Annotated in this window: 46 protein-coding genes and 3 pseudogenes (2 of these 49 running past the window's edge); 30 read left to right on the top strand and 19 right to left on the bottom strand. The window is 42.2% G+C overall.

From position 1 onward, the window contains the following. Positions 1-931, bottom strand: partial view of a putative histamine N-monooxygenase gene (basC, locus tag JO943_RS13840; protein WP_202741105.1) — the 5' portion only. It extends 380 nt beyond the left edge of the window; 931 of the gene's 1,311 nt are visible here — the first part of the coding sequence; its start codon is at positions 929-931; its stop codon lies off the left edge, out of view. 46 nt (positions 932-977) lie between these two features. Continuing rightward, on the bottom strand, positions 978-3,920 hold the full coding sequence (locus JO943_RS13835; RefSeq protein ID WP_202741104.1) for a condensation domain-containing protein: 2,943 nt from the start codon (positions 3,918-3,920) through the stop codon (positions 978-980). Between the two features lie 161 nt (positions 3,921-4,081). Between JO943_RS13835 and basE the strand changes: the two genes are divergently transcribed. From basE to dhbA, 9 genes are all read left to right on the top strand, one after another. After that, entirely contained in the window at positions 4,082-5,710 is a 1,629-nt protein-coding gene (gene basE / locus JO943_RS13830; RefSeq protein ID WP_202741103.1) for a (2,3-dihydroxybenzoyl)adenylate synthase BasE, read from the top strand. An 18-nt stretch (positions 5,711-5,728) separates the two neighbouring features. Beyond that, positions 5,729-6,598: an isochorismatase family protein gene (locus JO943_RS13825; RefSeq protein WP_202741102.1), complete on the top strand. Its 870-nt coding sequence runs from the start codon at positions 5,729-5,731 to the stop codon at positions 6,596-6,598. 115 nt (positions 6,599-6,713) lie between these two features. Beyond that, positions 6,714-7,865, top strand: a complete 1,152-nt coding sequence (locus JO943_RS13820) for a histidine decarboxylase (RefSeq protein WP_202741101.1) — start codon at positions 6,714-6,716, stop codon at positions 7,863-7,865. A gap of 243 nt (positions 7,866-8,108) precedes the next feature. Next, complete coding sequence (locus JO943_RS13815) at positions 8,109-9,719, top strand: ATP-binding cassette domain-containing protein (protein ID WP_202741100.1); 1,611 nt, start codon at positions 8,109-8,111, stop codon at positions 9,717-9,719. Further along, on the top strand, positions 9,716-11,299 hold the full coding sequence (locus tag JO943_RS13810) for an ABC transporter ATP-binding protein (protein WP_202741099.1): 1,584 nt from the start codon (positions 9,716-9,718) through the stop codon (positions 11,297-11,299). The genes JO943_RS13815 and JO943_RS13810 overlap by 4 nt, the downstream gene beginning before the upstream one ends. A gap of 65 nt (positions 11,300-11,364) precedes the next feature. Continuing rightward, the gene (locus JO943_RS13805) at positions 11,365-12,099 is read left to right on the top strand and encodes a thioesterase II family protein (RefSeq protein ID WP_032874065.1); all 735 of its coding nucleotides are present in this window, start codon (positions 11,365-11,367) and stop codon (positions 12,097-12,099) included. A 10-nt stretch (positions 12,100-12,109) separates the two neighbouring features. Next, positions 12,110-12,865: a 4'-phosphopantetheinyl transferase family protein gene (locus tag JO943_RS13800; protein ID WP_202741122.1), complete on the top strand. Its 756-nt coding sequence runs from the start codon at positions 12,110-12,112 to the stop codon at positions 12,863-12,865. 124 nt (positions 12,866-12,989) lie between these two features. Next, entirely contained in the window at positions 12,990-14,159 is a 1,170-nt protein-coding gene (locus JO943_RS13795; RefSeq protein WP_202741098.1) for an isochorismate synthase MenF, read from the top strand. Positions 14,160-14,250: 91 nt separating this feature from the next. Continuing rightward, positions 14,251-15,003 (top strand): 2,3-dihydro-2,3-dihydroxybenzoate dehydrogenase, encoded by a 753-nt coding sequence (dhbA, locus tag JO943_RS13790; protein WP_202741097.1) that lies wholly within the window; start codon positions 14,251-14,253, stop codon positions 15,001-15,003. A gap of 159 nt (positions 15,004-15,162) precedes the next feature. On the opposite strand, the gene JO943_RS13785 is transcribed toward dhbA, so the two are convergent. Then, positions 15,163-16,329 (bottom strand): hypothetical protein, encoded by a 1,167-nt coding sequence (locus JO943_RS13785; RefSeq protein WP_202741096.1) that lies wholly within the window; start codon positions 16,327-16,329, stop codon positions 15,163-15,165. A gap of 584 nt (positions 16,330-16,913) precedes the next feature. Between JO943_RS13785 and ptsP the strand changes: the two genes are divergently transcribed. The 4 genes from ptsP to JO943_RS13765 all read left to right on the top strand — a co-directional run bounded on the left by ptsP (position 16,914) and on the right by JO943_RS13765 (position 23,790). Then, positions 16,914-19,775 (top strand): phosphoenolpyruvate--protein phosphotransferase, encoded by a 2,862-nt coding sequence (gene ptsP, locus JO943_RS13780; RefSeq protein WP_202741095.1) that lies wholly within the window; start codon positions 16,914-16,916, stop codon positions 19,773-19,775. Continuing rightward, positions 19,768-20,718 carry a 1-phosphofructokinase gene (gene pfkB, locus JO943_RS13775; RefSeq protein WP_202741094.1) on the top strand — a complete coding sequence of 317 codons (951 nt, stop codon included), beginning with the start codon at positions 19,768-19,770 and terminating at the stop codon, positions 20,716-20,718. Before ptsP ends, pfkB begins: the two co-directional genes overlap by 8 nt. Next, entirely contained in the window at positions 20,705-22,417 is a 1,713-nt protein-coding gene (locus JO943_RS13770; protein ID WP_202741093.1) for a fructose-specific PTS transporter subunit EIIC, read from the top strand. Before pfkB ends, JO943_RS13770 begins: the two co-directional genes overlap by 14 nt. Before the next feature lie 224 nt (positions 22,418-22,641). After that, positions 22,642-23,790: a DUF1624 domain-containing protein gene (locus tag JO943_RS13765; protein ID WP_202741092.1), complete on the top strand. Its 1,149-nt coding sequence runs from the start codon at positions 22,642-22,644 to the stop codon at positions 23,788-23,790. Positions 23,791-23,891: 101 nt separating this feature from the next. Here JO943_RS13765 and yghU read toward each other — a convergent pair whose 3' ends face one another. Both yghU and JO943_RS13755 read right to left on the bottom strand, forming a co-directional pair. Then, positions 23,892-24,743 (bottom strand): glutathione-dependent disulfide-bond oxidoreductase, encoded by an 852-nt coding sequence (yghU, locus tag JO943_RS13760; protein ID WP_202741091.1) that lies wholly within the window; start codon positions 24,741-24,743, stop codon positions 23,892-23,894. A 116-nt stretch (positions 24,744-24,859) separates the two neighbouring features. Then, positions 24,860-25,774, bottom strand: a complete 915-nt coding sequence (locus tag JO943_RS13755; protein ID WP_202741121.1) for a LysR family transcriptional regulator — start codon at positions 25,772-25,774, stop codon at positions 24,860-24,862. 111 nt (positions 25,775-25,885) lie between these two features. Between JO943_RS13755 and JO943_RS13750 the strand changes: the two genes are divergently transcribed. Both JO943_RS13750 and JO943_RS13745 read left to right on the top strand, forming a co-directional pair. Further along, entirely contained in the window at positions 25,886-26,317 is a 432-nt protein-coding gene (locus JO943_RS13750) for a CidA/LrgA family protein (protein WP_202741090.1), read from the top strand. 11 nt (positions 26,318-26,328) lie between these two features. After that, complete coding sequence (locus JO943_RS13745) at positions 26,329-27,018, top strand: LrgB family protein (protein ID WP_005231259.1); 690 nt, start codon at positions 26,329-26,331, stop codon at positions 27,016-27,018. A gap of 81 nt (positions 27,019-27,099) precedes the next feature. Here JO943_RS13745 and xseB read toward each other — a convergent pair whose 3' ends face one another. The 3 genes from xseB to JO943_RS13730 form a co-directional block, all read right to left on the bottom strand. Then, positions 27,100-27,303 carry an exodeoxyribonuclease VII small subunit gene (xseB, locus tag JO943_RS13740; RefSeq protein WP_202741089.1) on the bottom strand — a complete coding sequence of 68 codons (204 nt, stop codon included), beginning with the start codon at positions 27,301-27,303 and terminating at the stop codon, positions 27,100-27,102. Then, positions 27,278-28,555, bottom strand: coding sequence for an exodeoxyribonuclease VII large subunit (xseA, locus tag JO943_RS13735; protein WP_202741088.1), 1,278 nt, complete (start codon positions 28,553-28,555; stop codon positions 27,278-27,280). Before xseA ends, xseB begins: the two co-directional genes overlap by 26 nt. A 153-nt stretch (positions 28,556-28,708) precedes the next feature. Beyond that, positions 28,709-30,067 carry an amino acid permease gene (locus JO943_RS13730; protein ID WP_202741087.1) on the bottom strand — a complete coding sequence of 453 codons (1,359 nt, stop codon included), beginning with the start codon at positions 30,065-30,067 and terminating at the stop codon, positions 28,709-28,711. Positions 30,068-30,474: 407 nt separating this feature from the next. Here JO943_RS13730 and JO943_RS13725 point away from each other — a divergent pair, with 407 nt between their 5' ends. Beyond that, positions 30,475-30,624: a hypothetical protein gene (locus JO943_RS13725; protein ID WP_202741086.1), complete on the top strand. Its 150-nt coding sequence runs from the start codon at positions 30,475-30,477 to the stop codon at positions 30,622-30,624. Positions 30,625-30,638: 14 nt separating this feature from the next. After that, positions 30,639-30,956 (top strand): hypothetical protein, encoded by a 318-nt coding sequence (locus JO943_RS13720; RefSeq protein ID WP_202741085.1) that lies wholly within the window; start codon positions 30,639-30,641, stop codon positions 30,954-30,956. Between the two features lie 356 nt (positions 30,957-31,312). On the opposite strand, the pseudogene JO943_RS18550 reads toward JO943_RS13720, so the two are convergent. After that, positions 31,313-31,526: pseudogene (locus JO943_RS18550) on the bottom strand (integrase); the annotation flags it as partial. Between the two features lie 417 nt (positions 31,527-31,943). Here JO943_RS18550 and JO943_RS13715 point away from each other — a divergent pair. From JO943_RS13715 to JO943_RS13690, 6 genes are all read left to right on the top strand, one after another. After that, positions 31,944-32,603, top strand: a complete 660-nt coding sequence (locus JO943_RS13715) for an amino acid ABC transporter permease (protein WP_202741084.1) — start codon at positions 31,944-31,946, stop codon at positions 32,601-32,603. Next, complete coding sequence (locus JO943_RS13710; protein ID WP_032866812.1) at positions 32,593-33,264, top strand: amino acid ABC transporter permease; 672 nt, start codon at positions 32,593-32,595, stop codon at positions 33,262-33,264. Before JO943_RS13715 ends, JO943_RS13710 begins: the two co-directional genes overlap by 11 nt. Next, positions 33,261-33,992 carry an amino acid ABC transporter ATP-binding protein gene (locus JO943_RS13705; RefSeq protein WP_202741083.1) on the top strand — a complete coding sequence of 244 codons (732 nt, stop codon included), beginning with the start codon at positions 33,261-33,263 and terminating at the stop codon, positions 33,990-33,992. Before JO943_RS13710 ends, JO943_RS13705 begins: the two co-directional genes overlap by 4 nt. An 18-nt stretch (positions 33,993-34,010) precedes the next feature. Continuing rightward, entirely contained in the window at positions 34,011-34,913 is a 903-nt protein-coding gene (locus tag JO943_RS13700; protein WP_202741082.1) for a transporter substrate-binding domain-containing protein, read from the top strand. A 34-nt stretch (positions 34,914-34,947) separates the two neighbouring features. Beyond that, entirely contained in the window at positions 34,948-35,814 is an 867-nt protein-coding gene (locus JO943_RS13695; protein WP_202741081.1) for a cysteine ABC transporter substrate-binding protein, read from the top strand. 230 nt (positions 35,815-36,044) lie between these two features. Continuing rightward, positions 36,045-37,448 (top strand): molybdenum cofactor biosysnthesis protein MoeA, encoded by a 1,404-nt coding sequence (locus JO943_RS13690; protein WP_202741080.1) that lies wholly within the window; start codon positions 36,045-36,047, stop codon positions 37,446-37,448. A 74-nt stretch (positions 37,449-37,522) separates the two neighbouring features. Here JO943_RS13690 and JO943_RS13685 read toward each other — a convergent pair. Continuing rightward, a pseudogene (locus JO943_RS13685) lies at positions 37,523-38,295 on the bottom strand (MFS transporter); the annotation flags it as partial. Positions 38,296-38,425: 130 nt separating this feature from the next. On the opposite strand from JO943_RS13685, the gene blaOXA reads away from it, so the two are divergent. Next, complete coding sequence (gene blaOXA / locus JO943_RS13680; protein WP_202741079.1) at positions 38,426-39,256, top strand: OXA-679 family carbapenem-hydrolyzing class D beta-lactamase; 831 nt, start codon at positions 38,426-38,428, stop codon at positions 39,254-39,256. A 199-nt stretch (positions 39,257-39,455) separates the two neighbouring features. Further along, complete coding sequence (locus tag JO943_RS13675; protein WP_202741120.1) at positions 39,456-40,421, top strand: threo-3-hydroxy-L-aspartate ammonia-lyase; 966 nt, start codon at positions 39,456-39,458, stop codon at positions 40,419-40,421. Between the two features lie 299 nt (positions 40,422-40,720). On the opposite strand, the gene JO943_RS13670 is transcribed toward JO943_RS13675, so the two are convergent. The 3 genes from JO943_RS13670 to JO943_RS13660 are packed head-to-tail and all read right to left on the bottom strand — an operon-like array spanning position 40,721 to position 42,441. Continuing rightward, positions 40,721-41,563 carry an MBL fold metallo-hydrolase gene (locus tag JO943_RS13670; protein WP_202741078.1) on the bottom strand — a complete coding sequence of 281 codons (843 nt, stop codon included), beginning with the start codon at positions 41,561-41,563 and terminating at the stop codon, positions 40,721-40,723. 17 nt (positions 41,564-41,580) lie between these two features. Then, on the bottom strand, positions 41,581-41,907 hold the full coding sequence (locus JO943_RS13665) for a hypothetical protein (protein ID WP_202741077.1): 327 nt from the start codon (positions 41,905-41,907) through the stop codon (positions 41,581-41,583). 18 nt (positions 41,908-41,925) lie between these two features. Then, positions 41,926-42,441 (bottom strand): sugar ABC transporter, encoded by a 516-nt coding sequence (locus JO943_RS13660; RefSeq protein WP_202741076.1) that lies wholly within the window; start codon positions 42,439-42,441, stop codon positions 41,926-41,928. Between the two features lie 149 nt (positions 42,442-42,590). Between JO943_RS13660 and JO943_RS13655 the strand changes: the two genes are divergently transcribed. Both JO943_RS13655 and JO943_RS13650 read left to right on the top strand, forming a co-directional pair. Continuing rightward, positions 42,591-43,481, top strand: a complete 891-nt coding sequence (locus tag JO943_RS13655) for a LysR substrate-binding domain-containing protein (RefSeq protein ID WP_202741075.1) — start codon at positions 42,591-42,593, stop codon at positions 43,479-43,481. A 36-nt stretch (positions 43,482-43,517) separates the two neighbouring features. Beyond that, positions 43,518-44,255, top strand: a pseudogene (locus JO943_RS13650) (2-hydroxyacid dehydrogenase); the annotation flags it as partial. Positions 44,256-44,364: 109 nt separating this feature from the next. Here the strand turns inward: JO943_RS13650 and JO943_RS13645 are convergent. Continuing rightward, the gene (locus JO943_RS13645; RefSeq protein WP_202741074.1) at positions 44,365-47,835 is read right to left on the bottom strand and encodes an indolepyruvate ferredoxin oxidoreductase family protein; all 3,471 of its coding nucleotides are present in this window, start codon (positions 47,833-47,835) and stop codon (positions 44,365-44,367) included. Between the two features lie 201 nt (positions 47,836-48,036). Here JO943_RS13645 and JO943_RS13640 point away from each other — a divergent pair, with 201 nt between their 5' ends. Then, a complete protein-coding gene (locus tag JO943_RS13640; RefSeq protein ID WP_032880486.1) occupies positions 48,037-48,975 on the top strand; it encodes a LysR family transcriptional regulator in 939 nt (312 codons plus the stop codon). A gap of 236 nt (positions 48,976-49,211) precedes the next feature. Here JO943_RS13640 and JO943_RS13635 read toward each other — a convergent pair whose 3' ends face one another. Genes JO943_RS13635 through JO943_RS13615 form a run of 5 tightly spaced genes read right to left on the bottom strand, consistent with a single transcriptional unit; the run spans position 49,212 to position 55,725 of the window. Further along, positions 49,212-50,114, bottom strand: a complete 903-nt coding sequence (locus JO943_RS13635) for a hydroxymethylglutaryl-CoA lyase (RefSeq protein WP_202741073.1) — start codon at positions 50,112-50,114, stop codon at positions 49,212-49,214. Further along, positions 50,111-52,102, bottom strand: a complete 1,992-nt coding sequence (locus JO943_RS13630) for an acetyl/propionyl/methylcrotonyl-CoA carboxylase subunit alpha (protein WP_202741072.1) — start codon at positions 52,100-52,102, stop codon at positions 50,111-50,113. Before JO943_RS13630 ends, JO943_RS13635 begins: the two co-directional genes overlap by 4 nt. 11 nt (positions 52,103-52,113) lie before the next feature. Continuing rightward, entirely contained in the window at positions 52,114-52,917 is an 804-nt protein-coding gene (locus tag JO943_RS13625; protein ID WP_005231204.1) for an enoyl-CoA hydratase/isomerase family protein, read from the bottom strand. A 9-nt stretch (positions 52,918-52,926) separates the two neighbouring features. Continuing rightward, entirely contained in the window at positions 52,927-54,528 is a 1,602-nt protein-coding gene (locus JO943_RS13620; protein ID WP_032873982.1) for a carboxyl transferase domain-containing protein, read from the bottom strand. A 24-nt stretch (positions 54,529-54,552) separates the two neighbouring features. After that, entirely contained in the window at positions 54,553-55,725 is a 1,173-nt protein-coding gene (locus tag JO943_RS13615) for an isovaleryl-CoA dehydrogenase (protein ID WP_032873980.1), read from the bottom strand. Positions 55,726-55,873: 148 nt separating this feature from the next. Between JO943_RS13615 and JO943_RS13610 the strand changes: the two genes are divergently transcribed. Both JO943_RS13610 and JO943_RS13605 read left to right on the top strand, forming a co-directional pair. Then, positions 55,874-56,491 (top strand): TetR/AcrR family transcriptional regulator, encoded by a 618-nt coding sequence (locus JO943_RS13610; protein ID WP_005231201.1) that lies wholly within the window; start codon positions 55,874-55,876, stop codon positions 56,489-56,491. 109 nt (positions 56,492-56,600) lie between these two features. Beyond that, positions 56,601-57,671: the 5' portion of an AMP-binding protein gene (locus tag JO943_RS13605; RefSeq protein WP_202741071.1), read on the top strand. Its footprint extends 624 nt past the window's final position; only the first 1,071 of its 1,695 coding nucleotides appear in the window; the start codon lies at positions 56,601-56,603; its stop codon lies beyond the right edge, outside the window.

Below are 57,671 nucleotides of genomic sequence, written 5' to 3'. Positions count from 1 at the left end.
GCTCTTCAACCGATTCAACTTCACAGCTGGTATATAGGCTTAAACCGCACGGCTCACCGCCCACTGAACGTTCATAAAGTACGTCATAGATATCACCAATGGTTGAGAAGCTAATGCCTTTATAGATCAGGCCCTGACTGGCCGCAATATCGCGACGTTTATCTCTGGGCAGGCTTTGGAAATATTGCATATAAGCCGGCGTAAAGCACTCTTGGCCAAGTTTAGAATATTCCATCGGGTGAAAGCCGGCTGAACGTGTGATCCAGCGAATAGATGCACCTGCTTTTACTTGTTCTGGTGTCAGGGAATTAAATAAAGCAAGCACGCATTCTGCTGCGCTTTGCCCTGAACCAATCACCGTGACTTGTTTACATTGTTGCAGTTGTGCCTGGATTTTTGCGAACTCCGCAGAATGCTTGACCAAAGGATGTTTGCATGTTTCTAGCCATTTAGGAATTCGCGGTTTAGTCCCAATACCAATCGCCAGATTTTGGCTGATATATTTTTGTTTTTCGCCTGAGGCTGATTCACTTTCTATCATAAATTTATCCAGCTTGGCGTCATATTCCACATGATTGACGTTTTCTCCAAATCGACAATCCGGTAATTGTTTTGAAGCCCAACGGCAATAATGGTCATATTCACGGCGTGGGATTAAAAAACTGTCGTAATAATAAAACTGATGTAAGCGATCATGTTGATGTAAATAATTAATATAGCCTAAAGGATGGCAGGGATTGGCCATGGTGACTAAATCGGCAAAGAAAGGAACTTGTAATGTCGTGCCTTGCAATAGCAGTCCCTCATGCCATCGAAATTCTGGTTTGCGTTCTAAAAATACGCTTTTGATTTCAGGATGATGAGACAAAAGCGCAGCTAAACCTAAGTTGAATGGCCCAATACCAATTCCGGTAATATCTATTTTTTTCATGTTTATACTTTATCTGATTCCAAAATGATGACGTTTAAAATACGAATTAATGGGGTGTAAGGAGTTTCTCTACATCCGCAATATTGCGACATTGGATAAGTTGAAGAGGTGAAAGTTGAATCGCGTATGTTTCGTGAATACGTTTTGAAACGACCTTTAAATGGTGTGGACGTAGCCCGAGATGCGTAAAATGCGTTAATTTGTCCACTTGCTGATTGGGCGCGTGACCAATCACGTTTAAATAAATGTCGAGTAGCTGATTATGCGGTTTAGTATTATTTTCAAAGGGTGCAGCTCTATCAACGGACTCATTATGATTGAAATAGGACCTGTTATTTTGAAGCTCACTGAAGAAATTGCTGAGATCAAAACCGAATATTTCTGAACCAATAATTTGCTTGATTGCTAATTGTAGTGCCTCCAGGAAATCGTCAATCATGTGGGATGGAAATGCTTCTTGGGCATAATCAATATCGAAAATCAAAGCGCCGTCATTGCTGGTGCTAAAGCGAATATCAATGGCAACTTGAGGGGTTTGGGTCAGTCCATCGTGTTGCTGAACAGGATGAGATTCAGGTAATACAGGCCAGGACAAGCCATTTGTAATGACAATAGGCAAGACCGGAGCAGTGCCAACTTTTTCAAATAATAGCCGGGCCAGATCAACACCTGAAAATGAAAGATGCTGTAAACCCTCTAAAACGTCTGTTTGCAAACGTTTGGCTTGTTCAGAAAATTGATCTGCAGTTTGCCACTCAACCGCAATAAATGTAGAGCTATTGGAATATGGTCCGGCATAGAGGGGCAATGTTGGAACGGCCACACATAAAGATTTTTCAGTGCTCCAGTGAGACAGCACCTCCAGAATAATCGCCATGATGATTGAGTTTTTAAACAGTGAATGTTTTGCGCCAATTTTAGACAACTGTTTAAACTGATCTTTTTCTATAATTAGAGTGTTACGTTGGTAACGTGAAGTCGCTAAATGCTGTAAAGGCATTTTCCATGGAAGGGCGAGGATAGCGGATAATGTAGAAAATTTTCTTTCCCAGTAAGCCCGATCTGACTGATGAACAGACAAGCTATTTTCAGCTTCCTTACCTTCTATTTGGGTCTGGATATTATGTTGTTGTCCATCAAATAGCTCTAACATCAGTGCAGCGATAGATCGGCCATCTAAAATTAATGCATCAAAGCGCACAAAAATCGTTAATAGATTATTTTTTAATAAAAATACGGTGATATTCCAAGGCGACAGATTTAAATCAAATAGCTCATGGGTATAACTATTTTTATAGGACTGGATGTGGTGATAAGCAGGTTCAGCTTCCCATGTGCTTAGGTCTATTTCTTTTAAATTGACACGTACTTGATCGCTTACATATTGTATTAAGCTATTTTTATCAATATAGCTTCGTAAGCTGTCATGCCGCCGTACCATTTCTGTCAATCGTTGTCTTAATAAACCCATATCCATTTGACCGTGATACTGCCTAAACTCCTGCATGGCAACACCCCCTAAGGGAAGGGCTTGAGTTCGGCCTAATAGGTAGGCTTGCTGTAACGCATTTAATGGTTTTTGCGACGTAACATCTGATGGAGTATTTTGTGCCGGGCTTATGATTTGTATATTCAGTTGCTCAGGATGTGCGGCAAGGTTTTTAAGTAAATCAATGAAAGAATCAAATAAATTCGTGATCCATTCTTTGGGAAGCGCGTCTAAACGGATGTCCCAATTCACTAAAATACCGTCATCTACATGAGCAACTTGCGCATCAAGTGCAACTTGTGGCCCTTGTGAAATCACCCAATTCATGGCGCCAAAAACGCGACGGACACGATCAGAAAGCAAATTATCATTTTCTAAATCGAGTGCTGCGGTAAATACTACGGGAGCAATCTGGGCACTACCCTGATAACGCGACAGGTCACGTAGAACATTCACACCCGGATAATGTGAATGCTCTAACAACTCCAGCATTTGATTTGCTATTTGTTTGCAGAATGCGGCTAAGGTTGTTGTTTGTTTCAGATCGACATTGAGGATGACTAAATTAGCAAAATCGCCAATAGTGCCTTTGATATTTTTTAAAACCGGTTCACGCCAAAAAGTAGGAATATTTAAGCGGAAGCTGTGATCTTGGGTTGCATGACCAAGCGTATAGGCAAATAAACCTAATATCAGGTTAGTCACAGTCAGATGTTGTTTTCTGGCAAGTTGCTGTAATGCTGTTCGTTGTTGTGGCGATAACCAAGTACTTAAACGAACACTTTTTGCTGTTTTAAATTCTTGATCAATGAAAGGGAGTGACGGTGCAGGGGGAATATGGGGTAAACGTTGCTTCCACCATAAACGGTCTCGTTGCTTTAATTTTTTGAGTTCAGGGTCAGTCCGTATTTTTTGATACCAGTCAAAAAAGTGAGGCGGACGGGAAAATGATATTTCCGCGTCTTCATAAAACAAAGAAAGATCTTCCATTAAATTCAGGAAGCTGGACGGATCAATCGCAATCATGTCCGTATCGATATGAAAACGGAAAGCATTTTGTTTAAGAACACTGACAGAAAATCTTGCAGTTTGCCCCTGACTTAAATCAAGTTTTTGATGGGTCCATTGCTCACGTTTTTGCACGAGCATGTGTTCAATTTGATGATCACTAAGCTTTGAAAAATCATCGACTTCCAATATCTGTTGCGGTATCTCAGGCATGATGTTCGGGATGCCGTCGGCATTCAAACTTAATCTCAAGATAGCGTGTTCTCGATAAAGTCGTTGAAGTGCTGAATGTAATTTTTGTAAATCAATAAACTGACCGTCAAATTCTGCATAGAGGTGAGCAGCGACCCCACCTAAGGTTGCGTTGCCAGAGCGACCAAACCAGCAAGCCGCCTGCATCGAAGTTAATTCACACATTGAACGATAACTCGGTTGACAAATTAATCTTGTTTCAGCATCATACAAACAAATGAAAATGATTACCAGTTGCATTTGTTAATCATTTTCAACTTTGCTGTGAATAGATAGCTTGTCCGTCTTAAGAAATTTCTTTGGTCGGTATTTAAATTAAATATTTATACCGATATTTAAGAAAACTTACGAATAATCAATAGCTTGATAACCATTAAATTAAATCGAATATTTAGAATGCCATGAAAAATCAGTTGATTGAGTTTGTTCGCTGGCCCAAAGAGCGTGCGCAACATTATCGAAATAAAAGGTATTGGATTGACCAGCCTTTGACGCGTATTTTAACGGCAGGGGTTCAATCGCATCCGCATTCGCCAGCTATTATTTGTGGCGAGCGACAGTTGAGTTATATCGAGCTGGATCGTTTATCAACAAATTTAGCGTCCCGACTCGCTGAAAAAGGCTTGGGCAAGGGGGATACTGCTTTAGTACAACTTCCCAATATTGCAGAGTTTTATATTGTATTTTTTGCCTTGCTTAAGGCGGGTATGGTTGCGCTCAATGCGCTATATAGCCATCGTCAATATGAACTCAATGCCTTTATTCAACAGATTCAACCTAAGCTTTTAATTGCTTCGCGTCAGCATGAAGTATTTAGCAATAATCAATTCATTGATTCACTTGATGAAGTAAATTTAAGCCCTGACATTATTTTGATGCTCAATCATCAAGTAGCTGATTGCGGACTATTAGACTGGATTGAAATACCCGCAGAAACCTGTATCGATTTTTCATCTACACCTGCCGATGAAGTTGCTTTCTTTCAGTTGTCAGGGGGAAGTACGGGAACACCAAAACTTATTCCACGCACCCATAATGACTATGACTATAGTGTGCGGGCCAGTGCCGAGATTTGCGGTTTAAGCCCGAATACCCGCTTATTGTGTGCGCTGCCAGCTCCGCATAACTTTATGTTGAGTTCACCGGGTGCATTAGGTGTTTTACATGCTGGTGGATGTGTTGTGATGGCCCCCAATCCTGAACCGCTCAATTGCTTTTCTCTTATTCAGAGACATCAAGTCAATATGGCCTCTTTAGTGCCAAGTGCCGTCATTATGTGGCTGGAAAAAGCCGCACACTATCAAGATCAAATTCAGTCTTTAAGGTTGCTTCAGGTAGGAGGAGCCAGCTTCCCTGAATCTTTAGCCCGTCAAGTGCCTGAAGTCCTCAAGTGTAAATTACAACAAGTCTTTGGAATGGCCGAAGGCTTGGTCAATTACACCAGACTCGATGACGCCGATGAGCAAATCTTTAGCACACAAGGGCGTCCTATCAGTCCGGATGATGAAATCAAAATTGTAGATGAGCAGTATAGGGAAGTTCCGGAAGGTGAAATCGGGATGCTTGCGACTCGGGGTCCTTATACTTTTTGTGGTTATTACCGCAGCCCTGAACATAATTCACAGGTCTTTGATCAGGACAACTATTACTATTCGGGCGATCTGGTGCAGCGTACTGCGGATGGCAATTTACGGGTCGTCGGCAGAATTAAAGACCAAATTAACCGTGGTGGTGAAAAGATTGCTTCGGAAGAAATAGAAAAACTTATTCTTTTACATCCGGACGTTATTCACGTTGCTCTGGTTGCAATTGTGGACGAGAAATTCGGTGAAAAGAGTTGTGCCTTTATTGTTGCCCGTCATCCTGAACTTAAAGCTGTGGCGCTGAGACGCCATCTCATGGAGTTGGGGATTGCACAATATAAGCTGCCAGACCAGATCAAATTAATTGCAAGCTTGCCCCTGACCGCTGTCGGTAAGGTGGATAAAAAACAGCTTCGCAGCCTATTAAATACCGCTATAACATCTTGAATAAATATTGAGCAAAATATGGCTATTGCAAAAATTTCTACTTACCTGATGCCCGAACCACAAAATTATCCAGCTAACAAAACAGACTGGCAGTTAGATCCTAAGCGGGCAGTATTGTTAATTCATGATATGCAACGTTACTTTTTAAATTTTTACGATGCTGAAAGTGAATTAATTAAAACGGTTGTTAATCATTTGGTTCGACTCAGAAGTTGGGCACATCAGAATAATGTTCCTGTGGTCTATACGGCACAGCCTTATGAACAGCCCGCATCAGATCGTGCATTACTGAATGCGATGTGGGGACCGGGTTTACCCGCTTCAACCATCGATCAGCAAAGCATTATTGATCAACTTTCTCCTGCTGAACATGACATTGTCCTCACGAAATGGCGTTATAGCGCATTTAAACGTTCGGACTTGCTTGAAAGAATGCAAAACTGGAATCGTGACCAGCTCATTATTGGCGGTGTCTATGCCCATATCGGTTGTATGGTGACGGCAGTTGAAGCCTTTATGAATGATATACAAGCTTTTCTTGTTGGGGATGCAGTCGCCGATTTTTCTGAAGCAGAACATCGTTTAGCGTTGCAATATGTTTCTTCACGTTGTGGGCAGGTCGTGGACACTGAATCTGTCGTGGGACAAGCGACAAATGCCATTACCCGACCTTGGCTAGAGCAAAAGGTCCAGCAGCTCATAGAAGAGGAAGAATTAGATCCAGAGGAAAATCTGATTGTGTATGGATTGGACTCCTTACGGATTATGCAGTTTTCTTCGGAACTGAAAGCGCAGGGAATCAATATTAGTTTTGAAGAATTAGGACGCACACCGACTTTATCAAATTGGTGGTCGTTGGTTGACGCACGGCAAAGGATTGCGGGGTAAAGGGTTGCCACCATAAGGCATACGACAATTCCTGGTCGCTAAATTTATACATAAAATTGATATCTTTGATAGCGACTCCTTAGACGACATGTTCGTCATATGAACGGAGCAAGAAATGAATTTATCGCCTGCTGATCATGAGAAAATAGAGAAATTCTGGAATTACTGCTTAAAACATCAATACTTCAATCTTGGATATCCTGAATCTGCAGATTTTGATTATTCCGCTTTATTCTGTTTTTTCAAATTCTCTATTAATAATTGTGGTGATTGGAAAGACGTTAGCAATTATGCATTGAATTCTTTTGATTTTGAAAAAGATGTGATGGCCTATTTTGCTGAAATTTTTCAAATTGCTTTTGAGGAAAGCTGGGGATACGTGACCAATGGGGGGACAGAAGGTAATATGTTTGGCTGTTATCTGGCACGTGAGCTATTCCCGAACTCGACACTCTATTACTCAAAAGATACGCATTATTCGGTTGGAAAAATTGCCAAATTATTGCAGATGAAATCCTGCGTGGTTGAATCATTGGAGAATGGTGAAATCGACTATGATGATTTAATTGATAAAATAAAAACCAATAAAGAAACACATCCCATTATTTTTGCAAATATTGGTACCACCATGACCGGCGCAATTGATGACATTACAATGATTCAACAGCGTCTGGAGCAAATCGGAATATTGCGTCGGGATTATTATATTCATGCCGACGCTGCCCTAAGTGGCATGATTTTACCTTTCGTCGATCAACCTCAGGCATTTTCTTTTGCGGATGGGATCGACTCGATCTGTGTGTCTGGCCATAAAATGATTGGTTCACCGATTCCGTGTGGCATTGTTGTGGCCAAACGTCAAAATGTAGAGCGTATATCGGTAGATGTGGACTATATCTCTACACGTGATCAAACCATTAGCGGTTCTCGCAATGGGCATACGGTTCTGTTGATGTGGGCGGCACTACGTAGCCAAACCAATTTACAAAGACGACAGAGAATTCAACATTGTCTCAAAATGGCCCAGTATGCGGTTGATCGCTTTCATGCCGTGGGAATTCCTGCATGGCGCAATCCGAATTCAATCACGGTGGTATTTCCGTGTCCTTCTGAGCATGTCTGGAAAAAGCATTATCTGGCCACTTCAGGAAATATGGCGCATCTAATTACCACGGCACATCATCGAGATACACGTCAGATTGACCACTTAATTGACGACGTTATTTTTGATCTGCAAGGCGCCGCTAAACGTACAGTCGGTTTTTAGTCCTATACAGCAAAATATTTTGGACGAATCCATATTCATTTTTACAGTCTAAAAAAGAATTAAAAATATTTTAACTGGATTATTGGGAATTGATGATGCAATTAAATTTTCTAAAAAAATACTGTTTATCAGTTTTTCTTGTTCATGCTTCTGCAACACCAGCAAGAGCGCCTGTTGCAGGTCAATTGCAGCGTAACTTTATCTTAAGTGCTGCTTTTTCTATGAATATAAAGAGAGTTAAGCATGTCTGATTTAAAGTTATCTGAGCTCATGATTGACTCTTCCTTGGCACCTGCACTCAAGCCAGCATTTCCCAAATTATTGGCCGGAACGCTCGCTGCGGTATGTTCAGGGCTAGCCATGTTAACGGCGCTGTGGGGGATGATTCAGTTGATCGGTTATTTATCGGCGTACTGGGTGATCTTTTCAACGGTTTTCTGGATGATCGGGGCAGCACTGGCCGCATTGGCTTCATGGTTAGTGCATGATGCAGAGGCGGGTTTTTCGGCACGATTACGTCGTCAAATTGCTCATCATTTAATTCGGTTACCGACGACCGCCTTATCAAAGCAGGGCGACCAAAGCCTAAAACGACTGGTTTCAGATGATATCGCAGCCTTACATCATATGGTGGCGCATTTACCGTCGGAAATTGCGATTTTTGCTGTGATCCCTTTAGTTTCTATTGTGTTATTAATGGTCTTGGTGGGCCCGATGGCGCTGTGGGTGTTATTACCGGGTGCAATTGCTTCACTCTATTATTTAATTGTTGTCCCCCATGTATCAAAACGGGATGGCGCTGCCCGTATGCAGGTCATGATGGATATTATTGGCACAGCTGATGATTATGCGCGTGGCATTCGTGATAACCGAATATATGGGCAGCAATCAGGTGCCTTAACGGCCTATACTCAAGCAGCACAAAATTTCACTCAAAATATGGTGTCCTGGGTGAGCAAAGTCGCCACATTAGCTGCTGTTGCCACGGCATTGCTACAAGCGGTTGCAACCTTTGCCATCGCCTATCTGGTTGCCTATCAATACGACAGCATGACCTTGGCTGCAACACTTTTCTTTAGTCTGGCGATCGTAACACCTTCACTACGATTAGGGCATGGTCTTGACTATGTGGCGGCTGGGCGAGCTGCAGCTACTCGTTTATCTGCTTTCTTAAAAGAACCAGTACTTTCATCTGGCAATCTACAACAGATTGAGGAAGAGCTACCACTCGAAATCGTTCATGCAAGCTTTGCAATTGAAAATCAAAAAGTATTGGACCGCTTAAGTTATTCATTTCCAAAAAATTCAATAACTGCCATTACAGGGCCGAGTGGTGTTGGGAAAACGACCTTATTGCGCGCACTTGCTGGATTAGCCGAATTGCAACAAGGTGTCGTTCAATTAGCAAAAACAGATATTTTGCAATTACATGAAAAGTTGAGACATGAAAAGGTGCTGTTTATTCCACAAGGTGGAGATGTATTACCGACCACAGTAAGAGAAAACTTATGCTTATCAGCCGTGAATGCAGATGATGAGCAACTTGAACAGGCGTTACTTAAGGCCCAACTAAAAGTAGATTTAGATGCAGATGCAACTTTACTTTCAGGTGGTGAGAAACAGCGCATAGGAATAGCACGGGCGTTTTTATCCTCAGCGCCTATTGTTTTATTAGATGAGCCCACCAGCGCACTCGATCAGACCAATGCGACAAAAATAATATTGGAATTAAGCCTCTTGGCTAAAAATCACAATAAAACCATCGTTATGGTCACTCATGATCTAGCCTTAGCTGCTTATGCCGACAACAGCTTGGTGCTTAACGGTCCAACTGACTCAGGAAAATCTGTATGAATACTGCTGCTGAATTAAATAAAGATCCGATTTTCTCGATGCTCCCTCGTACAGCCAAACAAAAATTAATGATTGTTGGGTTGGGATGGATCGTTGTGGCAGCAATTGAAGCAATTGCATACACCGTATTGGCCTTTGCAATTGTCAATCAATGGTCGCCAAGCTGGGTGGTGATCAGTGCCATTGCCGCAATATTCGTGACAGTGGTCGTCACTCGTGCTGGCTTTCTCACCGGCGTGCGCTTAGCAGGGGACCTATTTGCTGAGCTAGGCAAAGCTTTGGCGCGTGCCAAGCTGTCCTGGTTTAGCAATGAACAGCGTGCCCAGATCAAGACAATTGCCGGACAGGGGATTCCCGGGTTTATGAGTATTCCGGCTCATCAATTGCAAACCTTTTTACATGCGCCTTTTATGCCTTTGTTTCTGACCATAGGCATGGGCATGCTTGCCGGAGTCGGGGTAACATTCGTCGCTTTAGGCTTGGTTTTATTCTCTTTATTTGCTCAATTCCTGGCACAACGTGCACTCATGCATAGTGATCAAAAGCGTCATACTGCCGATCTAACGGCTGCACAGGCAACGCTGGAACTGGTGGACCATATTGAGCTATTACGCAGCGCAGCCGGTCCTGAAGGTGCGGTCCAAAGGCTGGAACATCGTTGGCAAGAACAAGAAACGACTTTAATCGGTATTAATCGTGCTGCTGCATTTGCAAGTTTTGTGGCAACCCTGGCCAGCGTTTTACCGATTGCCGGGATGGCAACCTATCTACTGATGACGGGTGTCAATCACGCTGCTTTGGTGTTGGCCTTACTCGTCTTAATTGGACGTGCGGCAGCGCCCTTAGCTGAACTTGCTACCGCAGGGCTACATATCAATGATTTGTTTGCTGCACTACGGAACTTTAATCAGATCACACATCCCCCGGAGTTGCCTGAGCCATTACATCCTCAAATTCCTACGGGTCATCATATCGCGGTACAAAACATGAGTTATGCACCCGTACTTGAAAATATATCATTCGACATTGCATTGGGGAGCAGAGTATGGGTGACCGGACCAAGCGGTAGTGGTAAGAGTACTTTACTTGAATTGCTGACCCGCTTTGATGATCCCCAAAGAGGAAAAATTACCTTGGGTGGCATTGCTCTTGATCAAATGAAATATCAAGATCTGGTTGCAAATATCGCTTATGTCACACAAGAACCGATTTTGTTCACGGGAACACTGGCTGAAAATATCCGTTTAGGAAAACCTGATGCAACGGATGATGAAGTCGAAATGGCTGCCAGAACTGCGGTATTAGGCGCAATTCTTGACCGTAGTCCAGAAGGCATTCATCAATCTGTAGGTAAGCAAGGCGCCGTATTGTCGGGAGGCGAACGACAGCGAGTCGCAATTGCGCGAGCATTACTTAAAAATGCACCAATCTTAATACTTGATGAAGCCACTTCTGCCTTGGATGAAGGAACTGAACAGGAAATCGTTACAGCGATACGTACTCTTTCTTCTACGGTTATTTTTGTGACCCATCGTGATTCAGCCATTTGGCAGCCAACTCAAATATTAACTTTAGCCTAAGCTATTTCGTTTATGCAGCGCCCCCTGAGCATTTTGTCATGCTTAGGGCGCTAGGATCATTAAAAATGAATAAACATCAATATCATATGTTTTGTTTGCCGCCAGCAGGGAGTAGCGCGAGTATTTATCATCCATGGAAAAAGCAGATTTCTGACCATATTGCTATTATTCCTATTGAATATTCGGGTCATGGTATAAAAATAAATGAACCATTGATTGATGATCCTGACCTATTGGCGATGCAAATTGCCAATGAAATACAAGCTTACGCAGACACGCCGTTTATTTTGTTTGGACATAGTGTGGGAGGGGGCTTGATCTGGAAGCTGCTCAATCATTTGAGTGAAAAAGACATGCTTGATCAGTTGAAATTAATCGTTATAAGTAGCCGGCCTGAGCATCACCATATTCAGCATATGAGCTACAAACATGAGCTAACTGATGAAAAAATTATTGATGAATTAAAGCGATACAATAATTTCCCTGACGAAATTTTAAATCATCCAGATGCACTCAAGTTTTTTCTCAACATTATCCGTAATGATTTTCATCTGAGTGACCGATTACTCAGCGAGAGCATTCATAAGACTGAGGTTCCGGTTGTTGCATTCTATGGTAAAGAGGACCCGGATATCCCTGAGAAGACAATGATGGACGCATGGCAACAACACACTGAAAACTGGTTGGGTAGTATCGAGTTTGAAGGGGATCATTTCTACTTTCTCAATGCCGAGATCCGAGTCAAAATGCTTGAAAAAATAGCCATGATCATTGAAACATTGCACATACATATTGAATAAAATACAGGCGATGAAGAGCAATAATCCGTTAAATAGCGCATTCAATGCTTGTCTGGATGATCTAAATATTCACTATGAAAAGTTAACGGCTTTGGGAGTAGAGATACATAAAGTCCAGCTCAGTCAAATCAAAGACAGATTTAAACTTGATCATCTATATCGGGAGCTGGATATATTTCTTCCACCGAAGATTGAACATTCACGCTTCATTCGTCAATTTGAATTCCTGGCAGGACGTTTAGCTGCCAAATATGCATTACAAAGCCTCAACTTACAGGATTTTGTTGTCCATCAAGGCCAACAAGGTGAACCACTCTGGCCAGAAGGAGTCATTGGAGGGATTAGCCATGTGCGATCGGAAAAAAAATGTCATGCCATCGCCTATGCTAAAAATCATACCTTTAAAGAAAAAATATTTGGAATCGATATAGAGTCTCAAAAACACGATGTTTTTTTTAATCAAAAAGATGAATTTTATGATGTTTTTTTAAATGGAACTGAACAGCAAGAAATGAAAAGATTGCGGAAAAGTCAGGTATATCTGGATGTGACAATATTCTCCGCGAAAGAAAGTATCCTGAAAGCATTCTATTTAAAATACAAACAAATTGTTGATTTTAAAAGTATAAAATTTAAAGCGCTAGCGGGTGATTTTCTTTATTTTGATGTCATGCAACAGCCTCTAATGCAGAGAAACTTGGAGGTTAAGGTGCATTTTTTCTATATCGATGAAGAGATCATTACAATTTCGAGCCTTGAAAATTAAATTTGTTATTGATAATAATAATCATTTGCATTAATGTGTGTATCAGTATTTTTATACGCCTATATTTAAAAATAAGTACCACAGCATTTACTTGAAAAAAATCAATTTGAGAGGTGATATACAGATGATGCAGACTCAAGTATCAGAACCGCAAAATTTAGATCATGACGGCCAAAACAAATTCTCATGTTTTTCAACCAAGAACTATCATCTCGAGGTGAATGACTTCGTTAAAATGATCAATACACCTGCAGCAGATACCGCACTATTTAATGAAGAGATTGCGCAATGTTTTGCAGAAATTAAAGCGCAAGGACACCAAAATCCGGTTTTAATTGGTGCTCTACCTTTTGATATTACAAAGAAAAGTAGCTTAAATTTTTATGCTGATTATAAAAAAATAACACAGCCATCTTTTACGGATCATGCATTAAAAAATATGAATAATATTGAAGTCATTCATAAATCATTACTGATTCAACGTCAAAAATTTGAAGGGGCAGTACAGTTAGCTCTAGATGCTTTTGAGAAAAAACAGGTAGAAAAAGTTGTACTTTCCCAGGCGGTTGAATACGAATTTAATCATCGGCAACAACCACAAAACCTATTGGCTGCCTTATTAAAACAAAATCCAAATGCCTATAATTTTGTGATTCCGGTCGAACATCATAATTATATTCTAGGTGCAAGTCCTGAACTGCTTTTATCAAAACAGGGACGTCTTGTAATGAGTAATCCATTGGCTGGTTCTCGACCTAAATCCCGGATTTCTGAAAAAAATCGAGTCAGCCAACAAGAGCTCCATCACTCGGAAAAAGATCAGAATGAGCATCGGATTGTAGTCGAAAATATTATAAAAAATCTGGCCACATATTGTGTCGAGCTTAAAGTCTCTGAATTTCCAGATATTTTAGAAACATCAACAATGCTGCATTTATCCTCAGAATTCCAGGGCGTACTCAAACAGCGGGCACCAGATGCATTAAATCTGGCATTGGAATTACATCCAACGCCAGCAGTCTGTGGCGCACCGACTGATGTTGCCAAGCAATTTATTTTAGATCATGAAGGTTATGACCGACAGTATTATACGGGGTTAGTCGGTTGGATGGATGCTGAAGGCAATGGGGAATGGGTAGTGACCATTCGATGTGGCTTACTCAGTGAAAACAAGATGCGCTTGTATGCAGGTGCCGGCATTGTAGCGGGATCAGATGCTGAATCTGAATGGCTGGAAACGGAAGCTAAAATGCAGACCATGTTAAATATTTTTAATTCAAGCAGCGTTGTTTGAGGATGAGTTTTGCTCAGGCCTTGCCAGACAGCGTGCATCTCTGGGCTGATCATTAAAAGCTGGATATAAAATTTATAATGAGAATTGAATTGTGAATACGACTGAGAAAAAAATTGCATGGGTTGTTGGCGTCAACCAGGGTATTGGACTGGAGGTCATGCAGCGTCTATGTGCTGAAAATATACAGGTGGTCGGTATAGATAAAGCAAACGATCAAGTTCCTGAGCCGTTTAAGGAGATGATCCAGATATGTGACATACGCGATGAACAGCAAATTTCTAATCTCTGTCGTAGATTGTTAATCAACAGTCCTCCTGATTATTTTATCCATGTTGCGGGAGTCTTACATTTGGGGCAGCATGATGAAATGACATTTGCCCAATGGAGAGAAACATTTGAAGTCAATCTATTTTCTCCCTTTCATTTTTTTCACTATTTAAGTCCATATTTTAAAAAGAAAATGAGTGGAAATATTGTGATGATTTCTTCTAATGCTACCAAAGTACCCCGCATGGGTATGTCTGCATATGGTGCATCTAAATCTGCGCTCACCTATTTCAGCAAAACAGTGGCGCTGGAACTGGCTCAATATGGTATACGCGTCAATATTGTCTCGCCAGGTTCAACAGCGACGGCGATGCAATATCAGTTATGGACCAATCCAGAGGGTGAAAAAAATACAATTACAGGGAATCTTGAGCAGTTTAAGGTGGGAATACCGCTAAAGAAAATTGCGAAAGTAGACGATATCGCCAATGCGGTCATGTTTTTCATCAGTGACCAATCTTCCCATATTACCATGCATGATTTAGTGATTGATGGTGGTGCAACCTTGGGGAGTTGAATACTTGGCGAGTTAAGCCCACTGAGTGATTATTGATGGATGTCACACTCTCAAAAGTTGAGCTTAAGTCAGTAAAGATGAGTCACAAATACATCGCTGTATTTGGGGAACAAGCGCAATCAAACCAGATTGCGCTTGTTCCATTATGTCTAGGACAAATTAAAAGTGGTACTGGAACATGACATTCACGAGTTTATTCCATTTACCATCATCTCCCTGTGCGAGTGAACTGCTGTTTCCGCCAACAAAGGGATCATTTTTACTCATCACATATTCTGTATTTAAAGACATATTTTTGTATCCCCAAGTGACACCTAGAATATTTCTTTGAGAGTCATTAAAGTTTTGTTCCTGTTTATGAAAACCACTGAATACCAGATAAGGAGTTACATTGAGCGACTCCATCACGTCTTTAAATACATAGCTGGTGTCTAGCGTATAGAAATAACCTTTGTTGGCAATGTCATATTCGCTATCAAATGAGCCAAAAGTTGACTGATCAGGGCTTAAGGCATCCTTATTGCGAATCGACTGTTTGCCGCCCGTCAGCACAACATTCAGGTTTTTATAATGAATGCGATTAAACAATGCCCAGGTATTTCTCGAACCATCAGCCCCATTCTTGTTATTTTCAATGTCTGAGTACCAATAACTTCCACCTACCGATACATTGAGATCATCACGGCTTAAAAGCGTCTGATCCACTCGCGCCATCCACATATTTTTTTCGTTTAAATTGGTTTTTAATGGATCAGAAGAGTGAACTACATTGGCTGTGTAACGGGCTGAATCCTGACTTGCGCCATGATAGTTGCCTCCATCGCTGGCAAAATAAGCCAGATCGATTTTGGTTAAGGAAGGCAGTTCAGTGTGATAATTTATCCCTAAGTTGGTCGCATCCTGCAGTCCCATGGTATTGTTAAGCCCTGCATAAAAACTACTATCCCAAAATCTTCCCGGACCAAAAGGAATTGGTTGCAGGCCCAATGTAATGTTATCCGTGGCATTTAAACGATAGCCCGCATAACCATACACCAAGGTTGAAAAGTCACATAAACGATCATATTGATAACAACGATATTCCAGCTTTCCAAACCAGTCCGAGCGCTCATAATCTAAACGTAAAATGGCAGCATCGAACTTAATCTTTTGATCGGAAGCTGGCTCGCCATAGTGTTTATCTTGATAGTTAGCGCGTAAGGTTCCTGAAACGGTTAAGGCGCCCAATTGATTTTGCGCATCACCCAATGTAATGCCAGCAGTGGCTGGTAAAGAAATTGCGAAGAGTAAAAAGCTTAAAGCAGATTGTGCGTAGATTTTTTCCAAAATATTATCCGTATTTATTCAATAAGTTAATTAATTTTCTATAAAAGAAAATACATGTTGAAAGGTCTCAAGGCATTTTATGGTAATTGTTCATAACCAAATGGTCTAGTTTTTGTAGGGAATTCTTGGCTGCAGAAAGGCGGTTTTAAGCCTAAAAAATATTGGGATTCGATGAAAATTTGGTCAGTTGGCCAGTGTAGAATTTTAATCTTTTAAGCCTAATTTTATATGGTCGGATACAGATTGTGGCTTTGTGAATGTGTTGATGAAGAACTGACCTATATAAGCCTGAACTGGCATTTGTGAGGGCAGTGGATTGAGCGCCTTTCTTTTTCATTCTATGAAGCTTGAGCGAAACTTTATGATTCAAGTGCTCGACTCTTTGTCACAAACTGGAAGCCAAATCAAGACTGGTCTAAAAAATATTCTGTGAGTGATTTTATTTTTCATAAGATTTGTGACTGTTAAAACGAGAACTCGACACCTTATTGTAGAATGGAGTCAAATTGGATGAACTTTTTTTATATTTCCTTCATTCATACTTAACGAACAATAACGGTTTCAACTTTTTTGAAGGACACTTTATGTTTGTACTTGAGCCAAAGCATGTACATATGAATCTACGTGCCAAGGATAAGGCAACAGCACTGCAATGTTTAGTTAATATTCTGGTTGAAGATCAGTTAACGACAGCAGAGTATTTGACGGGTTTACAGGATCGTGAAGCGCAGGGTGCCACTTATCTGGGACAGGGCATCGCTATTCCACATGGTACACCTCAGTCACGTGAATTTATCAAACAGACCGGGATCCGGCTTGCGCATTTCCCGGAAGGCGTGGTGTGGGACGGGGAACATAAAATTTATCTGGCTGTGGTCATTGCTGCCAAATCAGATGAGCATTTACAGGTTCTGCAAATCCTGACCCGCGCTTTAAATCACGATGTCAGTGTTCAGGTACAAACGGCAACCACGGCTGAGCAAATTATCGATATTTTGCAGGTACGCCCGGATACGTTGGTTATCCATGAAAATTTAATCCAGACCCAGACCCATGTTGAAGATATTGATGATTTTTTCTGGGCCGCAGCAAAATTATTAAAACAGCAAAAACTGGTGGAAGCGGGTTTCCTGAGCCAGTTAGACCCTAAAAACCTGATTCAGATTCAGGATGCCATCTGGACCATTTCAGGGAAAAATTACGTTGCAGAAGCCGCCGTCAGTATTGTTCAAGCAGAGCAGGTTCTGAATTTCGCGCAAGGACAAATCAAAACCTTAATCTGCATTGCCCAGCATGAGCAACTTGATACGGTACAGTTGAATCATTTAATTGATCTTCTATTTCAGTCAAATATTCAACAGCAACTTCAGTCCGAGCAAAGTCGCCATGAAATCGCCAAGTTGATTGGTGCAGAAATTATTCCGGACTGGCCTTATCAGCCGGTAGTACTTGCCAATAAGCATGGCTTACATGCCCGTCCTGCTACGCAACTGGTCAATATCAGTAAAACATTTAAAGGCGACATTCAGGTTGCGGTGGATGGCGGCCCCTATGTTTCTGCGAAAAGTCTGACCAAATTACTGGCTTTGGGGTGTCAATATGGCCAGACCCTGACCTTTATTGCTGAACCTAATACCGATGCCGTAGAAGGTCTCACGGCAATTGTTCAGGCGGTTAAAAATGGTTTGGGTGAAGAGGTTGAACCACTTGACCAATCTGAAACCGCTTCAATTGTTCAAGCAGAAACAGCGTGGGAAGAAATTGTTGATACTGATTTACCGGCTCAGGGAACAGCTGCATCTTCAGGGCTTGCTTTTGGCCCAGCCCATGTGATCAAACCGAAAAAATTTCAATATGAACGTTTTGGGCGCAACCTTAAAGCAGAAAAAGAAAAACTGGAAATCGCACTGTATAGCGTAAAAAACACGATTCACCAGCTCATCCTGAAAACCGAGATTGACGAGATTAAACAAATTTTTCAGGCACATCTGGAAATGCTGGACGACCCCGACCTGATTCAGCAGGTGCATCAGGGTTTAAATCAGAATTTAACTGCAGCTGCAGCATGGCATGACTATATTGAACAGGCTGCACAAACTCAGGCAGCGTTGAATGATCCACTGCTGGCAGAGCGCGCAGCGGATTTACGCGATATTGGCGACAAGGTTTTAAGTGTGTTGTGTGATGAGGTGATGCCGCTTGAACCCGAGCAAGCTTATATTCTGGTCATGCATGATCTTGGGCCTGGGGATGTGGCGCGTTTAGACAAAGACCGCGTAGCAGGAATTTTAACAGCTGTGGGTGGAGCATCGGCACATAGTGCGATTGTGGCACGCGCATTAGGCATACCTGCCGTGGTGGGTGCCGGTGAGCAGATTCTAAAGATTGAGACACAAACCACCGTGCTGATTAATGGTGACACGGGCGCAATTGATATTGATCCAGCAGCTGAGCAGATTGAGCAAGCGATTCGTGAGCGTGAGCAGCAAAAACAGCGACGTCAGCAAGCGGAACGCCATTGTCAGGAAGCAGCGATCACGATAGATCAGCATCAGGTTGAGATTGCAGCCAATATTGGCAAGATTCTGGATACCGCAAAGGCGGTTGATCATGGGGCGGAGGCGATTGGTTTATTGCGGACCGAGCTGGTGTTTATGGCACATCGTCAGGCGCCCAATGAAATTACCCAGGAAAAAGAATATCGTCATGTGCTGGATACCCTTGCAGGACGTCCACTGGTGGTACGGACACTGGATGTCGGTGGTGATAAGCCGTTACCTTATTTGCCGATTGCTACCGAAGAAAATCCGTTTCTCGGTTTACGCGGAATCCGCCTGACCTTGAGAAAGCCGCAACTCTTACGACAGCAGCTCATAGCCTTGGTCAAAGCAGCAGATGGACGTCCTTTACGGATTATGTTTCCGATGGTGGGGCGAATCGAAGAATGGCGTGCAGCTCGACATATTCTGGATGAGGTGCTGGCAGAATATCCATGTGAAAACCTGCAAGTGGGAATCATGATTGAAGTCCCTTCAGCTGCCTTGCTCGCACCATTACTGGCCAAGGAAGTGGATTTCTTTAGTATCGGTACCAATGATTTAACTCAATATACCTTGGCGATTGACCGTGGACATCCCGTATTGTCTGCCGAAGCGGATGGATTACACCCAAGTATTTTATTATTGATTGATCAAGCCGTCCGGGCAGCACATGCCCACCAGAAGTGGGTCGGAGTGTGTGGTGAACTGGCAGCCGATCCGAAGGCTGTCCCGGTTTTATTAGGCTTGGGGGTGGATGAACTGAGTATGTCTTCAGCCAGCATTCCTTTGGTCAAAGCACAAATTCGGACTTTGAATTATGCAGATTGCCAGCAGCTTGCTCAACGCGCTTTACAGTGTGAAAGTGCCACAGCAGTCCGTGATTTGGTGGAGTTGACGCATGGCTAAAATATTAACCATTACTTTAAATCCTGCGATTGATGTCACCCTTGAACTGGATGAATTGCGAGTGGGTGAGGTCAACCGCCAGCAGCAGGTGCAATCTCATGCAGCGGGTAAGGGTCTCAATGTTGCACAGGTGTTGCATGATCTTGGACATGAGCTGATTGTGTCAGGCTTTTTGGGGAAACAAAATCGGGCCTTGTTTGACCAGCATTTTCAGGCGATGCAGTTTGATAATCAATTTGTTTATGTTGAGGGTGAAACCCGCCAGAATATTAAGATTGCTGAACAGTCTGGACGAATGACCGATATTAATGCCAAGGGCTTTCGGGTGTCTGAGCATGATAAACAGGCGTTTTTTGCGCGTATTCAGGCTTGCTCGCAACACGTCGATTATGTGGTGATTGCTGGCAGTCTGGCTCAGGGTTTTAGCATAGATGATTTTAAGTACCTGATCTCGATCTTGCACAAACAGCACAAGCATGTTGCGATTGATAGCAGTGGGCAGGCCTTGGTGGCTGCGATTGAAATGAATCCGTGGATGATCAAACCCAATACCGATGAATTACAGGAAAGTTTTGGCGAAGTGGCTGAAAATTTTTCCCAACAGCTCGCCTTGTTCCGGCGCTTAGATTGTCAGATTGAACATATTGTCATTTCGATGGGAGAAGCCGGTGTCAACTGGATCAATCCGGCACTGGCCTTGCATGCCAGTCCGCCTCAAGTCACTGTAAAAAGTACCGTCGGTGCAGGTGATTCATTACTGGCAGGCATGGTGCATGGCCTAGTGAGTAACATGACAGCTGAGCAAACCCTCAAAACGGCTACCGCCATTGCCAGTCATGCAGTGACGCAAGTCGGCTTTCGTGTGCCTGAAGCTCAGCGACTGGAAGCGCTAAAACAACAAACCATAATCAACACTTTGGATAAGTCTGATGCAAACAATTAAATCTGTTTTATTTGTGATCAATTCGCAACAGTATGTCAATGCGTTGATTCTGGCAAAAAAACTGTCTCAGCTTGCACAGCAGCAAGGCTATGACAGCGCGATCATTGCTGTTCAGGATCAACTTCCTGAACAAGATTTTGATACGGCTGTTTTTATTGGCCAAGCACCCTCACAACTTGAGGCTTTTAATGACTATGCGGTTGCCACCATTTCATTGCAGCAAGCGATGGATAATGTCGAGCAGTCTTTACAGGATGCTTTAAGCAAGACCACGACAGTTGCGCAATTGGCAACACAGCCAAATGCTCAGCCTCAGGCACAGAATTTTGTTGCGGTGACGGCCTGTCCAACAGGTGTGGCACATACCTTTATGGCGGCAGAAGCATTACAACAGGGCGCAGCTAAATTGGGCTATCGCATTCAGGTCGAAACACAAGGTTCGGTTGGTGCTAAAAATATCCTGACGGATGAAGCCATTGCTGCTGCGGATATTGTGATTCTTGCTACCGATATTGAAGTCAATACCGACCGCTTTGTGGGAAAACGCGTATATCGTTGCGGTACAGGCTTTGCATTGAAGCAAACTGACAAGGCATTTGCGGAAGCAATCACAGAAGCCAAGCTTTTAGAATCCTCTAAACAAAACAGCCAAAAGACCAATCCAGAGGCTAATAAGGAAAAAACAGGTGTCTATAAACACCTGTTAACTGGCGTATCCTTTATGTTGCCGATGGTGGTCGCGGGCGGTTTGCTTATCGCGCTATCCCTGTGTTTTGGACTGAATGCCGCAGAGCAGGCGGGAAGTCTGGCTGCTGTGTTAAAGCAGATTGGTGCGGCTGCTTTTAGCCTGATGGTGCCGATGCTTGCCGGATATATTGCTTATTCGATTGCGGATCGTCCGGGTCTGGCACCTGGTCTGGTCGGTGGCCTCATCGCAACGCAATTAAATGCGGGCTTTTTAGGTGGGATCGTCGCTGGCTTTTTAGCTGGCTATATTGCCTTATTTCTGGCCAAAAAAATCAAGCTTCCAACCAGTCTGGAAGCCTTAAAGCCGATTTTAATTGTGCCCTTATTGGGAACATTATCGGTCGGTCTGATCATGTTTTATGTGGTGGGACATCCGGTCGCGCAAATTTTTGAGATGATGAAGGATTTTCTCAACAATATGGGCACCACCAATGCCGTGCTGATGGGGATTGTGCTGGCTTCGATGATGTGTATTGATTTAGGCGGACCGATTAATAAAGCCGCCTATGCCTTTACTGTGGGTTTATTGACCACCAATACCTATATGCCGATGGCCGCGACCATGGCTGGCGGAATGGTGCCAGCGATTGGGATGGCGATTGCAACCCTATTGGCAAAGCAAAAGTTTAACCAGAGTGAGCGAGATGCGGGTAAGGCTGCATTTGTGTTGGGCCTGTGCTTTATTTCCGAAGGGGCGATTCCCTTTGCAGCCAAAGATCCGATTCGGGTCATTCCAGCCTGTATTGCAGGTGGAGCAGTCACAGGTGCCTTGGTGGCATTATTCCATTGTGAACTGGTGACACCGCATGGTGGGATTTTTGTATTACTGATTCCAAATGCGATTAGTCATGCCTGGCTTTATCTGGCAGCCATTGCAATTGGCAGCGGTATTACCGGTGTAATTTATGCGCTATTAAAACGCCGTGAAGTGGTTGAGGTGCAGGCTGCCTAGGCTTTGCTTCCTATCTATTAAAGTATATAAGGCAGATCATTGGTCACAATGATCTACCTTTTTTATTTGTCATTACCTCTAGATTCCATCAATCAATGCATCGAAAATCACAGCGAATTTTTGTGTTAATTCAATGAATTTTATCTTTTATTTGCCAGCCGTTATTTCATTCAATCACCAATTATTGTTATGATATAACATAACTTTAATTTATTTATGATTTTATGTCTGATTTATCTCAACGTTTACAAGCGATTGATGCACTAAGAGGGTTAGTGATTCTGATCATGATGGTTGATCATGTACGGGAAACCTTTTATCTGCATCATCAAGTCCCAGATCCGATGGTGATTTCTGAAACAGAAGGATCACTGTTTTTTAGCCGGGTTTTAGCCCATCTTTGTGCGCCAGTTTTTGTGGTGCTCACCGGTTTATCTGCTTATCTCTATCAGGTCAAGCACAATAGTATTGCGATGACGCGCGAATTTTTATTGAAGCGTGGTTTATTTTTAATTGGACTTGAGCTGCTGATTGTCAATTTCGCATGGACAGGCCAGTTCCCACCTGATGTGATTTATTTACAAGTCATTTGGGCAATTGGTTTTAGTATGATTGCCTTGGCGTTATTGGTTGGCTTGCCGCAAAAATTGTTGTGGGGCATCAGTTTGCTGATCATCTTTGGGCATAATTTAATGGACAATATTTCATTCGCACAAGGTTCTGTCATGAATGGGATATGGTTGGTCTTACATGAACGGGGCTGGATCAATTTTGGAGATGTGCTACGGGTCAGAACATCGTATCCCCTGTTGCCCTGGATTGGCGTGATTACTTTAGGTTATTGTCTTGGCCATGTTGTTTTTGGCAAACCGAAGACGACTCAGCAAAAGAATCGTATGCTCTTCACTTTTGGGTTGATAGGCATTGCTTTATTTTTCGTGTTAAGGGTGCTTAACATTTATGGTGACCAAGCTTGGGAAATGATGCCAACGTGGAGTGAAACATTGATGAGTTTCCTGAACCTGACCAAATATCCACCTTCATTATTTTTCATTTTATGGAATGTGGGTATCGGGCTTATTATTCTGGTCTTATTACAGATGATTGAAACCAAAAACTGGGTCAAGCCTTTAATCATCTTTGGCTCTGTGCCTATGTTCTTCTACATCGTGCATTTATTTGTGCTTAAAGCCTTATATATCATTGCTGTAGGTATTTGGGGACATAATTATGGAGATTATTATGGCGTGGATCACATGGTGACAGTGTGGGGGATTGCTGTGATTTTAAGCATCGTTTTATATCCGGCGATGCTGAAATTCTCTTCCTTTAAACATCGTAATAAGCATATTCCGTTGCTTAAATATTTTTAATTTATTGAAAATAGAGTTGCTTTCTCATATTCAGGTTGAATGAGACCGACTATTTAAAGATTCAGAAAAACCTCTTGTCTAAGCCAAGAGGTTTTTTACTCTCATTGCAACTTATCTTGGGTTTTGGTCCCAAAGTCACTGGCATCATGTCGCTCATGCAGTTGACTAGCTAAATCGCCAAAAGTACGATTCACCATACGACCACGTTGTACCGCAGGACGCGCGAGAATGGTATCGGCCCAACGTTGCACATGTTTATACTGATCGACGCTTAAAAACTCATCTGCATTATAAACCCAGCCTTTTACAACGCTGCCATACCACGGAAAAGCCGCAATATCGGCAATGCTATATTCCTGACCTGCGAGGTATTCGTGCTTTGCTAAATGCTGGTCTAATACGTCCAGTAAACGTTTGGTTTCCATCGCAAAACGGTTAATCGCATATTCAATTTTTACTGGCGCATAGGCATAAAAATGTCCTAAACCACCACCAATATAAGGTGCGCTGCCCATTTGCCAGAATAACCAGTTCAAACATTCGGTGCGTGCAGCAATGTCAGTGGGAATAAAGGCTTTAAATTTTTCAGCCAGATACAGCAAGATTGAACCTGATTCAAATACCCTGAGTGGTGGATTTTGACTATGATCCACCAAGGCGGGAATTTTAGAATTTGGGTTAATTTCAACAAAGCCGCTACCGAATTGCTGGCCTTCACCAATTTTGATTAACCATGCGTCGTATTCAGCCCCGACATGTCCAAGCGCGAGTAATTCTTCCAGCAGAATCGTGACTTTTTGTCCGTTCGGAGTGGCAAGTGAATATAACTGTAATGGGTGCTTTCCGACCGGAAGCTTGTGTTCATAGCGACTCCCTGAGGTGGGCTGGTTTAGATCGGTTTTGTCTCCAGTCCATTGCCAGACTTGCGGCGGAATGTAATCTGAATCCTTCATTTTTATTGGCCATATGCTGAATTGATGAATTCAGTGTAGGTGAGCCAGCGCAGGATTGAGTGGGTTTTTTGTGGCAAAACTTTAACCGTTTTTGAATAAACAAGACTGAAGCCTGATTAATCAGATTTTGATTGCATGATCTGAAAGTGTTGATCAATCACATGCAGCCAGGCCTGCACCGCAGGAGAGACGGGCAGATTCTTTTTCCATGCCATAGCCAGATGCCACTGAATATTTGGCTTTTCGAGCGGAATGGCGGCAAACAAATCGGGATCGAGCATGTCGGTATAATATTGCGGTAAAAGGGCAATGCCCATACGTTGCAGCACCATATCTGCCAGCAGATTCCATTGACTGGTTCGGCAGGCAATGCTTGGGTAGAAACCATGCTGTTCACAGGCATCCAGAATAATACGATTCAGCGAGAAGTTTTCAGGAAACATCAAAAAGGATTGATGTTGTAATTCTTCTAGGTGTATTTTCTTGCGGGTTGCCCAGCTCGCATCGCGCCGTAACAATACCATCACCGGGTAATTACACAACTCGATACTGTTAAAAATCTGCTGGTCAAAAGGATGCAGCAATACGCCCACATCCAGTTCATTATTCAGTAATGCTTGTTCAATTCCTTTGGAACCAACCTCAAGAAAGGCAAGCTCGATCTCTGGCCATTGTTGATGATAATCAAACAGGGCGGTGGTCAGCAGTTGCGAGCCTAAAGGCGGAACTCCCAACTTTAAGGTACCTGTTTTTAGTTGCTGATAATTTTCGATTTCCAGAAAAATATTTTGTTCTGCTTGAAGAAGTTCGAGTGCATGTTGATAGATGCGCTGGCCAATTTCCGTCAGTTCAACCTGTCTTTTTCTGCCGTGTTCAGGTTTGACCAAGAGCTGAACCTGCAGTTGTTCTTCCAACTGCTGCAAGATTTTACTGATGGTCGGTTGAGTCAGATAGAGCTGTTCTGCGGTACGGGTAAAACTTTTGGTTTTGACCAGCGTGACAAAGCATTGTAGTGATTTAAAGGAAAGCATAATTAAGGTAATATTATTCCATTTAGGCATAATATTAACATGAATAATTCATATTATCCGAATAGCACTGGGCTAGCATAATGAGGTAGTTCACCAATTTATTTGCTTGTCATGAGTACTGAATCCACTTCTGCAACGTTTTCTCCCAACAACTTGTTCACATTGCTCAAACAGATTTTAATTCTGGCTGCTTTTTGGGGCGCAGGCTATGTTCTGCATCAACAACTCGGTGTCCCAGTCTCCGCAGGGATTCTGGGTATGTTGTTATTGCTGATCTGTCTGTTTCTAAAACTGATTAAAATAGAGCAGGTGGCCATGGGGGCTACGGTGGTTTTAGGCGAGTTATTGCTGTTTTTTGTACCTGTGGTTGTTGCCGTAGTCCAGTACAAAACCTTATTTATGACTGAAGGCTGGCAGATTGTCCTGAGTATTGCCTTAGGCACAATTCTGGTGATGTTGAGTACCTGTCTCACCATTCATTACTACAACCGTCTCAAAAGCTATCTGCAAACACGTAAACCTTTCCAGCATAAGCATATCTAAAGGCATTTCATATGAATATCTGGTCAATCCTCTGTCTGATCTGGACCTTGGTCGCCTATGTGGTTGCAAAACGTCTCTATCAGAAACATCCCAAATTGTGGTTTTCTCCCGCGATTAGTGTGCCGGTGCTCACGATTGTATTGATGGCGATTTTTGGCATTTCCTATCAGACCTATGCCCAAGATACCCAATGGATCGTCAATTTGCTTGGACCAGCAACAGTCGCCTTTGCTGTGCCTATTTACCGTTATCGCGATACCATCCGTAAAAATCTGGGGGTGTTATCCATCGCGATCATTGTCGGCATGAGTGTGGGGGTAATGTCGGCTTATGAGATGGCACAACTGTTTCATTTCAGTCCCGAAGTCACCAACAGTTTGATGGCCCGTTCAATTTCAACACCTTTTGCGATGATTCTCGCTGAAGATATTCATGGTTCGGCTGCACTGGTGTCGCTATTTACCGTAATTACCGGCTTGGTCGGGATGATTTGTGGTGATGCCATTTTAGCATTCACCAAAATTCGCTCTGCTGTGGCCAATGGTGCCGCATTCGGTAATGCAGCTCATGGTTTTGGTACAGCCCGGGCGCAGCAACGTAATAATGAGGAAGGGGTGATTGCCAGTTTAACCATGGTGATTGCGGGTATCCTGATGGTATTGGTTGGGCCGTTTGCCATTCACCTATGGTTATTAATTTAAGTCTTGAATTGACTGTTACATAAGAAAATAAGGTGTGAGTCAAAGCTGATTGTTAATCACAGCAAGTGGCTTTTGGATTCTCTATGACTCACTGTCCTTAAAGGTTTCATTCAAGGCCTGTTGCACTGCATCGACTCTGGATTTACAGGCTTTATAAGCCGTCATTGATTCTTCGACAATTTTCATCAAATTATCAATATCCGGTTGTTCCTGCGCTTCCAGTAGTTCGGCATTGTTTTTTAATAATGCATAACCTTCTTTAAAGCTTAGTTCTTTCTTCGTCATGGTCAATCACCTCGGTAAGCTGGGCATGGATATAGCCATCCTGCATTTCAATAGATAGGCATGAACTCGCTTGATGGATAGAGCGAATCGCCTTGTTTTCACTACGGACAATGCCATAACCCTTGGCGAGTACGTTTCTCGGGTTTTGCAATAAAGTTTCCCGCATCAAGGTTTCGATTTGAGTCGAGGCTGTTTTGAGTTGCTGCTTGGCAAAATATTGTAGCGTTGATCTGGCAACCTGAAGCTGCAAATGGCTGGTACTGATCTGATTCTCAGCCTGCGACTTGATACGATGAATCAACTGCTCATTCTGGCTTTGATAAGCCGTAATCTGATGTTGCGAAAGCAATTTGATGCTTTGAAAATATTCCATCACCTCTACAGAACGTTCCGAGATCAAATTGCGGATACCTGCAATCACCTTACTTGGCGTATCGAAGGAACGATGCGCAATTTCATCTAAAATGGTTCGATCTTTTTCATGTCCAATCCCGACCCAAATCGGTACTTTGCGTTTACATAGCAGGGCCGCAAGATCATAGTCATTTAAATAGGCCAGATCGTTAACAGCACCGCCACCTCGAATGATCACGATCAGGTCGGGCGGAATGGTGTAATCTGCTGCCCATTGACGGAGCCCTGTGCCTAAGGACTCCATAATGCTATTGGCTGCGGTATTTCCCTGAAAAGTTGCGGTGTGATAGACAAAAGTGCAGACACCTGCTTGCTGTAATGCGTCGGCATCTTTCTTAAAGTCACCTAAGCCGGCCGCATTTTCGGGTGCAATCACCAATACATGTTCAATATCAAACGGCGTAGGAAGCGCTTTATTGAGAGCAAGTAAACCATCACTGCTGAGTCTGGCCAGGATTTGCTGATAACGTTTGGCAATATCACCGAGGGTAAAACTCGAGTCGATATCTTCAATATTGACAGAGAAGCCGTATTGCGGATCGAAGCGAGCTTTAATTTTAATCAGTACATTCAAATCTCTGGATAGCTCAATACCACTTTCACGCTCGAACTTCAGCACGATTTTTGCGGCAGTAAATTTCCAGATCGTGGCTTTACAGCTGGCAATGACTTTGTCGGTGTCCTGTTCTTTTTCAGCCAGTTCAAGATAATAATGTCCACCCTTGATACTGAGATTGCGAATCTCGGCTTTCACCCAGACTGGCTCGTCAAAGGTCAGGCGAATGATTTCCTGTACGGTTGCTAGATAGTCGCTAAGAGAAAGTTGCGGTTCAGACATTAGGTCGGACAATGAATAGGATAGGGCTATAGTAGCAAATGGATTAACCTGATAACAAATCAGACCTATCTTGTTTTTATTTATTTTTGATAAGTCATAACGCATCTACAGTCTATTTTAAAGATACTGTAGATGCGTATTGTGAGGTAGATATTAGAGTGATTTATTCCATTTCAAGAATTTAAATAATCCAAACATAAACATGATCCAGACCGGAATTAAAATCACTGATTCCTTAAAGCCTTGCATCCACATGATATATAAAATCATCACGATAAATGCCAGAACCAGATAATTACTCAGGGGTGAGAATAGGGCCGGGAATTTGACGGTTTTGCCTTGTTCCTGAATGGCACGTTTAAATTTTAAATGGGTAAAGCTAATAATGGCCCAGTTTAGGACCAGCGCTGCAACCGCCATATACATTAAGTGGCTTAAGGCTTGTTCAGGCACAAAATAATTCAGTAATACACAGCCAAAAATCAGCACAGAAGAAAAGATCACCGCAGGCATAGGCACACCTTGTGTGCTGACTTTTGCAAATACTTTGGGAGCATTACCTTGGACAGCCAAGCCATACAACATGCGGCTATTGGCATACATGCCACTGTTATAGACTGAAAGTGCGGCGGTTAAAATAATAAAATTAAGTAAATGCGCTGCCCAATTAATCCCGAGCTGGCTGAAAATCATCACGAAAGGACTTTTATCCAGACCGCCCAAATCCAGTTGATTCCATGGAATGAGTGACATAATGATGGCAAGTGAAGCGACATAGAAAAGCAAGATCCGGAAGATCACCTGATTGATGGCTTGCGGAATACTTTTTTCAGGATTTTCTGCTTCAGCAGCCGTCATACCGATCAGTTCAATGCCACCGAAAGCAAACATTAAAAAGGCCAGCATATAAAACAAACCGGAGAAACCATGCGGGAAAAATCCGCCGTGTTGCCATAAGTTGGTGAAACTGGCCGTCGAATCAGCTCCTGCAGTTAGCAACAGGTACAAACCGAACACAATCATGGAAATGACAGCAACGACTTTGATAATCGCTAACCAGAATTCAGATTCGCCGTAAAACTTCACATTGCCCAGATTTAAGCAGGTCACCACAATGAAGAAAAATAAGGTCGAGATCCAGGCTGGAATATGTGGCCACCAATAATGGACATATTTGGCAATGGCTGTCAGCTCAGTCATTGCGACCAGAATATAGACGACCCAATAATTCCAGCCGGATAAGAAACCAGCAAATCTTCCCCAATATTTTTGTGAAAAATAACTAAAAGAGCCTGCGACAGGTTCTTCTACAATCATTTCACCCATTTGACGCATGATCAGAAATGCGATCAGACCAACGATGGCATAGCCCAAAATAATCGAAGGGCCAGCAGACTGGATCACTTGAGCAGAACCTAAAAACAGACCTGTACCCACCGCACCGCCCATAGCGATCAGGTGGATATGACGGTTTTTTAGTCCACGTTTTAATTGGGGGGAAGAGTTACTCAAAATAAGATGCGCTGAACAAAAAAGAAGTGATTGTAATAGATCGTGACAGGATCGACTAGTTTGAAAACAAGAATATAGGCCTAATTCTTCTCATTTCTTTAGATGGAGGTAATTTAACTGAAAGCCTTTAGGAGGGAACGAGTTCGAATTGATTCAGCCAGTCAAAACCTAATTTTCTCATAACTTTTTTTGTAGATTTAAGAGGCTTAAATAGAAATGAACGTTTGAGTTTAGAACGGGAAGCTGCTGTTGCATCAATTGTAGATAGAAAAATTGCAGCAATACCACATACAGTAAATGGAACTATAATCTGAGAAGATGTATGGATTATCGGCAAAAATGGTGAATTAATCTTAGTTGGGGGACCGGGAAAAAATAGTTCTGATAAAGTTTGGCAGAGTACAGAAATGGCTTTAAAAGCAATTAAAACGGAAGCTGCTTCTAAAGGTGTCAAAGCACAGGTTTACTATCAAAGAGGCGATAGTGAGCGATTTTCTCAGTTAATAATTAAGTCTGAGGAAATTTTAGGCAAAGGCAATGTGTTTATATTTGATTGATTTAGGATGTTAAAATGGGTATTTCGATTATTGTTTATAATGATGAAAATGAAACCAAGTCATTTTATTTGGGTAGCTTTAGCGCATTGTTCTCACAATTAAATAGATCTAAACTAGAAAATATGCCAGTGTTTGGTAAGTTAATTGATAGCTCTAATAATGAAGATGAATTTTTTATCGAGAATGAAGATTTGATTAAATTTATGAAAGAAATAGTACAACTTTTAAATAATAGTATTTATTTATCAGAAAATCTTAAAGGGTCTTTAGAGGATTTTTTATCTTTCTTTAAGGATAAAAAAATAAATTCTTGGAAATTATCAATTGCTTAGTTGATTTTAAATTTATGTGATAATTCTTACTAGCTTAAATCTTAACTGATAGTGACTCAGCCTTTTGGGTGGCTGTTAGGTTAAATTTGAGCTAACTTTTTTGTGTTATTCATAGGCATCATATCAATATAATTAGTGTCTATGAACAATGACTCGGATCAGTCTACGGAGTCGATGATGAGGAAATTTTACTACCCCAAAACTAACCAGTTAGTCTCCGATTGTGCCAAATATAAAAAAATTAATCTTGATTAAAATTTTAATTTTATTAATAGCTTATTTTTAATTTATAAAATAAATATACCTGGGCTACTGCTCCCAAAAAGCAGAAGTATTATTTTCATGCAGTTTATTTTTTATGGGTTAAATAACATAGCCCAATCAGCCATTAGGCCTTTACGTTTTTCAAGATATGCCCAACATAAGTATGCTGCTTCTACTTTATCAGGGCGCTTATGAGCAAGTACATGCTCACAGACTTTAAGTGAGTAATCATTTTTATCGGCTGACCAGTCACGAAATAGGTCTGAAAGCGTGTGTTGTAATCACATGATTTTGCATGAGATCAATTAACACGTTCACCAGAGGAATAACTTGCCTTACTTAAAGAAACATCAGTGGATAAAATGGACGAAGAAAAAGGTTGTTTAGGATGGTATTTTTTTAATACATTGTCCGTATTCCTTGGCCATAAAATATATGACAAAAATGGTTGTTTTTTAAAATGGTGACATGCCGAATGAGTTTTATAGTTTAACTGCATTTTCTTGTTGGAAAATGATTTTTTATTTAAGAATAGCGGTATTTAATCTGAAACATCGTCACTCTTTTATTTTTTACTTAGCTAAAAACCCATCATCCGAATTTCAGAAAAGCTTAGCAAATAATAATATTTTATGTGAATTTTCAACCAGATTAGACTCATCCAAAGATAAATAACCACAATGTATTTATCAAAAGAATCAATTTTTCATTCGGATGTTTTCTTTGGATTGGCAGTATATACAGAGTGTGCTGCCGCAGTTCTATGCGGCCACCCTCATGACCTTAAAAATCTCCTTTATCGGTATCGTACTCTCTATTCTGCTTGGGCTGATCTGTAGCATTATCAGCACATATCAGGTCCGGATACTCAATAAAATTGTCAAAATCTATATCGAGGTTTCCCGCAATACTCCTTTGCTCATTCAGCTATTTTTTCTCTACTACGGTTTGCCCAAGATCGGCATCAAACTGGATGGTTTTAGCTGTGGTGTGATTGGCCTGACTTTTCTTGGCGGCAGCTACATGGCAGAAGCTTTCCGTGCGGGTTTACAGTCTGTTGCGCAAGGGCAGATTGATTCGGCCAGAAGTGTAGGATTAAACGCCGTGCAAGTCTTTCAATATGTGGTATTTCCCCAAGCGTTATCGCTGTCCATTCCTGCGATTGGCGCAAACTGTTTGTTCCTGATTAAAGAAAGCTCGATTTTAAGTGCCATAGCAGTGGTAGAACTTCTGTTTGTGACCAAAGACCTGATCGGGATGGATTACAAAACCACTGAAGCTTTATTTCTGTTAATCGTGGCTTATCTGATGATTTTGCTACCCGTTTCAGCACTGACCAGTTATCTGGAATATCGCAGTCGTAAGGTGAGCCATGGGACTTGAGTATTTATTTCAACCGAGCCATGTCGAGCGTTTACTGTATGGCTTGTTGCAAACCATTGAAATTGCCTTTTTATCGGTATTTTTATCTGCCATTTTCGGCACTATTTTTGGGGTGATCATGACTTCCAGAAATTTGCTGGTCAAGATCCTGTGCCGTTTCTATCTGGAAACCATTCGGATTGTGCCGATTCTGGTGCTGTTATTTGTGTTCTATTTTGGTTTGGCGACATGGTTTAACTGGCAGTTGTCATCATTTTGGGTCTGTATTTTTGTCTTTACCTTATGGGGAACCGCGGAAATGGGAGATCTGGTTCGTGCTTCTATCACTTCGATCGATCAGCATCAACGTGATACAGCTTATGCCGTAGGTCTAAATCATGTACAAACTCTGGTTTATGTGATTTTTCCGCAAAGCTTAAAACGGGTCACCCCGGGCGCACTGAATCTGTTTACTCGAATGATCAAAACCAGCTCTCTGGCAGTATTGATCGGTATGGTGGAAGTGCTGAAGGTAGGGCAGCAGATTATTGAAAATTCATTATTGACGGTCCCTAGCGCATCATTATGGATCTACGGTTTTATCTTTATTCTTTATTTCCTTATTTGTTATCCATTATCGCTTTTAGCAGCGCATTTAGAAAAAGTGTGGGAAAACGCATGACTTTGTTATCGATACGGCATTTATATAAATTTTATAAGCAAAGTCAGGTATTGCATGGCATTGATCTGAATGTGCAACAAGGTGAAGTGGTGGTGATTCTGGGGCCATCCGGTTGTGGAAAGAGCACCTTGTTGCGCTGTATCAATGGGCTGGAACCGATTCAGCAGGGAGAAATTCAGCTCAAAGATGTGGGTGTGCTTGGGCAGGAGTTGCCTTGGGATCGCGTCCGTCAGCAGATTGGCATGGTGTTTCAGAACTATGAACTGTTCAAGCATATGAATGTGATTGATAACATTCTGCTGGGTCCGCTAAAAGCACAAAAACGCCAACGCGCAGAAGTGGAACAACTGGCAGATCAGTTATTACAGCGCGTGGGTCTACTGGATCGTAAATATGATTATCCATCTAATCTATCAGGTGGGCAGAAACAGCGGATTGCCATTGTCCGTGCCTTGGTAATGCAGCCCAAAGTCATTTTACTGGATGAAATTACTGCGGCTTTAGACCCGGAAATGGTACGCGAAGTGCTGGATGTGGTACTGAAACTGGCACAAGAGGGCATGACCATGCTGATTGTTACGCATGAAATGGGCTTTGCTCGCAAAGTGGCAGATCGCATTATTTTTATGGACAAGGGCCAGATTATCGAGCAAAGCACCCCTGAGGATTTTTTTCAGCATCCGCAGACGGAACGGGCCAAAACTTTTTTAAATATCTTGAATTATTAAAAGCAATCAGAGGACGTGATGAGATTACATTTAATCGCCGGACGATCTGGCAATACATCGAAAATAAAAAACGTAAGTCTTGGCATTAGCTGTGTGCTGGTGGCAGGCATATTAACAGGGTGTAATCAACCGGCTTCATCTGAACCCAAAAATAGTACCGCAGACAGCTCCTTGGAGCAGATCAAGAAAAATGATGTGCTACGGGTTGGGGTATTCGCGGATAACCCGCCGTTTGGTTATGTGGACAGTGCAGGCAAAAATCAGGGCTTCGATGTCGCCTTGGCGAAGCGTGTGACCAAAGATTTGCTCGGAGATGAAAATAAAATCCAGTTTGTCGTCACAGAGTCAGCCAATCGGGTTGAATTTTTAAAGTCAGACAAAGTCGATGTGGTCTTTGCCAGCTTCTCTGTGACACCCGAACGTCAACAGGTGGTTGATTTTTCCCAACCCTATTTAAAGGCATCACTAGGCATTGTTTCACCTAAAGCCAAAGCTATTACCGATGTGAAAAGTCTGGAAGGCAAAACTTTAATTGTGAATAAAGGCTCAAGCTCGGACAGCTATTTCACTAAAAACTATCCGAAAGTGAATTTGTTGAAGTTTGAACAAAATACCGATGCGTTTAATGCCCTCATCGTTGGTCGGGGTGATGCGATTTCCCAAGACAGTACCTATGCTTTGGCATGGGCTGCCAAGAATCCGGATTATGTAGTCGGTATTCCACAGATTGGCAATGAAGATTTTATCGCCGCAGGTGTGAAAAAAGGCAATACCCAATTGCTGCACTGGCTCAATGATGAAATCAAACAGCTACGCAGCACGGGCGAAGTTCAAAAGATTTATGACCAAACCTTAAAGCCGATTTACGGTGAAAAAGTGAATCCTAATATCTTTTTAGATGTCGATTTAGCGAAGCAATAACATAAATGAAAAGGTTAAAAATAGAGGTAACGATATGCAGATAATAACATTCTCAAATATTCAAAAACTGTTGCTGGCTTCTGTATTCAGTCTGGGGCTCACCGCATGTAACAAGACCCCACAGTCGGCAGAAAAATCAGCGGATAGTTCAGCTCAGGTTTCCAGTATTGAACAGATCAAGAAAAATGGTGTGGTACGTATTGGGGTATTTAGCGATAAGCCTCCTTTTGGTTATCTGGATGCGCAAGGTAAAAACCAGGGTTTTGATGTGGAAATTGCCAAGCATGTGGCCAAGGATTTATTGGGAGATGAAAACAAGGTTCAGTTTGTACTGACTGAAGCTGCCAATCGTGTCGAATATTTAAAAGCCAATAAAGTCGATATTATTTTTGCCAATTTCACCGTGACCCCTGAACGTAAGCAAGTGGTGGATTTTGCCAAGCCTTATTTAAAAGTTGCCTTAGGTGTGGTGTCTCCAAAAAATAAACCGATTACTGATATTGCTCAATTAAAGGATCAGACTTTATTGGTAAATAAGGGCACCACAGCAGATTCTTTCTTTAGCAAACAACATCCTGAAATTAAGCTGCAAAAATATGAGCAAAATACCGAAACCTTTGATGCGCTAAAAGATGGTCGCGGTGCTGCTTTGGCGCATGACAATCTGTTGGTACTGGCTTGGGCGAAAGAAAATCCAAATTACACCGTCGGCATTACCAATCTGGGTGAGCAAGATTTAATTGCACCTGCTGTACAAAAAGGCAATAAAGAATTGCTGGATTGGTTAAACCAGGATTTAGAAAAGTTGGCTAAAGAGGGGGTTATTCATCAAGCTTATGAAAAAACTTTAAAACCTGTTTATGGTGAGGGTATCCCTGCCAAAGATTTGATTATTGAATGATTTAAATTACCTTCAATGCTATAAAAATATATGTTTTAAGTGCTTATATATTAAGCGTTATTTTTGTAATAAATCATTTAAAATGCCCTGGCTTTTTTGCTGGGGCTTTTTCTTTAATATCTTTATTCTTCAGTATAAAGGGATAATTATATTTTAAAAAGCTGTCATATTTTATCATTATAAATAATAGAGTCGTACTCACTTTATCAGTACGTTGTGGAATAATATAGATGTTCAATCGATTGCCTGTACCTGAAAACCTTCCCTGTAGATTAACGGATGCCTTTTACCGCATTCATCAATATTTGCCAAAAGGAAATGTAAAACAGCGGGTTAAGCTGGATGATGCACTCAATCAGATCAATACCGATGATCTTTATGCATTACAAGATTTTCCCCTGCATAATTTTTCTGCCTATGAAGGCTGGGGCATTGATTCGAATATCACTCAGCAGGAAAGTTTAAAAAATCCTATCGTTGCAAAAGGGATATATTTTTGGAAAAAACAGTTATATCACTCTATTAATCCTTATAAACTCGATCTGGACGGATATATAATCAAGATTCCTGAATTTACCAGACTTCCTGAAGGGATAAATGCCATTATTTTAGAACAGGATAAGCGCTTAGATTTCTCTGATATTGAAAATGTAAAAATAAAAAAAACAATTGCACCGATGCAAGGTGTTATTCAACAAGGCAGTGTGTTTAAACAAGGCGATTTAATCCTTGCAAAAAGCCAGAAAATTACACCTGAACGCTTAGTCGCACTCAGACGTGCGGGTATTACAGAGCTTTCTATTTATCGACACCCTAAAATCCTGATTGTTAATATGTTTCCTTTCGATCAAGCGGGGGAAATCAGTGAAGAATGCTTATACCTCAAAGATTTGCTAAAAACATGGGGGTATGGCGAGGTTGAGATTAAACCGCATAAACCGGCACGTTATGACAGGGCATTTAATTACCATCAAGAAGCTGGACATCCCGCATTAGATGGAAGCTTGACTTCCGATTGGGACGAATATCATCAGTTTTTTGACGAGCAAATTCCTGAGTTTGACATTATTTTATGCTGGTCACCTTTAAATCCTTATGGTTCTGGATTAGGGCTTTCAAAGCTGGCTAACTTTTATCAAGGCAATGGTGATGGTCCCGTTACGACTTGTTGTGTGCCAGCCAGTGAATTCCGGATTTTTCAGAGTAATGACCGAAGCCCTAGACTCACTCAGGTCGTAAACCGTTATGGTGAACGTGGGCAGTTAAGGGAAATACGTACAGAGATCACTGAAGATCGAACGACAATTATCAGCCTACCTGGCAAAATGCATGATGTTGCGTTGTTGATGCACGTATTTGTAAAATATATTTTAAATAAGCATGATCCTGATTTTTTTGAGAATTTGTATTTGCAAGGCAGGATCGACCAGCAGCTTGAGCCTGATCCAAAATATAGAACATTATTATGGGGACGCTACCAGTTTGAAGCAGATGGTCAATATTCGCTACAGATCATTCCACAACAAGCTTTTCAGATCGATGGTTTTGCTGCTGCCAATTGTATTGTGATTGTGCCATTTGCAGAGCCGCCGATTCAGTCTGGTGAAGCCGTGTGTTTTATTAAAATAGATTAGGTCTGAATCACTTTAATGTTTTACAGGTCAGACAACAGCCGAGAGTGGCTGTTGTCTGATAGGGAAGATAAAAATTACTTTTTAGTGTTGGGTAATAACGCAGTCATAAAACCTAATAAAGGTAAGAAAGAACAAAGTTTATAGACCCAGACAATGCCATGTGTATCTGCCAAATGGCCTAAACCTGCTGCGCCAATTCCGCCAATGCCGAACATCAGTCCAAACATTAAGCCCGCGACCATGCCCACCCGACCGGGTACTGCTTCCTGAGCATGGACCACCAACGCAGAGAAAGCTGAAGACATCACTAGACCAATGATAATCACCAGAATGGCAGTTCCCGTTAGGCCGACATAAGGCAGCATCAGGGCAAATGGCGCAATCCCCAGAAAAGACACCCAAACCACGGCTTTACGTCCGATACGGTCACCGACTGGACCACCTGCAAAAGTACCGAGTGCAACAGCGCCTAAAAATATAAATAGGTAGAGCTGAGAGGTTTGAATTGAAACATTGAATCTTTCAATGAGGTAAAAGGTAAAATAGTTGGTAATGGCTGCGATATAAATAAACTTGGCAAATAGTAAAATACAGATCACTGCCATGGCCTGAATCACCTGTTGACGCGTCAAGGTCGACATAGCACGTTGACTGGCGAGGCGTTGTACTGGTGCTTGTTTAACCAGCCATTTGGTTACGCGTAACAACACAAAAAAAGTAGGCTGTGATAAGTGCCTGCTGTTGCCATCAGTCCAATACCAATGAGCGTGGCAAACATCCCGGCAGGGAGTAAATACGGTTTAGGATGTTTATCGGTATACAGGCCGATCCACGGTTGTAATATTGAATTTATGTAACTAAGATATATGTTTAGATAAGTCATGCAGTTTCAACTATTTAAATTTACTTAAACATACTGCTATAATTATTTACTTAATCTTCACTTTATAAAATCATTATTTTTCTTGGAGCTTCTGGTGCGAACACGTTTATTTCCTTTATTAAGCATATCTATTTCAATTTTTTTAAGTGCATGCTCCTCTCCATTTATCGGACCTAAAGACATCTTACCTATTTCTACTACTAAGCTAAGTCAACAAACGATTGGCAGTTACTTTGATGAAGCTCAGACTCAGGGCGTTATTGTTATTAAGGATGGGCAAAATATTGATACTTATGGTAATGATTTAACCAGAGCTGATACACAATATGTACCTGCGTCAACTTTTAAGATGTTAAATGCTTTAATTGGTTTGGAAAAGAATAAAGCTACAGTTGATGAAGTTTTTAAGTGGGATGGGAAAAAGCGTTCATATTCTATGTGGGAAAAGGATATGAATTTGGGTGAAGCCATGAAGTTATCAGCCGTTCCTGTATATCAAGAACTCGCAAAACGGATAGGCTTGGATCTGATGCAAAAAGAAGTAAAAAGAGTCAAATTTGGTAATTCAAATATTGGTACAAAAGTTGATGATTTCTGGTTGGTAGGTCCATTAAAGATTACTCCTATTCAAGAAGTTGAGTTTGCTGACAAACTTGCTCATCGAGAGCTACCATTCAAACAGCAAGTACAAAAACAAGTCCAAGATATGCTGTTGATAGATGAAGTAGATGGCAACAAAATTTATGCTAAGAGTGGCTGGGGAATGAACGTCACCCCTCAGGTAGGGTGGTTAACAGGTTGGGTGGAACAGCCTAACGGGAAAAAAATAGCTTTTTCATTGAACATTGAGATGAAACCAAACATGTCTGGTTCAGTCCGTAATGAAATAGCTCTTAAATCATTAAAACACTTAGGTATTATTTAATATTCTGAATTTTGCATTACTCTTTAGAGTATATTTAATTAGCTCTATATTTAATGCCCAATCATAATTGATTGGGTTTTTCATAGATATCTAGGTGTTATAAACCACGTAATCACTTTTTAATAATAGAAGATGATTGCGACTAAAAATTTAAGTCTAAACCTTTAATGTCGTAATCAATTACTTCTAAGGTTGTTTAATTATGAAGCTAAATCTTCCAACTTATCAAAATGTAATTGAAGCTGAGAAAAATATTAAAGGTATAGCACATACTACGCCAGTATTGACCTCTACTTATTTAAATCAAAAACTAAATAACGAGATATTTTTTAAATGTGAAAATTTTCAGAAAACAGGTGCTTTTAAGTTTCGTGGAGCTTTAAATGCATTAAAAAAACTTAGTGAACAACAAAAAAAGATAGGCGTCGTGGCTTTTTCTGGCGGTAACCATGCTCAAGGAGTTGCTTTAGCAGCACGGTTACTAAATATACCAGCAACTATTGTTATGCCTATAGACGCACCAAAGACTAAAATAGACGCCACGAAAGAATACGGTGCAAATATAATATTTTTTGACCGCTATAAAGAAAGTAGAGAAAAAATTGCTAATGAGCTAGTTAATCAAAGAGGTGCAGCTTTAATTCCATCTGCTGATCATCCTGATGTCATAGCTGGGCAAGGGACTATTGTTAAAGAGTTAATAGATAGTGTAGGGAACCTAGATGCGATTTTTGTTCCAGTTGGTAGTGGCGGTGTTTTGGCTGGTACATTGTTAACTGTGAAAAAGCTTTTACCTAATTGTGAGGTTTATGGTATCGAGCCAGAAGCAGGAAATGACGGGCAGCAATCTTTAAAAGAAGGCAAAATTATAAGAATTGATGTACCTAACACTATTGCTGATGGGGCTCAAACTCAATATTTAGGAGAACACTGTTTTTCAATTATTAAAAATTATATGAGTGAAATCGATACAGTACAAGATTCAGAGTTAATTGAATCTATGAAGTTCTTTACTGAACGTCTTAAAATTGTCGTTGAACCGACAGGCTGTTTAGGTTTAGCTGGATTTTTAAAAAATCAGAGTAAATTCAAGAATAAAAAAATTGGTATCATTATTACAGGTGGAAATGTTGATATTGAAAAATATGGAATGTTATTGGAATAATCTTTTATATAGTAAATTATAATAATATTTTTCGTTTGTTTTTTCTGAAATAAAGAGAGAATGAAAAATCATTTTTTCTTTATTTTTAAAAAGATTTTAAATCATCATTTTAACGAAATAACTTTTAAATGGATAAAGAACGGAGAGATTGGTATGACTTCAGTACAATTAATATATTCAGGCTGCAATGTAATCTGCACTACTATATATGCAATATTTCGGGTGGGATTTGGCTTTACTCATCATAAACCGAAGAGACCCTTGTAGATGTCTTCGGTTTATACTTTAAGGTTAAAAAACTATATATATTTGATAATATAGCTTTCTTTTTTATGATCACAGGAAATATGAGCAAACCCCATTTTTCCTAAATGCATTCCAGCAACTAATTGGTCATCTATGACGACTTGCTCTAAAATCTTTTTCCTTGTGGCTACAGCTTGATGGGTGTCGCAATCAAAAGCTATGGTTATAGAAGGATCTTTTAATTGAATATTTGGAAAATGGATAATATCTCCCCATATTAAAAGGCTCTGATTATTAGATTCAATATAAAATCCTGTATGGCCTGGGGTATGACCTGCGAGTAATATTGGTCGAATTCCATTCATTATTGTTTTTTTGTCTGTGAAATTTAAGACATTCTCATAGGCTTTCAGTATATTTCGCACTAATTGGAAATTTCGTTTTCCTCGTTCACTCGCTTTTTCTAATTGGTAGTCATCCATCCAATATTCGAATTCCAAAGAATGTAAATAAAGTTCAGCATTTTTATAAATAACTTGTCCATCTTCATTTAAGAGCCCACCAATATGGTCAGGATGAGCATGAGTTATCAGAATTGTATCTATATCTTCGGGAAAGACTCCAATTGAATTAAGTTCTTCTAGAAGAAAACCAGCCGTACTATTTAATTTTCCTAAGCCAGTATCTACTAAAATAGTTTTTCCAGAGCTACGGATCAGATAAGCATTGATATTAATGGTGTTTATTTTATCAATATCCACCTGGTTTTGAAGTTCAGTGGCCTCATTAATAGCTATGCCAGATAATAAATCTAGGCTTACATTCATTTCACCATCATTCAAAACATTCACTAGGAATTCACCAATTTTGAATGCTGGAGTTGTGTCATTATTCATAAAAATACCATTTTGTATTAGTTATAAGCATAAAGTTGGGTAGACAGGGAACCGAAACATCGAATGCGGGCTTTTACACCTATGGTTTTGAGAATAGCCTTATCCAGACTTTTCATGAAAACCTCCATAACCTCAGATGATCTATTCTCAGATAGGCGATAGGTCAGTTCTGCATATATGGGGTGCCCGACCCCATGTTTTACAGTAATATAAATAATATGTATTTTACTTGGCTCAGCCTTAAGAACTTCTACACATAAAGCTTGGCCCTTCATAGTTAGGTCATCTAAATTTGAAATTTGGTTTGAATATGCTTCAGATATATAAATAACAAGATTTGGCATTATTTTATGCTTTACTCTTTATGAGTTTTCTGAACTTTGAAGTTGTACTGTAATTGGTTCATAAATTAATGTTCCTTCTACATTTAACCATTCGTCTAATTCTTTACGGGGTAGAACATAAGCTACTCTATATGCTGGAAATCCATCTAAACCAACTGCATTCATCTCTACTGGCTTCAAGCTGTCTAATGGAAGTAATCTTGCACTTAATAAAAGAATTTCTTCTAATGATACAGTGGGAGCTATAACATCGGTTTCGTAAAGATTGCGGTACCAATCTGTAATAAATGGCTGCCAACGTGAAAAATTTCCTCCACCTTTTTCTTTATATTCCTTACTACTGATAACATTTTTATCTTCAATAGAATGAATTGCAAGATAAGTAGGACATCCTGGAGTCAGTGATTTAAACCGTTGTGAGGTTTTGAAACCAGTAACAGAAATTAGAGCTGGTAATTTGAGCAGGTTATAGAAATCATTCCATTCATTTTCTGAATTGTTATCAGTAAAAGTACATTCTACGGTATATAGCATGGATATTCTCTTTGTACGTTAAGTGGAAATAAAAAGCTAGTTGCGCTTTGGTAAAGATAAATCATATTATTAGTTATATAAATCGATACTTTTTCACTATGTAGTGACATTTACTCATTAAATTTAATTTAAGTAATAAAGGAAAGTTTATGCGCAAACATTTACCAAGCAGTAGTTCATTGAAAGTATTTGAAACTGCTGCAAGACATGGTAACTTCGCTAGAGCTGCAGAAGAGTTATCATTAACGGAGGGAGCAGTTAGTCGTCAAATTGCTAGATTAGAATCTTTTTTAAACCGTAAATTATTTGACCGAATAGGTAGCCGTGTAAAACTAAATCATGTGGGTTTACATTACGCGAAAAATATTCGAGAGATACTTGATCGTCTTGATAGAGATACACAATTCATTAAAGGATTACCTGAAAATAGTAAAAGTATAGATATTGCGTGCCTTCCAACATTTGCGAATCGGTGGCTCATCCCTAAGTTAGGGGAATTTAGAAAGGAATATCCCGATATTACTGTAAATATTTCAGTAAAAACTGATCCGTTTATACTAGCTGACAGTGGTTTTAATGCCGCAATTCATTTTGAACACCCTGCGTGGACAGGTGTACATAAGAACTTTCTTTTTCAAGAAAGTTTAATTCCTGTATGTAGTCCTCAAATTCTAGAAGAAGGAGAAACTCTAGAACAATTATCTCAACTCCCATTAATCCACCGACATCAAAATCCTGAAGCATGGGATATTTACGCTAAAGAGCATGGGATAATAATTGAATATCCTTTCCGAGGAGTACGTTATGAATTACATGACATGGCAATATCTGCAGCAATGGCTGGATTAGGAGTAGCACTAGTACCTTTGATATATATAGATAAGGAACTAAAAGATAAAACGCTTATTGCACCTGGGCCTGTATCTAAAAAACTGAACAAAAACTTTTGTTTAATAACGCCACTTGAAACAGACATAAATGAAATAGCTCTGACAACTTTCAAACAATGGCTGCATGGGCAAATTTTACAGCAGAGTTAAATAATTATTTTTAAAGATATTTTAAATAGATATGTGTCAATGGCCGCTGGCGTTGAGCACCTCAATCTACAAAGAATTGGGTCACAATATAAAGTATGTCGGGTGGTCGATCAGCTCCATCAACAAGGGATGTTCGATTATCTGCAATGGGGTGTTTTATATTATCAACGTTTTTTTGATCAGGCCTTTGCACAAAAGCAGCAACAACGCTGGCGACAATATCCGCAACGAGCGCATGCTGAAGTAAAAATCGGAATTATGGGTCTCGGGCAAATGGGTGCCTATATGGCGAAACAGTTTGCCGCACTGGGTTATCAGGTTGCTGGCTGGTCACGTAGTCCTAAACAGATCGCACAGGTCACATGCTATGCCGGCGCTGAAGATTTTCATCAGTTTTTAGCACAGGCGGAAATTCTGATTAACTTATTGCCACTTACGGAAAGTAATCAGGGGATTTTATCAAAATCCTTATTTGACCAGCTTCCTGAACAGGCCTGTATTATTAATTGTGGTCGTGGTCAGCATCTGGTTGAGCAGGATTTATTAAGTTATCTGGATTCCGGACGTTTACGTGGCGCGATTCTGGATGTTTTTAGCAAAGAGCCCTTGGCTGAACATCATCCACTTTGGCAACATGAAAAAGTGGTGATCACGCCGCATGTTGCTTCACATGCGCCCTGGTCAATTGTGGTGAATCAGATTTTGGAAAATGATCAACGGGTGATTCAAGGTCAAGTATTGTTGAATCAGGTGGATACCTTAAAAGGCTATTAAATCGGGGAAACGGCTATTTGTGTGGATAAACATGAATGGAGACTGGTTTTTAATCGGCTGGCTGAGCCACTCCCTTTTGATGGGACTGACTCAGCCAGTGATTTATTTTTTAAGTGTTGTTGTTCAGCTGAGTTGATAGCTCATCCCAGCGTTGATTTGCGGATTGCATCGCCTGCATTTTAACATGCCCAAAGCCACGTACTTCCGCTGGAAGCTCGGCAATCTGTACAGCCACCGTCAAATCATACTGTTGTGGTGCTGCAACCAGTGCTTTCACGAAGTCAATGTAGCGATCACGCCATGCATGCTCATGTTGGCGTTCTTCCTGACGTGCAAATGGGTCAAGGAAGGTTTCGCGCAACCATTGTAAGCGGGCAAGTAACATCATCGGGAAACGCATCCAGTAACCAAAAATGCGTTTGCGCACGTTGGTGCCCAGTGTCGGTGGGGCAAGGTGGTAGGATAAACGTACCCCACGTCCGAATTGTGATTCGATTGATTTTTTAAAGCTGGCTCCTGTGAGCAGGCGCGCTACTTCATACTCATCTTTATAGGCCATGACCCGATAAAGCTGTGTGGCAATCGTGCTGGCCAGTTCTTCTGGCAATACCTTCGCGGCCTGTTGTGCAAGATTTCGGTATGTATGGGCGTACGCATCATTCCAGTAGTCTTGCAAACGGACCGAACGATCATCAATCAGTTCTGGCAGTGTTTGCGGCACATGCTGTTTAGGTAAGCTATCCAGTAGTCGCTTGGCCAGATCCGGATCGCTGGCGAGATGGCAACCAACGCGGAAAGCTTCCAGATTCTTTTCTACCGCCGTACCGTTCAGTTGAATGGCTTTTTCAATACTCTCACGCAGTAATGGAATCTGTCCCGATTGCCATGCCATTCCCAGCAAGAGCTGGTTGGCAAAGATGGCATCGCCCAAGACCTGTGTCGTAATACGTGCAGCCGGTAAAGACACCAGTTTGCCCTGATCAACACGACCACGCAGACGATTGATCAAATCCGTAATCGGGGCAAACCAGTCACGTTTATTGATAAAGTCAGAGGTTGGGGAACCATCTTCATTGACGATCACCATCGCATCCGGTTTTAAACGGGACAGGGCGGCATTACTGCCTGCCACCACCGCATCGGCACCAATCAGAAGATCACATTGACCGGCTGGAATTTTGGTTGCAGAAATTTGTTCATCATCTGAGGCTAGCTGTACGTAGGAATACACCGTACCGCCTTTTTGTGCCAGTCCAGCCATGTCCATGACGCGTGCTGCTTTACCTTCCAGATGTGCTGCCATACCGAGTAAGGCCCCGACGGTGACTACACCGGTACCACCTACGCCACCGACCATGATCCGGCTTGGTGTAGCATCAAGTTGAGGAAGAACCGGTCGTTCAGGCCAGCCTGGGGCAAAACCTTCAAACTTGTCGGGACGTTTCATATCACGGGTATGTACGGTCACAAAACTTGGACAGAAGCCTTCTACACAGGTGAAATCCTTATTACAACTGCTCTGGTTAATTTGACGCTTGGTGCCCAGTGAGGTTTCGACCGGTTCAATCGACAGGCAATTTGATTTTTTCGAGCAATCACCGCAGCCTTCGCAGATATCGCTATTGATATAGAGACGTTCAGCGGGGTCGGGATACATATCACGTTTGCGGCGACGACGTTTTTCGCTGGCACAGGTTTGCACATAGACCAAAGCGGTAACACCTGAAATATCGCGTAATTCACGTTGTACCGCGTCCAGATCATTGCGGTGGCGGATTTCTACATTAGGCGCAAGGTGTTCTTCTGCATGAATCAACGCTGGCTCATCCGTTACGATGACCTGTTTTTTAATGCCTTCGGCATCCAGCTGACGGGTGAGTTGGGCGACACTCAGATGTCCATCGACATGCTGACCACCGGTCATCGCAACCGCATCGTTATAGAGGATTTTATAGGTGATATTGATATTGGCTGCAATGGCTTGTCGAATCGCCAGATAACCTGAATGGAAATAGGTACCGTCACCGAGATTGGCAAAAATATGCTTTTCATTGGTGAAATGTGATGCACCCGCCCAACTGACGCCTTCACCGCCCATTTGCGAGAAAGTTTCCGTTCCGCGATCCAGTGACACCGCAATATAATGACAACCGATACCGCCTAAGGCGCGGCTGCCTTCTGGAACCACCGTGGACGTATTATGCGGACAACCGCTACAGAAATACGGTTTGCGGTCTGCCAGATCCAGCACACGGCGGGACTCCTGTTCCGCTTTTTGCAATAAATCGATGCGATTCTGAATTTGTTGTCTTAAATTCTGCGGTAAATCAAGTTGTAGAAAACGTGCCGCCAGCATTTTGGCAATCGGTTCAGGCTGGAACTCATAATGACCAATCAGCGGTGCTTCTTCAATTGAGGTACTCCATTCACCTTTACCATGAATGGCTTTGCCGAAGACGTGTGGGCGTTGCTGATCAGGCAGGGAATACAGTTCATCCTTGATTTGTGATTCAAGAATAGGACGTTTTTCTTCCACCACAATCAGCTCTTGTAAGCCTTTGGCAAATTCACGAATTCCTTGCGGCTCTAGTGGCCAGATCAATCCAACCTGATAAACCCGTAATCCAAGCTGTTGTGCGATTTCGTTCTCAATCCCTAGAATGCGTAAGGCTTCAATGGTGTCGAGATAGCCTTTACCGCTGGCCACAATCCCGATACGGGCATTTTCGCACGGCCAGGTGGTCTGATTCAGCTGATTGGCGCGGGCATAGGCCAGCACAGCGGGTAAGCGATGTTGATACAGGCGCTGTTCTTGCTGGATGCCATGATCCGGCCAGCGGATATTGACGCCGTCTGCAGGGAAGTCCACATCTTCTGGAATCACGGGGATGACCCGATCTAAATCCACATTGACAGAAGCAGAGGTTTCTACGATTTCACTGACCAGTTTCATTGAAGTCCATACCCCAGCAAAACGGGACATTGCAACTGCATGCACACCCAGATCAAGAATATGTTGCACTGAGGTTGGATAGAAAATAGGAATGCCACAACCGATCATGACATGTTCAGATTGATGGGGAACGGTAGATGATTTACAGGAATGGTCATCACCAAATAAAGCGACCACACCGCCATGTTCAGCCGTTCCTGCCAGATTGGCATGACGTAGTACATCGCCGGAACGGTCTACACCGGGGCCTTTGCCATACCACCATGAAGTGACGCCATCATATTTTCCCTGGCCTGCAAGATTGGCTTGCTGGGTGCCCCAGATTGCGGTTGCTGCTAAATCTTCATTGATACCGGGTTGAAAGACGACATGATGATCTTTAAGTATGCCTCCAATTTGCCAAAGGAAATTGTCATAGTTACCGACTGGAGAACCGCGATAACCTGAAATAAAACCGGCAGTGTGCAATCCGTTCAATTCATCACGGCGAGTCTGTGCTAGAGGTAACCGAACGAGTGCCTGAATGCCTGTCATATAGGCTGAACCGTGATCACTGATATATTTATCGTCCAGTGATACATCTTTAGTAGCGATCATTTTTGGAGTAACTTTTGTCGCTATATTCATTTATATCTCCTTAGAATTCTTCGTAGTTTTGACTACTTGTTTTTTCAACATCCGGTTGAATATTTGGAGTAAGTACATCATAAGAAAAAAGATTGACCAGTTCGGGTTAAAAAAGAGCTGATCAATGTATGTACATTAATGTCATTGTGGTTGATCCAAACTGGTGCAACAATGCGTAATTTAGAAAAAGATATTTACGTTATGCGCAAAAATCTTGATGGTGGACTCTTGCATGCAATGAATGCCTTCCTGAAAGTGATTGATAGCGGGAGTTTCACGGCTGCCGCTGAACAGATGGAACTGACAACTGCGCAAGTTTCGCGATTAATTAGCGAATTAGAAGGACGTTTAGGTACAAAACTACTACAACGATCAACCCGCCAGCACGCCTTGACCGAGATTGGTGAAAGCTATGCCGAGCAGTGCCGTCAGGTGCTTGCCATGGTAGAGGAAGCTGAAGCGCAGGCAATGGGCATGGCCACCAAGCCGCAAGGGCGGTTACGGGTGCTGAGTATGGCGAGTTTCGGTCATCATTATCTGGCACCGATGATGGCGGAGTTCTGTCAAACCTATCCCGACCTGACAGTTGAATATCGAACCTCACAAAATGTACCCGATCTATTGGGTAAGGGCATTGATGTCAGTCTTTACTTGACTGAATCTCTGGCGGATTCGAGATTTGTGGCGCGTCGCATTGGTACGATTTTTTCGGTGTTATGTGCTTCACCTGCCTATCTGGAAAAGCATGGCGAACCTCAATCACTGGATGATTTGCAGCAACATGCCTGTTTACGTCTGGTCAATCCTTCGATTACACCGCAGTGGCATCTGACCAGTGAAAATAGCTGTTCGTATCAGATTGATATCAATGGCCCACTCATTGCTGATACCCCTGAATTGCTACTGGATGTGGTGCAGCAGGATATGGGTATTGCCTTGTTGCCTACCTTTTCCTCTATCGATGCAATTCGCACAGGTCGATTACGCCGTATTTTACCAGCGTGGCGCTCTCCCGATATTGGGGTGTATACCTTGCTGCCGTCACGGGATTTTGTCGATGTCAAAACACGGACGTGGCTGGAGTGGGTTGAGCAACATGTTTCTCCAAAAATACAGCAGGATACGGATTATTTCTTATAAATTATTTGAGGTGTGGCAGTAAAGGAACTCAAAATAATAAGGATTAAAATTAAAAGTAGAAAATGCTTCTTTATAAAGAGGCATTTCATACAGAGATAAACGATAAATTTTAAAAAATTGCATGAGGGATTTAATCCCAATTCCTGAATGAAATGAGATAAAGATGAGAGAGGATGATCTGGTACTTTACCTAATATTAAGCCTTATACCAGATGCTGAGCTATTTTAATTTATGATTAGGCACACTTGGTTTGCCAATACGCATTGGCATAATTCGACAAGCTTTTTCGGTTGAGTACCTTGCTAATATTCTGGCTGGCCTGCATCAGTTTTTCCAGATCAATGCCCGTTTCGAAGCCTATATGGGAGAGTAAATAAAACAGATCTTCAGTCGCCACATTACCAGAGGCACCTTTGGCATAAGGGCAACCCCCAAGTCCTGCAAGGGACGAATCAAAAACACGAATGCCTTGCTGTAAAGACTGATAAATATTGGCAATCGCCATGCCGTAGGTATTGTGAAAATGCCCAGCTAAAACGGTGCTATCGAGTTCAGCCAGACAGGCTTGCCAGACTTTCTGAACGCGATCTGGTGTTGCGGTGCCAATGGTTTCGCCTAGAGACACTTCATAGCAGCCCATGTCATACAGTCTTTTAACCACGGCTACCACTTGCTCCGGGGCAATTGCGCCTTCATAGGGACAATCGACAATACAAGAGACATAACCGCGCACACGGATATGCTGTGCTTTAGCTGCACTTAGCACATCCGCGAATTTTTCAAAGCTTTCATCAATAGAGCAGTTGATATTTTTACGGGTAAAGCTTTCCGAAGCGGCGGTAAACACCGCAACCTCTTTACATCCGACCGCTTGAGCAGTCTCAAAACCTTTGATATTGGGCGTGAGCAGGCTAAATTGCACATCGCTAGTTTGGGTGAGTTGCTTAAACAGCTCGTCACTCTGTGCCATTTGTGGTACCCATTTTGCCGAGACACAGGAACCCACTTCAATGGATTTCAGTCCTGCATGAATCAGGTCGTTAATAAAGTTTAAGCGTTGTTCAACAGTTAACGCCTGCTTTTCATTTTGCAGGCCATCTCTGGGGCCGACCTCCACGATTTTGACAAACTCACTCATGCAACGTCCTCCTGAGCAGGTTGAAACTCCACAAGTTCATCGCCAGCTTTGACCTGATCACCGACTTGGAAATAGGAGTCTACAATCAAGCCGTCTTTAGGCGCACGGATGGTGTATTCCATTTTCATGGCTTCAAGCGTCATCAGAATATCGTCTTTCTTTACGCTATGATTTGCGCTCACCAGCACTTGCGTGACCACACCTGGCATTGGTGCTTTTAGGTGGCCTTCATCGGCTTGGTGATCTGCCTGATTAAAGTCTTGGCGAATATAAGCAAACTTATAGCTTTGACCATTTTGGAACAAGGTAATGCCTTGCTGACTTTGGTTAAAAGACAGCTTTTGCTGAGACCCGCCAATTTGAATAGAGGCGGTGTGTGTATCAAGCAATTGGCCAGAAATCGGATAACTTTGACCGTTATATTCTGCGGTGAAGCTATCTTTATTTGAGGCAAATTTAATTTTAATGGGCTGATCTAAATAGTTCAGTTTAATGCTGTGCTGATAGGCAATATTTAAACGCCATAGGGGTTGAGCCTGCCAAAGCTGTTTTTGGCTTGAGCTGTTGTTATTAAGTTTGCTTAGAAACTCAATAAATGCCGCTGCCACTACAAGTTCTTGTTTGATCTCTTCAGGACTAAACAAGAAGTTTTGTTCACGTTGAATCAGGTTAGTATCAAGCTTGGCTTGTTTAAAAGATTCGCTACGAACAATCTTTTCCAGAAATGCAATATTGTTGCCTAAGCCATCGACATGGAATTGACTTAAAGCGTGTTGCATTTGAATGAGCGCCGCTTCACGGTTTTTACCCCATACGATCAGTTTGGCAATCATTGGGTCGTAATAGGTCGTGATTTCATCGCCTTCTACAATACCGCTGTCAACACGCACATATGGGGTTTGCGTTGGGTAGTGCAAATAGTCAATTTTACCAATGGCAGGTAAAAAGCCTTTTTCAGGTTCTTCTGCATAGATTCGTGCCTCGAGCGCATGGCCGTGAATTTGTAATTGGTTTTGTAGTTTAGGCAAAGCTTCGCCATAAGCCACACGAAGCTGCCATTCAACCAAGTCTTCACCAGTAATCATTTCGGTAACAGGGTGTTCGACTTGTAGGCGGGTATTCATTTCCATGAAATACGCCGTACCGTCTTGTTCCACAATAAACTCAACCGTACCTGCGCCAACGTAATTTACCGCACGTGCAGCATCAATGGCCGCTTGGCGCATAGCATCTAGCTTTTCGCTTGGCATTTGTGGAGCAGGGGCTTCTTCGAGTACTTTTTGGTGACGGCGTTGTACCGAACAGTCGCGTTCAAATAAATGTACATAGTTGCCGTGGGTATCACCAAATACTTGTACTTCGATATGTCGTGGCTGAATCACATAACGCTCAATCAAGACGTCATCATTACCAAAGCTCGATTTGGCTTCGCGTTTACAAGACGCTAAGGCATGCAGAAAGTCTTCACTGCGTTCAACCAGACTCATGCCTTTACCACCACCGCCAGCGCTGGCCTTGATTAAAACCGGATAGCCAATGCGATCTGCCTGTTGTTTTAAAAAGACGGCATCCTGGTTGGTTCCGTGATAACCCGGTGTTAAAGGAACACCTGCTTTTTCCATTAAAGCTTTAGAGGTCGCTTTTAAGCCCATCGCTAAAATGGCATCCACTGGCGGGCCAATAAAGCAAATGTTGTGTTGTTGGCAAGCGAGTGCAAACTGGTCATTTTCTGAAAGGAAGCCGTAGCCCGGGTGCACCGCTTGGCTACCAGTATCAATCGCTGCTTGAATAATACGATCAACCTGTAAATAACTTTGAGTCGCAGGGGACTGACCAATATAAACCGCTTCATCTGCAAGTTTGACATGTTGTGCATTTGCGTCTGCATCTGAGTAAACCGCAACCGTTGCAATCCCTAATTTTTTGGCTGTACGAATTACACGGCAGGCAATCTCGCCACGGTTCGCAATTAAAATCTTTTCAAACATGATGATCGTCCTTAATTGTTGTTATTCGAGTTAGACACCCAAGCAGGCTGCTGTTTATTTAAAAAGGCACTCAGACCTTGTTTTGCCTCATTACCTTGACGAACTTGAGCAATATGATGAGCTGTCTGTTGCAGCAAATCATTGCTCATGGTCTGGTTGCTCACCATTTGAATGAGTTGTTTTGAGGCCGCTTGAGCATGCGGGCCACCAAGTAATAGAGCATCAATAATGTCTTGAACTTTTTTATCTAACTCTTCGGCATCTGCTACTTCGTGTGCCAAGCCAATTTGTTTGGCTTCACGTGCTGAAATCCGCTCGGCAGTTAAGAAGTAACGAGAGGCTTGTCTTGCACCAATCGCCCGAATGACATAGGGGCTAATGGTAGATGGAGCAAGCCCTAAACGAACCTCCGATGTTGCAAACTTGGCATCCGTGCTGGCAATGCAAATATCACATGCTGACGCTAAACCCATGCCGCCACCAAAGGCAATGCCATGCACGCGGGCAATAGTCGGTTGTTTTAGCGTTGCCAGTGCATCCAACATTTGCGCCAGTTTTAATGCATCTGCTTCATTTTCAGCTGAAGATGCCTGACCTGCCTGTTTCATCCAGTTGAGGTCTGCACCTGCCGAAAAGCTTTTACCGCGACCCGCCAGAACCACCACACGGATATCATCACGGGTATTAATTTGCTTAAAGCAAGCGTGTAGCTCTTCAATGACGGTCGTATTAAAAGCATTGTGCAATTCAGGGCGGTTTAGCCACACATAGGCAACCTGATCTTGTTGTTCGAGTTGTAAAAATTGATAGCTCATAGACACCTCTTACATGCGGAACACGCCAAATTTGGTTGGTAGAATTGGAGCATTCATCGCAGCAGCAAGACTTAAACCGAGTACCTGACGAGTTTGCGCAGGGTCAATGACACCGTCATCCCAAAGTCGGGCAGAAGCATAATACGGATGGCCTTGGCGCTCGTATTGTTCACGAATCGGTTGTTTAAATTCATCTTCTTGTTGCGCAGACCACTCGGCACCTTTTTGCTCAATCTGATCACGTTTTAAAGTCGAGAGTACGCTTGCCGCTTGTTCGCCGCCCATCACTGAAATACGAGAGTTCGGCCAAGTCCATAAAAAGCGGGGTGAATAAGCACGGCCACACATGCCGTAGTTACCTGCACCAAATGAACCACCAATAATCAGGGTGAGTTTTGGTACATTTGCGGTGGCAACTGCCATCACCAGTTTGGCGCCATTTTTGGCAATCCCTTCATTTTCATACTGGCGACCAACCATAAAACCGGTAATGTTTTGCAGGAATAACAATGGAATATTACGTTGTGTGCATAGCTCAATAAAGTGTGCGCCTTTCTGTGCAGATTCTGAAAATAAAATCCCATTATTGGCAATAATCCCGACAGGCATACCATAGAGGGAAGCAAAACCAGTAATCAGGGTTGAGCCGAAGCGCGCCTTAAACTCATCAAAACGTGAGCCGTCTACAATACGGGCAATCACTTCGCGCACGTCAAACGGTTTACGTGCATCACTTGGCACTACGCCATAAAGTTCCGATGCATCAAACAACGGTTCATCAACTTGTTTATTTAGGTCATTTGGCTTTTTATTCAGGTTCGCAACTATGTTCCGTGCAATCGCAAGCGCATGTTCATCGTTTTCAGCTAAATGATCCGCCACACCTGAAAGACGGGTGTGTACGTCTCCACCGCCTAAATCCTCACTGCTGACCACTTCGCCAGTCGCAGCTTTGACCAGAGGCGGACCGCCTAAGAAAATGGTCCCCTGATTGCGGACAATAATGGTTTCATCTGACATGGCCGGTACATAGGCGCCACCTGCGGTACAACTGCCCATCACCACCGCAATCTGGGCAATACCTAAGCTCGACATACGGGCCTGATTATAGAAAATTCGTCCGAAGTGATCGCGATCAGGGAAGACCTCATCCTGCATCGGTAAGAACGCACCACCTGAATCGACCAGATAAATACAAGGCAAATGATTTTGTTCGGCAATTTCCTGAGCACGTAAATGCTTTTTCACCGTCAGGGGATAATAGGTGCCACCTTTAACCGTTGCATCATTGGCGACGATCATGCAGGTCACACCATTGACTTGCCCAATTCCGGCAATTACACCAGCCGCCGGAATGTCATCCTCATAAACTTTGTAAGCAGCCAACTGACCAATTTCTAAAAATGCGGTACCAACATCAATCAGTTGATCAATACGGTCTCGTGGCAGCAGTTTACCTCTGGCGAGATGCTTTTGACGGGCATTTTCACCGCCACCAAGCGCCACTTTTTGAGCAACCTGTTGAAGGTCTGCAACCAAGGTCTGCATGGCATGCTGGTTGGTTTTGAAGTCTTCACTTCGAACATTGATCTTGCTGTGTAATTGGTTCATACGCTGCGTCCTTATTGTTTATTATTATTTGGTTTCATTGAACAGTTCGCGGCCAATCAGCATACGGCGAATTTCAGAGGTGCCTGCACCAATTTCATAAAGTTTGGCATCACGCCATAAACGACCTGCAGCGTATTCATTGATATAACCATTGCCGCCTAAAGTCTGAATGGTTTCACCTGCCATCCATGTGGCTTTTTCAGCTGCATATAAAATCGCACTTGCTGCATCTTTACGTAAGCTACGGTCATGATCAGCTTTGTCACAGGCTGCACCCACGGCATAGACCAAAGCTTTACACGCCAGCCAGGTGGAATACATATCGGCCAGTTTGCCTTGCATAAGCTGGAATTCACCTAAAGCCTGACCAAACTGTTCACGTTCATGTAAATAGGGAATCACCACATCCAGACAGGCATCCATAATGCCAAGCGGGCCGGCACTTAATACGGCACGTTCATAGTCCAGACCACTCATCAGTACTTTGGCACCGTTACCGACCCCCCCCAACACGTTTTCGACAGGTACTTCGACATTGTCAAAAAATAGCGGGTAAGTGTTAGAGCCTCGCATACCCAGTTTGTCTAAATGACTGCCATGACTAAAGCCTTTCATGTCTTTTTCAATCAGGAAGGCAGTCATGCCCTTGGCACCAGCCTGTGGATCAGTTTTGGCATACACCACCAGCACATCGGCATCACCGCCGTTGGTGATCCACATTTTCGAACCATTGAGAACAAAATGATCACCTTTTTGGTCGGCACGCAGTTTCATGCTGACCACATCGGAGCCTGCATTCGGTTCTGACATTGCCAAAGCACCGACAAAGTCACCTGAAATCAGTTTTGGTAAATATTTCTGTTTCTGTTGTTCGCTACCGTTACGGTTAATCTGGTTGATACACAAGTTGGAATGCGCGCCATAAGAAAGCCCGATGGAGGCAGATGCGCGTGAAATTTCCTGTAGCACAATGATGTGTGCCAGATAGCCTAAATTGGTGCCGCCGTATTCTTCAGAAACGGTAAGACCGAGCAGACCCATATCACCAAATTTTTTCCAGAGCTGGGCCGGGAATAGATTGTCCCGATCAACTTGCTGGGCAATGGGTGCAATTTCCTTTGCACAAAATGCGGCTACTGAATCTTGTAGCGCAATTAACGTTTCATCCAGACCAAAATTCAAGCTACGTAAGTTCATTGTATCGTCATCCCATTGGTTATATTTGTTGTTCCAAAAAGCGTTGTTGTATGTGCTTAAGAAGTACCATACAATGATTTTTTAAAAAAGTGAATAGTGATTCATAAAATGATTTACAATTCATTTTATTTGGTAGAGAATAAAATTCATGAGCTATAAACGATCATCTTTGATGCAGGAGCGGATGGAACAAAATCGCAAGGCGATTTTGAGTTCAGCCAGAAAATTGATCTCGGAGGGAGGGTTCAAGGACGCACAAATACAAACCATTGCTGAGCAAGCGGGTGTTTCAAGTGGGCTGGTGTATCGCTACTTTGATAATAAAAGTCAGGTGCTGATTGAAGTTTTATCCGAAGCGATTAATACCGAACTGTTGGTGATTGATTCGATTACCGAAAGTAATTTAAGCGCACAGCAGAAATTACATAAGGCTGTTACCAGCTTTGTAAAACGGGCACTGAATAGTCCTCAGTTGGCCTATTCACTCATGTTTGAACCTGTGGATTCTACAGTTGAACATGAGCGTTTCCGTGTGAAACAGCTGATTAAACAGAGTATTAAAAAAATCCTTGCAGATGGAAATGCAAGTGGTGAGTTTGTGCTGGAGGATCTCAATACCGCAGCGCTGTGTGTGGTGGGTGCCATGACCTATGTGGTGGTTGAACCTTTAGATCCAGCGCAAAATATCAAGTTTGATCAGCAGTATAAAAACTATTTTTCCAAGCAGATTGCTGACTTTTGTGTGGATGCGGTGCAAAAAAAGTAAGGCCAACAGCATCATTAGAACGACACAACAGGATGTTGGAAAAGTAGCTGTACTCAAAATAATTAGATGACTGAAAACAGAATTACAAAGAATCAAGGAGAGTGATTCAATGCAACAACAACGGTTAAGCTATGTCTCTGGAACCAGTTCTCAGCCCCTGTTGGGGATGACGATTGGAGAAAAATTTGATCAGGCCTGTGCGCAATATGCGGAGCAGGAGGCCATTGTCAGTGCTCATCAGAACAGACGATTGAGCTATAGGGCATTGCAGGATGAAGTCAATGCCTTTGCTTGTAGTCTGTTAAAACTGGGATTAAAAAAGGGTGATCGTTTAGCGATTTGGTCTCCGAATTGTGTGGAATGGACCGTGACGCAGTTTGCAGCCGCAAAAGCCGGCATTATTCTGGTCAATCTGAACACGGCTTATAAAAGCCATGAACTGGAATACGTACTGAATAAGGTGGCCTGTAAAGGGCTGGTCATTGCAGCTCAATTCAAGACCACAGATTATCAGGAATTACTAAGCAAGATTGCACCTGAATTGGCATTCAGTACAGATAAGGTTCTTCATTCAGCACGTTTACCGCATTTAAAATATGTCATTAAAATTGATGAACAACAGCATAGCGGTATTCACCGTTTTAGCGATCTGGTCGGACAGCCGACACCACAGCAACTTGAGCAGCTCAGTGCTTTAGCCCAGCATTTGCAGTTTGATGAAACCATTAATATCCAATTTACTTCCGGCACTACCGGCAATCCGAAAGGAACCATGCTGACTCATCACAATATTCTCAATAATGGATATTTTGTCGGTGAAGGCATCGGGCTAACCCCGCAGGATCGGGTCTGTATTTCGGTGCCTTTATTCCATTGTTTTGGCATGGTCATGGGTAATCTGGCCTGTATCACCCATGGTTCAACCATGGTGTATCCAGCCGCCGTTTTTAATCCACTAGAGTCTTTAAAAACCATCCACCGGGAAAAATGCACCGCAGCCTATGGTGTGCCGACCATGTTTATTGCCATGTTAGAGCATGAGCAATTTACCGAATTCGATTTATCCAGTTTGCGTACAGGCATCATGGCAGGTAGTCCATGTCCACGAGAAATCATGCAGCGGGTCATGGACCGTATGCACATGTCTGACATTACCATTTGTTATGGCATGACCGAGACG

Source organism: Acinetobacter sp. 'aerobic (ED)', assembly GCF_904886855.1.
Classification (GTDB): domain Bacteria; phylum Pseudomonadota; class Gammaproteobacteria; order Pseudomonadales; family Moraxellaceae; genus Acinetobacter; species Acinetobacter courvalinii.
Note: the sequence above shows the minus strand (reverse complement) of the source record. Positions and strands in the feature narration are given on the sequence as shown.

What these genes read in the sequence shown, in the direction of transcription:
- JO943_RS13700 (WP_202741082.1), top strand. Translation starts at nt 34,011, where the DNA reads ATGAGATTACATTTAATCGCCGGACGATCTGGCAATACATCGAAAATA.
- JO943_RS13765 (WP_202741092.1), top strand. Translation starts at nt 22,642, where the DNA reads ATGTCTGATTTATCTCAACGTTTACAAGCGATTGATGCACTAAGAGGG.
- JO943_RS13615 (WP_032873980.1), bottom strand. Translation starts at nt 55,725, where the DNA reads ATGAACTTACGTAGCTTGAATTTTGGTCTGGATGAAACGTTAATTGCG.
- JO943_RS13690 (WP_202741080.1), top strand. Translation starts at nt 36,045, where the DNA reads ATGTTCAATCGATTGCCTGTACCTGAAAACCTTCCCTGTAGATTAACG.
- xseB (WP_202741089.1), bottom strand. Translation starts at nt 27,303, where the DNA reads ATGACGAAGAAAGAACTAAGCTTTAAAGAAGGTTATGCATTATTAAAA.
- JO943_RS13725 (WP_202741086.1), top strand. Translation starts at nt 30,475, where the DNA reads ATGGCTTTAAAAGCAATTAAAACGGAAGCTGCTTCTAAAGGTGTCAAA.
- basE (WP_202741103.1), top strand. Translation starts at nt 4,082, where the DNA reads ATGAAAAATCAGTTGATTGAGTTTGTTCGCTGGCCCAAAGAGCGTGCG.
- JO943_RS13745 (WP_005231259.1), top strand. Translation starts at nt 26,329, where the DNA reads ATGAATATCTGGTCAATCCTCTGTCTGATCTGGACCTTGGTCGCCTAT.
- JO943_RS13705 (WP_202741083.1), top strand. Translation starts at nt 33,261, where the DNA reads ATGACTTTGTTATCGATACGGCATTTATATAAATTTTATAAGCAAAGT.
- JO943_RS13645 (WP_202741074.1), bottom strand. Translation starts at nt 47,835, where the DNA reads ATGAATATAGCGACAAAAGTTACTCCAAAAATGATCGCTACTAAAGAT.
- JO943_RS13800 (WP_202741122.1), top strand. Translation starts at nt 12,110, where the DNA reads ATGAAGAGCAATAATCCGTTAAATAGCGCATTCAATGCTTGTCTGGAT.
- JO943_RS13795 (WP_202741098.1), top strand. Translation starts at nt 12,990, where the DNA reads ATGATGCAGACTCAAGTATCAGAACCGCAAAATTTAGATCATGACGGC.
- JO943_RS13620 (WP_032873982.1), bottom strand. Translation starts at nt 54,528, where the DNA reads ATGAACCAATTACACAGCAAGATCAATGTTCGAAGTGAAGACTTCAAA.
- yghU (WP_202741091.1), bottom strand. Translation starts at nt 24,743, where the DNA reads ATGAAGGATTCAGATTACATTCCGCCGCAAGTCTGGCAATGGACTGGA.
- JO943_RS13630 (WP_202741072.1), bottom strand. Translation starts at nt 52,102, where the DNA reads ATGTTTGAAAAGATTTTAATTGCGAACCGTGGCGAGATTGCCTGCCGT.
- JO943_RS13825 (WP_202741102.1), top strand. Translation starts at nt 5,729, where the DNA reads ATGGCTATTGCAAAAATTTCTACTTACCTGATGCCCGAACCACAAAAT.
- JO943_RS13655 (WP_202741075.1), top strand. Translation starts at nt 42,591, where the DNA reads ATGCGCAAACATTTACCAAGCAGTAGTTCATTGAAAGTATTTGAAACT.
- JO943_RS13810 (WP_202741099.1), top strand. Translation starts at nt 9,716, where the DNA reads ATGAATACTGCTGCTGAATTAAATAAAGATCCGATTTTCTCGATGCTC.
- JO943_RS13770 (WP_202741093.1), top strand. Translation starts at nt 20,705, where the DNA reads ATGCAAACAATTAAATCTGTTTTATTTGTGATCAATTCGCAACAGTAT.
- JO943_RS13610 (WP_005231201.1), top strand. Translation starts at nt 55,874, where the DNA reads ATGAGCTATAAACGATCATCTTTGATGCAGGAGCGGATGGAACAAAAT.
- JO943_RS13640 (WP_032880486.1), top strand. Translation starts at nt 48,037, where the DNA reads ATGCGCAAAAATCTTGATGGTGGACTCTTGCATGCAATGAATGCCTTC.
- JO943_RS13710 (WP_032866812.1), top strand. Translation starts at nt 32,593, where the DNA reads ATGGGACTTGAGTATTTATTTCAACCGAGCCATGTCGAGCGTTTACTG.
- JO943_RS13660 (WP_202741076.1), bottom strand. Translation starts at nt 42,441, where the DNA reads ATGCTATATACCGTAGAATGTACTTTTACTGATAACAATTCAGAAAAT.
- JO943_RS13635 (WP_202741073.1), bottom strand. Translation starts at nt 50,114, where the DNA reads ATGAGTGAGTTTGTCAAAATCGTGGAGGTCGGCCCCAGAGATGGCCTG.
- JO943_RS13665 (WP_202741077.1), bottom strand. Translation starts at nt 41,907, where the DNA reads ATGCCAAATCTTGTTATTTATATATCTGAAGCATATTCAAACCAAATT.
- JO943_RS13695 (WP_202741081.1), top strand. Translation starts at nt 34,948, where the DNA reads ATGCAGATAATAACATTCTCAAATATTCAAAAACTGTTGCTGGCTTCT.
- ptsP (WP_202741095.1), top strand. Translation starts at nt 16,914, where the DNA reads ATGTTTGTACTTGAGCCAAAGCATGTACATATGAATCTACGTGCCAAG.
- JO943_RS13755 (WP_202741121.1), bottom strand. Translation starts at nt 25,774, where the DNA reads ATGCTTTCCTTTAAATCACTACAATGCTTTGTCACGCTGGTCAAAACC.
- JO943_RS13820 (WP_202741101.1), top strand. Translation starts at nt 6,714, where the DNA reads ATGAATTTATCGCCTGCTGATCATGAGAAAATAGAGAAATTCTGGAAT.
- pfkB (WP_202741094.1), top strand. Translation starts at nt 19,768, where the DNA reads ATGGCTAAAATATTAACCATTACTTTAAATCCTGCGATTGATGTCACC.
- JO943_RS13815 (WP_202741100.1), top strand. Translation starts at nt 8,109, where the DNA reads ATGTCTGATTTAAAGTTATCTGAGCTCATGATTGACTCTTCCTTGGCA.
- JO943_RS13670 (WP_202741078.1), bottom strand. Translation starts at nt 41,563, where the DNA reads ATGAATAATGACACAACTCCAGCATTCAAAATTGGTGAATTCCTAGTG.
- JO943_RS13835 (WP_202741104.1), bottom strand. Translation starts at nt 3,920, where the DNA reads ATGCAACTGGTAATCATTTTCATTTGTTTGTATGATGCTGAAACAAGA.
- JO943_RS13720 (WP_202741085.1), top strand. Translation starts at nt 30,639, where the DNA reads ATGGGTATTTCGATTATTGTTTATAATGATGAAAATGAAACCAAGTCA.
- JO943_RS13750 (WP_202741090.1), top strand. Translation starts at nt 25,886, where the DNA reads ATGAGTACTGAATCCACTTCTGCAACGTTTTCTCCCAACAACTTGTTC.
- JO943_RS13625 (WP_005231204.1), bottom strand. Translation starts at nt 52,917, where the DNA reads ATGAGCTATCAATTTTTACAACTCGAACAACAAGATCAGGTTGCCTAT.
- JO943_RS13805 (WP_032874065.1), top strand. Translation starts at nt 11,365, where the DNA reads ATGAATAAACATCAATATCATATGTTTTGTTTGCCGCCAGCAGGGAGT.
- xseA (WP_202741088.1), bottom strand. Translation starts at nt 28,555, where the DNA reads ATGTCTGAACCGCAACTTTCTCTTAGCGACTATCTAGCAACCGTACAG.